At 64.4% G+C, this 55,937-nt stretch carries 55 protein-coding genes, 1 tRNA gene and 2 riboswitches (1 of these 58 running past the window's edge); of the genes, 36 read left to right on the top strand and 20 right to left on the bottom strand.

Features of this window, described 5'->3' with window-relative positions; translation table 11 throughout:
• Positions 1–57: 57 nt before the first annotated feature.
• Positions 58–1,362, bottom strand: a complete 1,305-nt coding sequence (locus N2603_RS17465; protein ID WP_482151231.1) for a metal-dependent hydrolase family protein — start codon at positions 1,360–1,362, stop codon at positions 58–60.
• A 409-nt stretch (positions 1,363–1,771) separates the two neighbouring features.
• On the opposite strand from N2603_RS17465, the gene N2603_RS17460 reads away from it, so the two are divergent.
• A complete protein-coding gene (locus N2603_RS17460; RefSeq protein WP_018647075.1) occupies positions 1,772–1,975 on the top strand; it encodes a hypothetical protein in 204 nt (67 codons plus the stop codon).
• Positions 1,976–2,149: 174 nt separating this feature from the next.
• Positions 2,150–3,136, top strand: a complete 987-nt coding sequence (locus tag N2603_RS17455; protein WP_260389749.1) for a Bug family tripartite tricarboxylate transporter substrate binding protein — start codon at positions 2,150–2,152, stop codon at positions 3,134–3,136.
• Positions 3,137–3,177: 41 nt separating this feature from the next.
• On the opposite strand, the gene N2603_RS17450 is transcribed toward N2603_RS17455, so the two are convergent.
• Positions 3,178–3,885, bottom strand: a complete 708-nt coding sequence (locus N2603_RS17450) for a GntR family transcriptional regulator (RefSeq protein ID WP_260389748.1) — start codon at positions 3,883–3,885, stop codon at positions 3,178–3,180.
• 257 nt (positions 3,886–4,142) lie between these two features.
• On the opposite strand from N2603_RS17450, the gene N2603_RS17445 reads away from it, so the two are divergent.
• The 5 genes from N2603_RS17445 to N2603_RS17425 are packed head-to-tail and all read left to right on the top strand — an operon-like array spanning position 4,143 to position 9,048.
• On the top strand, positions 4,143–5,129 hold the full coding sequence (locus N2603_RS17445) for an ABC transporter ATP-binding protein (RefSeq protein ID WP_260389747.1): 987 nt from the start codon (positions 4,143–4,145) through the stop codon (positions 5,127–5,129).
• Between the two features lie 42 nt (positions 5,130–5,171).
• On the top strand, positions 5,172–6,461 hold the full coding sequence (locus N2603_RS17440; protein WP_026312631.1) for an ABC transporter substrate-binding protein: 1,290 nt from the start codon (positions 5,172–5,174) through the stop codon (positions 6,459–6,461).
• Between the two features lie 4 nt (positions 6,462–6,465).
• Positions 6,466–7,425 carry an ABC transporter permease gene (locus N2603_RS17435; protein ID WP_260389746.1) on the top strand — a complete coding sequence of 320 codons (960 nt, stop codon included), beginning with the start codon at positions 6,466–6,468 and terminating at the stop codon, positions 7,423–7,425.
• 2 nt (positions 7,426–7,427) lie between these two features.
• Complete coding sequence (locus N2603_RS17430) at positions 7,428–8,306, top strand: ABC transporter permease (protein WP_018647069.1); 879 nt, start codon at positions 7,428–7,430, stop codon at positions 8,304–8,306.
• Between the two features lie 4 nt (positions 8,307–8,310).
• Entirely contained in the window at positions 8,311–9,048 is a 738-nt protein-coding gene (locus N2603_RS17425) for an aspartate/glutamate racemase family protein (RefSeq protein ID WP_260389745.1), read from the top strand.
• On the opposite strand, the gene N2603_RS17420 is transcribed toward N2603_RS17425, so the two are convergent.
• Positions 9,049–10,008 carry an arginase family protein gene (locus N2603_RS17420; RefSeq protein WP_260389744.1) on the bottom strand — a complete coding sequence of 320 codons (960 nt, stop codon included), beginning with the start codon at positions 10,006–10,008 and terminating at the stop codon, positions 9,049–9,051.
• 196 nt (positions 10,009–10,204) lie between these two features.
• Here N2603_RS17420 and N2603_RS17415 point away from each other — a divergent pair, with 196 nt between their 5' ends.
• On the top strand, positions 10,205–10,696 hold the full coding sequence (locus N2603_RS17415; protein ID WP_260389743.1) for a hypothetical protein: 492 nt from the start codon (positions 10,205–10,207) through the stop codon (positions 10,694–10,696).
• A gap of 189 nt (positions 10,697–10,885) precedes the next feature.
• Here N2603_RS17415 and N2603_RS17410 read toward each other — a convergent pair whose 3' ends face one another.
• Positions 10,886–11,251, bottom strand: coding sequence for a hypothetical protein (locus N2603_RS17410; protein WP_260389742.1), 366 nt, complete (start codon positions 11,249–11,251; stop codon positions 10,886–10,888).
• A gap of 103 nt (positions 11,252–11,354) precedes the next feature.
• Positions 11,355–11,672: a hypothetical protein gene (locus N2603_RS17405; protein WP_260389741.1), complete on the bottom strand. Its 318-nt coding sequence runs from the start codon at positions 11,670–11,672 to the stop codon at positions 11,355–11,357.
• A 93-nt stretch (positions 11,673–11,765) separates the two neighbouring features.
• Between N2603_RS17405 and N2603_RS17400 the strand changes: the two genes are divergently transcribed.
• Entirely contained in the window at positions 11,766–11,930 is a 165-nt protein-coding gene (locus N2603_RS17400; RefSeq protein ID WP_018647062.1) for a hypothetical protein, read from the top strand.
• Positions 11,931–11,932: 2 nt separating this feature from the next.
• Here the strand turns inward: N2603_RS17400 and N2603_RS17395 are convergent, their stop codons facing one another.
• Positions 11,933–12,463, bottom strand: a complete 531-nt coding sequence (locus N2603_RS17395) for a gamma carbonic anhydrase family protein (protein WP_018647061.1) — start codon at positions 12,461–12,463, stop codon at positions 11,933–11,935.
• Positions 12,464–12,544: 81 nt separating this feature from the next.
• The gene (locus N2603_RS17390) at positions 12,545–12,874 is read right to left on the bottom strand and encodes a DUF6949 family protein (protein WP_018647060.1); all 330 of its coding nucleotides are present in this window, start codon (positions 12,872–12,874) and stop codon (positions 12,545–12,547) included.
• Positions 12,875–13,099: 225 nt separating this feature from the next.
• Between N2603_RS17390 and N2603_RS17385 the strand changes: the two genes are divergently transcribed.
• The 6 genes from N2603_RS17385 (at position 13,100) to N2603_RS17360 (ending at position 17,541) form a co-directional block, all read left to right on the top strand.
• The gene (locus N2603_RS17385) at positions 13,100–13,807 is read left to right on the top strand and encodes a hypothetical protein (protein WP_260389740.1); all 708 of its coding nucleotides are present in this window, start codon (positions 13,100–13,102) and stop codon (positions 13,805–13,807) included.
• 296 nt (positions 13,808–14,103) lie between these two features.
• Entirely contained in the window at positions 14,104–15,165 is a 1,062-nt protein-coding gene (locus N2603_RS17380; RefSeq protein ID WP_260389739.1) for a tetratricopeptide repeat protein, read from the top strand.
• Between the two features lie 84 nt (positions 15,166–15,249).
• Complete coding sequence (locus N2603_RS17375; RefSeq protein ID WP_260389738.1) at positions 15,250–15,645, top strand: PaaI family thioesterase; 396 nt, start codon at positions 15,250–15,252, stop codon at positions 15,643–15,645.
• A 185-nt stretch (positions 15,646–15,830) separates the two neighbouring features.
• Entirely contained in the window at positions 15,831–16,229 is a 399-nt protein-coding gene (locus tag N2603_RS17370; protein WP_260424211.1) for a VOC family protein, read from the top strand.
• Positions 16,230–16,594: 365 nt separating this feature from the next.
• A complete protein-coding gene (locus N2603_RS17365) occupies positions 16,595–17,104 on the top strand; it encodes a methyltransferase family protein (RefSeq protein ID WP_260389737.1) in 510 nt (169 codons plus the stop codon).
• A gap of 95 nt (positions 17,105–17,199) precedes the next feature.
• Entirely contained in the window at positions 17,200–17,541 is a 342-nt protein-coding gene (locus tag N2603_RS17360; RefSeq protein ID WP_260389736.1) for a cupin domain-containing protein, read from the top strand.
• 184 nt (positions 17,542–17,725) lie between these two features.
• Here the strand turns inward: N2603_RS17360 and N2603_RS17355 are convergent, their stop codons facing one another.
• Entirely contained in the window at positions 17,726–18,580 is an 855-nt protein-coding gene (locus N2603_RS17355; RefSeq protein ID WP_260389735.1) for an AraC family transcriptional regulator, read from the bottom strand.
• 238 nt (positions 18,581–18,818) lie between these two features.
• Between N2603_RS17355 and N2603_RS17350 the strand changes: the two genes are divergently transcribed.
• Genes N2603_RS17350 through N2603_RS17340 form a run of 3 tightly spaced genes read left to right on the top strand, consistent with a single transcriptional unit; the run spans position 18,819 to position 22,566 of the window.
• Positions 18,819–20,945: a molybdopterin-containing oxidoreductase family protein gene (locus N2603_RS17350; RefSeq protein WP_260389734.1), complete on the top strand. Its 2,127-nt coding sequence runs from the start codon at positions 18,819–18,821 to the stop codon at positions 20,943–20,945.
• A gap of 2 nt (positions 20,946–20,947) precedes the next feature.
• Complete coding sequence (locus N2603_RS17345; RefSeq protein ID WP_260389733.1) at positions 20,948–21,253, top strand: ferredoxin family protein; 306 nt, start codon at positions 20,948–20,950, stop codon at positions 21,251–21,253.
• On the top strand, positions 21,250–22,566 hold the full coding sequence (locus N2603_RS17340) for an FAD-dependent oxidoreductase (RefSeq protein ID WP_260389732.1): 1,317 nt from the start codon (positions 21,250–21,252) through the stop codon (positions 22,564–22,566). The genes N2603_RS17345 and N2603_RS17340 overlap by 4 nt, the downstream gene beginning before the upstream one ends.
• 412 nt (positions 22,567–22,978) lie before the next feature.
• Here the strand turns inward: N2603_RS17340 and N2603_RS17335 are convergent, their stop codons facing one another.
• Both N2603_RS17335 and cysE read right to left on the bottom strand, forming a co-directional pair.
• Positions 22,979–23,197: a DUF3126 family protein gene (locus N2603_RS17335; protein WP_007602550.1), complete on the bottom strand. Its 219-nt coding sequence runs from the start codon at positions 23,195–23,197 to the stop codon at positions 22,979–22,981.
• Positions 23,198–23,320: 123 nt separating this feature from the next.
• The gene (cysE, locus tag N2603_RS17330; protein ID WP_018647046.1) at positions 23,321–24,145 is read right to left on the bottom strand and encodes a serine O-acetyltransferase; all 825 of its coding nucleotides are present in this window, start codon (positions 24,143–24,145) and stop codon (positions 23,321–23,323) included.
• Positions 24,146–24,421: 276 nt separating this feature from the next.
• Between cysE and N2603_RS17325 the strand changes: the two genes are divergently transcribed.
• Positions 24,422–25,795, top strand: a complete 1,374-nt coding sequence (locus N2603_RS17325; RefSeq protein ID WP_260389731.1) for a hypothetical protein — start codon at positions 24,422–24,424, stop codon at positions 25,793–25,795.
• Here N2603_RS17325 and N2603_RS17320 read toward each other — a convergent pair.
• Positions 25,781–26,536, bottom strand: a complete 756-nt coding sequence (locus tag N2603_RS17320; RefSeq protein ID WP_260389730.1) for an alpha/beta fold hydrolase — start codon at positions 26,534–26,536, stop codon at positions 25,781–25,783. The two genes, N2603_RS17325 and N2603_RS17320, sit on opposite strands and share 15 nt — an antisense overlap.
• A 164-nt stretch (positions 26,537–26,700) precedes the next feature.
• Positions 26,701–27,837, bottom strand: a complete 1,137-nt coding sequence (locus tag N2603_RS17315) for a hypothetical protein (protein WP_260389729.1) — start codon at positions 27,835–27,837, stop codon at positions 26,701–26,703.
• A gap of 308 nt (positions 27,838–28,145) precedes the next feature.
• Between N2603_RS17315 and N2603_RS17310 the strand changes: the two genes are divergently transcribed.
• Positions 28,146–28,391 carry a zinc-finger domain-containing protein gene (locus N2603_RS17310; RefSeq protein WP_007602543.1) on the top strand — a complete coding sequence of 82 codons (246 nt, stop codon included), beginning with the start codon at positions 28,146–28,148 and terminating at the stop codon, positions 28,389–28,391.
• Between the two features lie 19 nt (positions 28,392–28,410).
• On the top strand, positions 28,411–29,613 hold the full coding sequence (locus tag N2603_RS17305) for an FAD-dependent monooxygenase (protein ID WP_260389728.1): 1,203 nt from the start codon (positions 28,411–28,413) through the stop codon (positions 29,611–29,613).
• A 13-nt stretch (positions 29,614–29,626) separates the two neighbouring features.
• Here N2603_RS17305 and N2603_RS17300 read toward each other — a convergent pair whose 3' ends face one another.
• Complete coding sequence (locus N2603_RS17300) at positions 29,627–30,055, bottom strand: twin-arginine translocation pathway signal (RefSeq protein ID WP_260389727.1); 429 nt, start codon at positions 30,053–30,055, stop codon at positions 29,627–29,629.
• Between the two features lie 172 nt (positions 30,056–30,227).
• On the opposite strand from N2603_RS17300, the gene N2603_RS17295 reads away from it, so the two are divergent.
• Positions 30,228–30,316 (top strand) — tRNA-Leu (locus tag N2603_RS17295).
• A gap of 36 nt (positions 30,317–30,352) precedes the next feature.
• Here N2603_RS17295 and N2603_RS17290 read toward each other — a convergent pair.
• Complete coding sequence (locus N2603_RS17290) at positions 30,353–30,733, bottom strand: winged helix-turn-helix transcriptional regulator (RefSeq protein WP_260389726.1); 381 nt, start codon at positions 30,731–30,733, stop codon at positions 30,353–30,355.
• Positions 30,734–30,876: 143 nt separating this feature from the next.
• Here N2603_RS17290 and N2603_RS17285 point away from each other — a divergent pair, with 143 nt between their 5' ends.
• Both N2603_RS17285 and N2603_RS17280 read left to right on the top strand, forming a co-directional pair.
• Positions 30,877–31,287: a DoxX family protein gene (locus N2603_RS17285; RefSeq protein WP_260389725.1), complete on the top strand. Its 411-nt coding sequence runs from the start codon at positions 30,877–30,879 to the stop codon at positions 31,285–31,287.
• Positions 31,284–31,919: an NAD(P)-dependent oxidoreductase gene (locus N2603_RS17280; RefSeq protein WP_260389724.1), complete on the top strand. Its 636-nt coding sequence runs from the start codon at positions 31,284–31,286 to the stop codon at positions 31,917–31,919. The genes N2603_RS17285 and N2603_RS17280 overlap by 4 nt, the downstream gene beginning before the upstream one ends.
• 84 nt (positions 31,920–32,003) lie before the next feature.
• On the opposite strand, the gene N2603_RS17275 is transcribed toward N2603_RS17280, so the two are convergent.
• The gene (locus tag N2603_RS17275) at positions 32,004–32,960 is read right to left on the bottom strand and encodes a hypothetical protein (protein WP_260389723.1); all 957 of its coding nucleotides are present in this window, start codon (positions 32,958–32,960) and stop codon (positions 32,004–32,006) included.
• Between the two features lie 311 nt (positions 32,961–33,271).
• On the opposite strand from N2603_RS17275, the gene N2603_RS17270 reads away from it, so the two are divergent.
• A complete protein-coding gene (locus N2603_RS17270; protein WP_260389722.1) occupies positions 33,272–34,804 on the top strand; it encodes a hypothetical protein in 1,533 nt (510 codons plus the stop codon).
• Between the two features lie 2 nt (positions 34,805–34,806).
• Here the strand turns inward: N2603_RS17270 and N2603_RS17265 are convergent, their stop codons facing one another.
• Together N2603_RS17265 and N2603_RS17260 are read right to left on the bottom strand one after the other, a co-directional pair.
• On the bottom strand, positions 34,807–36,099 hold the full coding sequence (locus N2603_RS17265; RefSeq protein WP_260389721.1) for a hypothetical protein: 1,293 nt from the start codon (positions 36,097–36,099) through the stop codon (positions 34,807–34,809).
• The gene (locus N2603_RS17260) at positions 36,096–37,388 is read right to left on the bottom strand and encodes a hypothetical protein (protein WP_260389720.1); all 1,293 of its coding nucleotides are present in this window, start codon (positions 37,386–37,388) and stop codon (positions 36,096–36,098) included. The genes N2603_RS17265 and N2603_RS17260 overlap by 4 nt, the downstream gene beginning before the upstream one ends.
• A 349-nt stretch (positions 37,389–37,737) precedes the next feature.
• Between N2603_RS17260 and N2603_RS17255 the strand changes: the two genes are divergently transcribed.
• Positions 37,738–38,982, top strand: a complete 1,245-nt coding sequence (locus N2603_RS17255) for a multidrug effflux MFS transporter (RefSeq protein WP_260389719.1) — start codon at positions 37,738–37,740, stop codon at positions 38,980–38,982.
• A 59-nt stretch (positions 38,983–39,041) separates the two neighbouring features.
• On the top strand, positions 39,042–39,182 hold the full coding sequence (locus N2603_RS17250) for a hypothetical protein (RefSeq protein WP_260389718.1): 141 nt from the start codon (positions 39,042–39,044) through the stop codon (positions 39,180–39,182).
• A gap of 9 nt (positions 39,183–39,191) precedes the next feature.
• Here the strand turns inward: N2603_RS17250 and N2603_RS17245 are convergent, their stop codons facing one another.
• From N2603_RS17245 to N2603_RS17235, 3 genes are all read right to left on the bottom strand, one after another.
• Positions 39,192–40,823 (bottom strand): glycosyltransferase family 39 protein, encoded by a 1,632-nt coding sequence (locus tag N2603_RS17245; RefSeq protein ID WP_341850474.1) that lies wholly within the window; start codon positions 40,821–40,823, stop codon positions 39,192–39,194.
• 210 nt (positions 40,824–41,033) lie between these two features.
• Positions 41,034–42,641 (bottom strand): ABC transporter substrate-binding protein, encoded by a 1,608-nt coding sequence (locus tag N2603_RS17240; RefSeq protein ID WP_260389717.1) that lies wholly within the window; start codon positions 42,639–42,641, stop codon positions 41,034–41,036.
• 147 nt (positions 42,642–42,788) lie between these two features.
• A complete protein-coding gene (locus N2603_RS17235) occupies positions 42,789–44,396 on the bottom strand; it encodes an ABC transporter substrate-binding protein (RefSeq protein WP_260389716.1) in 1,608 nt (535 codons plus the stop codon).
• A gap of 271 nt (positions 44,397–44,667) precedes the next feature.
• On the opposite strand from N2603_RS17235, the gene N2603_RS17230 reads away from it, so the two are divergent.
• The 9 genes from N2603_RS17230 to N2603_RS17190 form a co-directional block, all read left to right on the top strand.
• On the top strand, positions 44,668–45,798 hold the full coding sequence (locus N2603_RS17230; protein WP_260389715.1) for a M20/M25/M40 family metallo-hydrolase: 1,131 nt from the start codon (positions 44,668–44,670) through the stop codon (positions 45,796–45,798).
• Between the two features lie 203 nt (positions 45,799–46,001).
• Positions 46,002–46,106: riboswitch (glycine riboswitch) on the top strand.
• Positions 46,107–46,109: 3 nt separating this feature from the next.
• Positions 46,110–46,215, top strand: a riboswitch (glycine riboswitch).
• Positions 46,216–46,282: 67 nt separating this feature from the next.
• Positions 46,283–47,584, top strand: coding sequence for a D-amino acid dehydrogenase (locus N2603_RS17225; RefSeq protein ID WP_260389714.1), 1,302 nt, complete (start codon positions 46,283–46,285; stop codon positions 47,582–47,584).
• A 181-nt stretch (positions 47,585–47,765) separates the two neighbouring features.
• Complete coding sequence (locus tag N2603_RS17220; RefSeq protein WP_018647027.1) at positions 47,766–48,707, top strand: ABC transporter permease; 942 nt, start codon at positions 47,766–47,768, stop codon at positions 48,705–48,707.
• Positions 48,708–48,724: 17 nt separating this feature from the next.
• Positions 48,725–49,612, top strand: a complete 888-nt coding sequence (locus tag N2603_RS17215; RefSeq protein ID WP_018647026.1) for an ABC transporter permease — start codon at positions 48,725–48,727, stop codon at positions 49,610–49,612.
• Between the two features lie 159 nt (positions 49,613–49,771).
• Positions 49,772–51,421 (top strand): ABC transporter ATP-binding protein, encoded by a 1,650-nt coding sequence (locus tag N2603_RS17210; protein ID WP_260389713.1) that lies wholly within the window; start codon positions 49,772–49,774, stop codon positions 51,419–51,421.
• A gap of 212 nt (positions 51,422–51,633) precedes the next feature.
• Positions 51,634–53,139, top strand: coding sequence for a M81 family metallopeptidase (locus tag N2603_RS17205; RefSeq protein WP_260389712.1), 1,506 nt, complete (start codon positions 51,634–51,636; stop codon positions 53,137–53,139).
• Between the two features lie 13 nt (positions 53,140–53,152).
• The gene (locus N2603_RS17200) at positions 53,153–54,316 is read left to right on the top strand and encodes a M20 aminoacylase family protein (RefSeq protein ID WP_260389711.1); all 1,164 of its coding nucleotides are present in this window, start codon (positions 53,153–53,155) and stop codon (positions 54,314–54,316) included.
• A gap of 2 nt (positions 54,317–54,318) precedes the next feature.
• The gene (locus N2603_RS17195; RefSeq protein ID WP_260389710.1) at positions 54,319–55,740 is read left to right on the top strand and encodes an amidase; all 1,422 of its coding nucleotides are present in this window, start codon (positions 54,319–54,321) and stop codon (positions 55,738–55,740) included.
• Positions 55,741–55,896: 156 nt separating this feature from the next.
• Positions 55,897–55,937 carry the beginning of a crotonase/enoyl-CoA hydratase family protein gene (locus N2603_RS17190; RefSeq protein ID WP_260389709.1) on the top strand. The gene runs 850 nt beyond the window's last position, so 41 of the gene's 891 nt are visible here — the first part of the coding sequence; its start codon is at positions 55,897–55,899; its stop codon lies beyond the right edge, outside the window.

Below are 55,937 nucleotides of genomic sequence, written 5' to 3'. Positions count from 1 at the left end.
CCCGACGATCGGGGCTAGAAGCGTTTCAATTCGCCAGATCGCACCACGCGATGCGCGTCAGCGCGGCACGATGTTCCTGTAGATCTTGCCGCCCTTCATGATCACGACGAAATTCTTCGCGGGATCTTCGACGAGGGCGATGTTGTCGAGCGGATTGCCGTCGACGAGCAGGAGATCGGCCAGCGCGCCCTCCTCTACCACGCCGAGCTTGCCGGGATAGGGATTGCGCAGGCCCGACAGGCTCAGCAACTCCGCGTTCGCCGACGTTGCCATCGCCAGCGCCTCGGCCGGCGTGTACCAGCGCGTCAGCGCGGCCAGCATCGAGCCCTGCTTGTCGGCCAGCGCCTTCGAGAACAGCACGTCGGTGCCGAACGCGGTCTTGATCTTGTACTTCTTCGCCAGCGCGTAGACGCGGTCCGTGCCGGCAACCACCTGTCGCATCTTGTCCTGCTCCGATGGTCCGAGCGCCGCGGCACCGGAGAGATCAAGGAATGGCTGTGTGCTGAGCCAGACGCCCTTCTCCGCAATCAGCTTCGCGCTCGCCTCGTCCATGAGGTGACCATGCTCGATGCACCTGACGCCGGCCGCGACCGAGCGCTGGATCGCCACCGGCGTATAGGCGTGCGTGGCAACGTAAGTTCCCCAATTGTCGGCGGCTTCGACGGCCGCGCGCAGCTCGGGCTCGGTGAAGGTGGAGACATCGAGCGGGCTGAAGGGCGAGGCGACGCCGCCGCCGGCCGTGAGCTTGACCTGCGCAGCGCCCTGCATCAGCTGCTCGCGCGCGCGAACGCGCACCTCGTCGGGACTGTCGGCGACCATGCTGCCTCCGACCAGTTCCATGCGGCTGAGCATGCCGCCGAGCGTTCGCGGCAGATCGGTGAGCTGCCGGAAGTCGCCATGGCCGCTGGTGACGGTGATGATGGCACCGGAGGGATAGATGCGCGGACCGGCGACGAGGTCCTCGTCAATCGCCCGCTTGAGGCCGAAAGTGGGCCCGCCCATGTCACGCACCGTGGTGAAGCCGCGCATAAGCGTCGCCGTCGCCTCACTGCCGGCGAGCAGATTGTTGTAGCCGACGTCGCCGAGAGCCGCGGCCGGCGTCGGACGCACCAGCATCGCGTGCCAATGCGCATCAATCAGCCCCGGCATCAGCACGCGTCCGCCGCCGTCGATGACCTGAGCATCAGCCGTGATGTTCGCGGTCGAAATCTTCTCGATCTTCCTGTCCCTGACGAGGACATTGGAGGAGGCCGAGAGCACACCGTTCTTTCCGTCGAAGATCCGGACGTTGCGGAACAGAACGGCGGAGTCCTGCTGGGCCCGTGCTTGCGACGGAAGACAGATGCTCGTTCCAACCGACATGAGCAGTGCGGCGGCTCTGAAGAGCCCGGCCGGCGTGGTCAAACCCCACATGTCCAACCTCCACGCAAGTTGCCGGACACCAGCCGCGCTGGCGTGCGACGCGCCTGCGGATTGATGCCTGCAAACCGCATCAAGTCAATTTGCAACCACGGGGAGATTTTGCAAATCAGCCATACGACACGACGCGTGAGGCGTCGGCATCGAGTTCCATGGACGAATGGTAAGTGTGACTGCCGCACTCGCGTCGAACTCAAATCAAAGTGGAGAAACCGCCTCGGGCGTGCCCGCAACGATAGATTGCCACTGCCTCGATCAGGAGTACGATCCCGCGCGGTCTACGCGACTTGAGACACCGGGCAGGAGGGGGCTCGCGAAGGTCTGTAGCATCGGAAAAAAGAAGAGGCGTAACATGGTGGCGCAAACAAGTGATGGCCACGTTCTGCTGGCCAAGAAGCTCGGCGGACTCGTCGCGATCATACTGGGATGCCTGCTGACGGCCGTCGGCGTGACGTTCGAATCCGGCGGCACGACTTTGGTCGGCGTGTTGTTGCTGATCGTTGGAGCCGGCCTGCTCGTGCTGAAGATCGTCAGGCGAAACGAACGACCTTCGTAGCCGGCGGCGCGATGCAACTACGCTCCCTGCACGTCCGGGCATGATCCGGCGGGACAATTATTCCGCGAGATGAAACGATATTTCCGTTTGTTGACCTCCTCATTTGCTCGTGTGACACCTCGTTGCGGCGGCTGATCGCCGCCCAACGACGTAGAGCAAAAAAGGGAGGACGATGTGTTGATATCTGCCAGAATTGGCGGCGCCGTGGCTGCTGCAATTGCGTGCCTGACGCTGGCCGCGGCAGAAACGGCTTGGGCCGACGCCTGGCCGACCCGTGCAATCAAGATCGTCGTCTCCACGCCGGCAGGCGGTATCACCGATGCGTTCGCCCGCGCCTATGGGGAGCACATTTCGCAGAAACTCGGCCAGCCGGTCATCGTCGAAAACAAAACCGGGGCCAGCGGTGCGCTGGCGGCGCAATCAGTGAAGGATTCCCCGGCGGACGGCTACACGCTGATGTACACGATCTCGTCCACCCTGCTCGGCAACAGGCTGCTGCTGAAATCGCTGGCCTATGATCCGGACAAGGATTTCGCGATCGTCGCGGTGACGCCTTCCGGACACCTGCCGCTGGTGGCCCATACGGCGACCGGTGCAAAGACGCTGGAAGAGCTCGTGACGTATGCGCGTCGCAACAAGGTCACGGCCGGGACGTATGGCATCGGCTCGTTCGCGCACATTGCGGTTGCCGAGCTCAACCGGCAATACGGCCTCGACATTTCCATCGTGCATTACCGCGGCGAGGCGCCGATGTGGCAGGATTTTGCAGCCGGGGTCATCCAGGTGGCGGTCGGCAGCTATCAGGCCGCGCTTCCGGTCCTCGATACCGGCGTCGGCCGCGCAATTGCGGTGCCGACACCGGTGCGCATGAAGAAGCTGCCCGAGACCAGGACGTTCATCGAGCAAGGGGTCAACGGGAATGTCTTTCAGCTCACCAGCTTTACGACCTTGGTGGCGCCCGCTGCCACGCCAACAGACCGGATCGAACTGCTGGCCAGGCTGATGGTCGAAGGCGGCAAGACGGAGCGTGTGCAGAAGCTGCTCGACGCCTTCGGGGTCGACTCACCGGCGATGGACCGCCCATCCTCGATTGCGCTGTACGAAAAGGAAGGGCCGGTCTGGCTCGAGTCGATCAAGAATCTCGGATTGGAGCCGCAATAGGATTCGGGCCCAGCTCCCGCGTGCCGGACGCCTCGTTGCGCTTACGCGCCCAGCACGTCGGCGAGCCGCAGCTCGTCGGCGGCGGGATCCTTCAGGAACAGCTCGGCTTCAATCTCGTTCAGATGCGACAGCATCTGCGCGCGGGCAGCCTGCTTGTCGCGCTTGCGGATCGCGCTGACGATGCCGGCGTGGTGGTCGGTGCCGCAGGCCGGCGTGTCGTGGCGGCGGTAGAGCAGGATGATGAGCGAGGAGCGCGCGATCAGCTCCTTGAGGAAACCGAGATAGATGCTGTGGCCGCTCATCTCGGCGACGAGCCGATGAAACTCGCCGGAGAGGCGGACCGAGGCGCGCGCGTCGCCGCGCAATTCCGCTTCGCGCTCCTCGGCAAGATGCTGGCCGAGCCGATCGAGCCAGGCCGGTGAGACCGCGTCGATCGCGTGGTCGACGATAGTGGGCTCGATCAGGCGGCGCGCCTCGAACACTTCGCGGGCATCGGCTGGCGTCGGGCGCGCGACGAAGGCGCCGCGATTCTTCTCGATATTGACGATGCCCTCATGCGCGAGCTGCTGCAGCGCGGTACGCACCAGCGTACGGCTCGCACCATAGATCTCACCGATCTCGTCCTCGCCGAGCTTGGTGCCCGGCAGCAGACGGTGCTCGAGGATCGCCGCGGTCACACCCTCCCTGATACGGCTGACGCGATCGCTCGCGTCTGGCGCGTCGGGTTTTTGGCGGGTCTTGGCGGCCATGGGTGTGAGGCTCGATCGGCGAACGTTCGGCCTCGAATGTTAGTCGACGACCTGTATCCAATCACAGGCGAAACTTTATACAATCTTCGCCCGTTTTGTGTGCAGATGACTGCGCAGGCGGCGGGCAGCCCGGATACGCCGGATTCGATCTAACGATCTGACTCCGCTGCACAGTTTGGGGATTTTGCCGACTGAGGCCTGTTGGCACGGACCTTGCGGAGAGAGGCGGGAAGCACCGCCCTCCTCTTGGACACGCCATGGCCACTCCCGCCGCTCTCGAACTGGTCGCCGTCACCAAGCGCTACGACACGACGCTGGCGGTCGATACCGTCAACCTGAAGATCCCGGCCGGGACCTATTGCTGCCTGCTCGGCCCCTCCGGCTGCGGCAAGACGTCGACCCTGCGCATGATCGCCGGGCACGAGGCGGTCAGCGCGGGCGACATCATCCTGGGCGCGCAGAACGTCACCGACCTCGAGCCCGCCAAGCGCGGCACGGCGATGATGTTCCAGTCCTACGCGCTGTTTCCGCATCTCTCCGTGCTCGACAATGTCGCCTTCGCCCTGAAAATGCGCGGTATCGACAAGCCGACCCGCCACAAGCGCGCCGGCGACCTCCTGGAGCTCGTCGCCATGAGCCCCTATGCGGGCCGGCTCCCGGCGCAGCTCTCCGGCGGCCAGCAGCAGCGGGTGGCGCTCGCCCGCGCGCTGATCACCGAGCCGCAGATCCTGCTGCTCGACGAGCCGCTGTCCGCGCTCGATCCGTTCCTGCGGGTGAAGATGCGCGGCGAATTGAAGCGGCTGCAGCGCGAGCTCGGCATCAGCTTCATCCAGGTCACCCACGGCCAGGAAGAGGCGATGGCGCTCGCCGACCACATCGTGGTGATGAACCACGGCAAGATCGAGCAGCAGGGCGCCGCCCGCGACATCTTCCATCATCCCCGCACCGAATTCGTGGCGCGCTTCATCGGCGGCCATAACGTCCTCAGCGACGCCGGTAACCTCATCGCCGTGCGCGCCGATCAGCTCGGCATCGTGCCGTTCGCCGACGGCGCATTCGGCGCGCCGGCGCTGCTGACCCAGACCGAGTACCAGGGCTCCTACATCGCCGTCTCGCTCACGCTCGACGACGGCACCGCCCTGTTCTCCCACGTTCCGGAAGCCACCTTCGACGTTCACCCGTTCCGTCCGGGCGATCGGGTGCTGGCAACCTGGGATCCCGCCAAGGCGCAGCGCCTGCAATAGCGCCGATCGATCACTGGAATGCGCAACAGAGGAGTGACTGATATGACCGAGACCACCAGGACAAAGGGCGTCAGCCGCCGCACGCTGCTCAAGGGCACCGCGGGTCTCGCCGGCCTTGCCGCCGGCTCCGGCGCCATCACCGGTTTTCCCTATGTGAAGTCGGCCGACGCGAAGGTGCTGCGCTATCTCGGCACCGCCGTGAACGAGGGCGACGACATCTCCAAGCAGTGCCTGAAGGATACCGGCATCAAGATCGAATACATCACCGCCACCACCGACGACGTCACCAAGCGCGTGATGACCCAGCCGAACTCCTTCGACGTGCTGGACACCGAATATTTCTCGCTGAAGAAGCTGGTGCCGTCGGGCAACATCCTTGCCCTCGACGCCAAGAAGATCAAGGAATTCGACAACATCACGCCGGTCTTCACCAAGGGCGAGACGCCCGGCGGCAAGAAGATCGGCGGCCAGGGCACTGCACCCTGGAAGGTGCTCTATCTCGAAGGCAAGGACTCCAAGAAGTTCGCGACGTCGGCGACCGAATTCGTCACGCTGATCCCGACCGTCTACAACGCCGACACGCTCGGCATCCGCCCCGACCTGATCAAGCGGCCGATCAGCACTTGGGCCGAGCTGCTCAACCCCGAGTTCAAGGGCAAGGCCTCGATCCTCAACATCCCCTCGATCGGCATCATGGATGCCGCGATGGTCGTGGAAGCGACCGGCAAATACAAATATGCCGACAAGGGCAACATGACCAAGGAAGAGATCGATCTCACCATGAAGGTGATGACCGAGGCAAAGAAGGCCGGCCAGTTCCGCGCCTTCTGGAAGGATTTTAACGAGAGCGTCAACCTGATGGCATCAGGCGAGACGGTGATCCAGTCGATGTGGTCGCCGGCGGTCACGAAGGTGCGCTCGATGGGCATCCCCTGCACCTTCCAGCCGCTCAAGGAAGGCTATCGCTCCTGGGCGTCGGGCTTCTGCGTCTCCAAGGGCGTGTCGGGTGCCAAGCTCGAATGGGCTTATGAGTTCGTGAACTGGTTCCTGTCCGGCTATGCCGGCGCCTATCTCAACCGCCAGGGCTACTACTCCGCCGTGCTCTCCACCGCGAAGGCGCACATGGAGCCCTACGAGTGGGCGTACTGGATGGAAGGCAAGCCGGCCGAAAAGGACATCAAGGCGCCCGACGGCTCGCTGCTGGAGAAGGCAGGCGCGGTGCGTGACGGCGGCTCCTACGAGGACCGCATGGGCGGCGTCGCCTGCTGGAACGCCGTGATGGACGAGAACGACTACATGGTCCGCAAGTGGAACGAGTTCATCGCGGCCTAAATTGATGGACACGTCAGAGGACATCCTGCATCAGGCCCCCCCGGACCTCGTCCGGGGATCGGAGACGAAGCGCGCCGCGAAAGCGGCGCGCCTGTCGCCGTCCTTCATCTCCTGGCTCCAGGCCGGGCCGATGATGCTGGTGTTCCTCGCCTTCTTCCTGATCCCGCTGGTGTTCGTCGTCATCGTGTCCTTCTGGGACTACAACGAATACCAGTTGCTGCCGGCCTTCTCGGGCCGCGGCTACACCGACACGTTCGAAGGCTGCATCGCGCAGCTTCCCGAGCTCTGCACGATCGGCAAGACCTATCTGATGACGTTGAAGCTCTGCTTCATGGTCTGGGCCATCACCCTCTTCATCGGCTTCTGGGTCGCCTATTTCCTCGCCTTCCACGTCAAGTCGAAGACATGGCAGATGGGATTGTCGCTGCTCTGCACGATCCCGTTCTGGACCTCCAACGTCATCCGCATGATCGCCTGGATCCCGCTGCTCGGCCGCAACGGCCTCGTCAATTCCGGCCTGGTCAAGACAGGCTTGATCAACCATCCGCTGGAATGGCTGTTGTTCTCGGAATTCTCCGTGGTGCTGGCGCTGGTGCACCTCTTCACTTTCTTCATGGTGGTGCCGATCTTCAACTCGATGGTGCGCATCGACAAGTCGCTGATCGAGGCCGCCTATGACGCCGGCGCCACGGGCTTCCAGACCCTCGTCAACGTCGTCATTCCGCTCGCCAAGCCCGGCATCGTGATCGGCTCGATTTTCGTCATCACCATCGTGATGGGCGACTTCATCACCATCGGCGTGATGGGCGGCCAGCAGATTGCGGCTGCCGGCAAGATCATCGAGACGCGGGTCAACGCGCTGCAGTTCCCCGCCGCCGCGGCCAACGCCGTGATCCTGCTCGCGATCACCTTCCTGATCATCACCATGATGTCGCGCATCGTCGACATCAAGAAGGAGCTCTGAGCATGAAGGAAGGACGTCCGCGCTCTTTCTACGTGCTCGCGGTCTTCTTCGCGGCCTATGTGCTGTTTCTCTACGGGCCGATGATCGCGATCTACGTGCTGTCGTTCCAGGGGCCGCAGGGCGGCCTCACCTTCCCGATGAACGGCGTATCGACCTTCTGGATCGCAAAACTGTTCCAGGGCACCGGCATCGTCGATCTCGGCGCGGCCTTCCGCCGCTCGCTGCTGCTCGGCGTCATCGTGATGATCGTCACCGTCGTGCTGTCGGTCGCCGCCGGCATGGCCTTCCGCAGAAAATTCAAGGCGCAGAGCATCCTGTTCTATTCGGCGATCGCGAGCTTGATCGTGCCCTCGATCATCACCTCGCTCGGCATCTCCCTGGAATTCCGCATCATCGACGATCTGATCAAGGCGCATTGGAACGAGAATTTCGAGACCTCGATGGGCCTGCTCACATCAGGGCTCGGCGCGCACCTGACCTGGACGCTGCCGTTCGGGCTCTTGATCATGTTCGCGATCTTCAACCGCTTCGACCCGCGCCTGGAAGAAGCCGCGCGCGATCTCGGGGCGACGCCGTGGCAGACCTTCCGCCATGTCGTGCTGCCGATCATCCTGCCCTCGGTGATCGGTATCGGCCTGTTCGGCTTCACGCTGTCCTGGGACGAACTGGCGCGCTCCAGCCAGGCGATCGGGGCGGTAAACACGTTGCCGCTCGATCTCCAGGGCCTCACCACCACCGTGACCAACCCCGACATCTATGCGCTCGGCACCGTGATCTCGGCGGTCTCGTTCACCGTGATCACGCTTGCGCTCGGCACCATCCACGTGCTCAACAAGCGGCAGGCGGCCAAGGGCTCGGACGCCGGCAAAGGGCTCGTCTGATCCGATGCGGCTTCACGTCGTCAATCCCAACACAACGGCGTCGATGACGGCGAAGATCGCCGCCGCGGCGCGCAGCGTCGCCCTGCCCGGCACGGTCATCGATGCGCGCCAGCCCGCGATGGGCCCGGTCTCGATCGAGGGCTTTTACGACGAGGCTTTTGCGGTCCCCGGCATGCTCGGCTGCGTCCGGGAAGCTGATCGCGACGGTGCCGATGCCCACATCATCGCCTGCTTCGACGACACCGGCCTCGATGCCGCGCGCGCCGCCGCGAAAGCGCCGGTGATCGGCATCGGTGAGGCCGGCTTCCACATGGCGAGCCTGATCGCCGCGCGCTTCGCCGTGGTGACGACGCTCGGCGTCTCCATCGTGCCGATCGAGCATAATCTGAAGAAGTACGGCCTCGCCGAGCGCTGCGCCCGCGTCCGTGCCGCCGAGGTCCCGGTGCTGGCGCTCGAGGAGCGCAACACCGACGCGCTCGGCAAGATCTCGGCGGAGATCGCCGCCGCCATCCGTGACGATCGTGCCGAGGCCATCGTGCTCGGCTGCGCCGGCATGGCCGATCTCGCCACTGAACTTGCCGCAACCCACGGCCTGCCCGTGGTCGACGGCGTCGCCGCCGCGGTGACGCTGGCGGAGTCGCTGGTGCGGCTGGGGCTGACAACGTCGCGGCTAGGGCCCTACGCACCGCCGCGTCCGAAGACCTATTCCGGGCCGTTCTCACCGTTCCAGCCCGAAGCCTAGTCACCTCGCTGCCGGGCGGCGTTCCCTTGACGCCAACTGCTGACGTCCGATGCATCCCAGGGCGACGCAGAGGATACGGGATGCCGCGAGGACGCCAAGGCCCCTCACATCAGCATCGGGCACCAGTTCCACGAGGTCAAAGCCCACGATCCGCGCGCGCCCGGCCACGCCATGCAGCAGCTCGACGATGTCGAGATAGCCGAGGCCGCCGGGCTGAGGAACGAGCACCGCGGGGATCACGCCGGGATCGAGGCCATCGCAGTCGAGCGTGACGATACAGCGGCTGCCCGGCACGATCTGCTCGACGATCGGCTGCACGCCATGCCGCCGCACCGATGCGGCGTCGAACAAGTGCACACCCCATGCGCGCGCGTCAGCAAGATCACCGGCGTGCGAGCCGCCCACGCCGCGTTGCCCGACCTGGATGATCCGCTCCACCCACGGCATTTCGCTGGCGCGGCGCATCGTGCTCGAGAACGTGTGCTTGAGACCACCACGCTCGTCACGCCAGTCGAGATGTGCGTCGATCTGCAGGATGGTGACGGGACCGCAGGGCTCGAAAGCGGCGAAGAAGGGAATCGGGACGGAATCGTCACCGCCCAGCAGCACAGGCACGGCGTACGCCTTTACGATCGAGGCCGTTGTGGCGGTGATCAATGCACGGTTCTCCGACGGGGTTGCCGGGCTGGTCGCGAGATCGCCAAGATCGACCGCGCGCAATCCGGGCAAGAGCAGAGGCCCCTCCTGATCGAAATCCCACCGCAACGGATCTGACGCGATCGATCGTGCGCTGTCGCGAAGGGCAGAAGGAGCTCGGGCAGCATGGCTGGCCTGGCCCGGCAAGTGCGGCGTCGCCTCGGCTGCGCCGAAGATCACGATATCGGCGCCGGACAATGCCTGTTGTCCGGCTGCGGGGACATCGAGGAAGGTGCGGCCTTGCCGCTTGTTGTCCATCGACATGAACCGGGAAGTGCATCCCTCCCCGAACAGTTCCGCACAGGGAAGCGCCAAGGGCCCTGTCCATACCTTTTTTGGCCCCTAGCCTCTTTTTGGTCCCAATTGTTGCCGAATAGTAACACTTTCGGGACATCCCGGTCGCCCTTTCTGGCTACCGGTCTTCGCCACTCACCAAGTTTCAATTTGGGTTTTGTCAGCGATGATCGATCTCGTGGAGGACACACGGTCCACCCCCCTGCTTCGGCTTGGCGCCCAGCCCATCGCGCTGACCGCCGTCGCCCTTTTCTTGCTGATCGCCGGCGTGACTTCGATCGCGATCTGGCGTGCCTATACCGGCTCAGCGCCGGAGACCGACCGGGTGGTGGCATCGCGGCAGCTGCAGGCCCGCACCGCCCAGGCCTCCGAGCAGCTGGTCGAGAAGACCAAGGGATTGGAGGCGACCCAGCAGGAATCGATCGACCAGCTCCAGGTCGTGCAGGACCAGCTCCAGACCGTGAAGCGGCTGCTCGCGGCCCAGCAGGCCGATACCAAGCGCCTGTCGGAGCAGGTGACGACCCTGAACGAATCCATCGACGGCTTGCGCCAGTCCTTCGCCAGCGCCCGCGCCACCGAGGCCGAGACGCCCTCGGTTACCCGCAGGAAACCGGCGCGCTACCGTCATGCCAGCGCGCGCAAGCGCTCGCGCGGCTGAATTGCCCTTTCGCCGGCGGCTTTAATTTCTCCACTTGTGAACTGGATCACATTCGCCCGTATGATTCCGCGCGATGCTGGCCGTCACCGGATGGCGTGAGCCGATTTCAATATCCGGGGCTGGCAAGGTCGTTGACGGTATACTGCGTCAACGGCCTTGTTTTTTAGTGGGCCGGCAGATCTTCCACCCTCATTCGCAGACGTCGACGCGACGGTATCGCCACCCCGAAGGCGTCATCACGCGCTTGCGTACGACGTAGCAGCCGCCGTAACCGCCATCGTCATAGCCGGTACCGTAATAATAGGGATTGCCGTAATAGGGGGAGCCATAGCCGTAATAGGCGCCGTAATAGCCGGCGCCTGCGAGGCCTGCGCCGATCGCCACACCGGGCCAGAAGCCGCCACCGTGCCAATGGCCGTGACCGCCATGGCCCCAGCCGCCACCACCATGAAAGCCGCCGCCATGTCCAAAACCGCCCCCCGCCTGGGCCTCCTGCGGCATCGACAGTCCGACCGCCGCGACGGCCAGCGCCGCCATCATCGTCTTCCGTAACATCACTCGATCCTCCGCGTGGACACGCTCCACGCTTCAAGCGGGGATCAAGCTAGCGTCGTCGGGGCAATCCGGACAGCCACACTGTCTCACTTCCACGCGAGCATCAGCAGCCGCGACAGATGCTCTTCATCTTCTTGTCGAGCTGCCGGTTCTCGGCGTTGACGGTGGCGTCGGCAGCGCCACCGGTGCCGGAGCCGGTGGTCACTCCGGAGCCTGGGCCCGACGATTGCGCCGTCCCCAGGCTGTTGGTGCCGGGCGGCGGCGCCGGCGCGTTGGCAACACCTCCGGCCGGTCCCGAGGAAGTGCCGGTCGATCCGGAAGAGCCGCCGGTCGCTTGCGCGAAGGATACGGCCGGCATCGCCGCTAAGGCGAAGATCAAGACCAACGTCTTCATTGCAGCGTTTGCGCGCGGTGGGGCCATTGGGGTGCTCCTTTATCCGTCAACGGTCCCGACCAGGACCCGTTCCGGAACCAATGCCGTCACATCGGCTTGAAAGCGAGGAGGCCCATCACGATGACCGATCGCGATCCCTTTGCAGAGGGCGAGCGCGCCGCGCGCGAAAATATCCCGGCGGAAGCCAATCCATATACGGACGGCAGCGACGAGCATGCGCTCTGGGCCGCCGGCCACGAGAAGGTTGCAGGCGCGATCGAAGCGCGTGAATCCGAGGGAGGCTGAGCTCAGCCGATCCGCTTCAGGCCCTTCTTGAAACGCGGGCCGTTGGCGACGTAGAACTTCGCCGCGCTTCCCATTCTCTGCACCTGGGCGTCGTCGAGCGTGCGGATCACGCGCGCGGGCGAGCCGATGATCAGCGAGCGTTCGGCAAACTCCTTGCCCTCGGTGATGACGGAACCGGCGCCGACGATGCTGTTGCGGCCGATCTTCGCGCCGTTCATCACGATCGAGCCCATGCCGATCAGCGCGCCCTCCTCGATGGTGCAGCCGTGCAGGATGACGTTGTGGCCGACGGTGCAGTTCCTGCCGATGACCAGCGGAAAGCCGAGATCGGTGTGGCAGGTCGAGCCGTCCTGCACGTTGGCGCCCTCGCCGATCTCGATCCACTCGTTGTCGCCGCGCAGCACCGCGCCGAACCAGACGCTCGCCCCCGGCTTCAGGCGCACGCGGCCGATCACGGTCGCGGTCTCCGCGATGAAGTAATTGCCGTCGGCGGGAAGTTCGGGCGCCTGCCCATCGAGCTCGTAGATCGCCATCAAGGTCTCCTGTCAGGTTGACCCAGCCATAGCGAAACGGCGGCCCCGACGCAAAGGGCCGCGCGGCCTACGAGCCTGGCCTCAGGTCAGGACGCCGGCGGCGCGCAACGTCATCAGGAAGAAGGTGCCGCTCATCATGCTCCAGAAGCCGGCGATGACGGTCGCCATCATCACGAACTCGACGCGGCGGCTTTCCACCTGCATGCCGCGCAGCGTGTTGCGCATGATGATGAAGGGGGCGGCGAACACCAGGAACGGCACCGCCGCGAAGGTCTTCGGCGCCACGCCGTCCTGCAACAGGCCGAAGCCGGCGGGCCGCTGCGCGACCGCCTGGTACCCGTTCACGAGGGCGCCGGCGAGCGCGAAACCGATGCAGATCGAGAAGAAGGAATTGAGAGCTTCAGGTGTCATCGGAAACTGTCCGCACTTACGCAACGCCGAAGCCTTCCTGTGACAAATCGTGCTGGTTAACGCTACATTATCCTTAAGAGAAGGTTAACGGCGCCGGTCGATCCGCGCAGGGCCCTCCTCCCTTCCCCGCGGCCGGCAAGGCCTAAGCGAATTCGCCGCCGCATGGCATATTCGCCGCTGATTCGTCGGCCATCGGCCGACTTCGGGTCTTTACGCGCGCGCATCATGACGGTGTTTTCGGCAGCTTCCCTCAGGTCCTCCAGGACGCGCACTTGGGCGCATGTCGTCCCGATCGTGCTCGGCGGCGCTGCCGCGCTTGGTGCGGTCGCGCTGGTCGCCTATTTGTTGTGGCCGACCTGGGGGGCCGGCGGCGCCAGCGCCCCGGACAAGCTGCCGGTCAGCGTCGGCGGCACATTGTTCAACCTGCCGGTGGCTGCGATCCGGATGAAGATCCAGCGGCACTCCGGGCCACAGGAGCGCATCGATCTCGACTTCCTCTATCCCTCGCTGGAGTCGCCCGGCGCGCCCAAGCACGTCACCGCCGACACGGTGGAGACGGCGGTGCAATCGATCGACCGCATCTTCCTGTCGATCGCAGCCCATCACGATGCGCTCTCGCCCGAGCAGCGAACCGCCACGATCTATCCGCGCTATCTCGACCAGGCCGCGATCCAGCCCGAGGACGGACTGACGATGCGGATGTTCCGGTCCGACACGCCTTACGGCAGCGAGGATCTCTACTCCGCCGCAAGCCCCGCGCTGACTGCGCGATGCACGCGCGATGCGGCAACCCCCGGCATGTGCCTCTCCGAGCGCCGCGTCGGCGGCGCCGACCTCACCTTCCGCTTTCCGCGCAGCTGGCTGTCGCAGTGGCGCGAGGTGGCCGAGGCGATGGAGAAGCTGACGGCGCAATTGCGCGGGCCGAAGAGCTGAGCGCGGCCCCACTGCGAGATCTGCTTGCGGGGATGGGCTGGAGCTCCCCGACAAAAAACATCGAAAACAACCCCATGCACAGTAGCCAGGCCTCGGGCACGACTTCGTATTTTTCGAATCAAAGTTGATCCGTCGGGCAAAACAGGGCTATGATGTCATCATGGGGCGATCGGGTCGGATCAATCAACCTACGACGTCGTTGTGCGGACCGAAGGGGGAGCGGGGGTTCGTCAGCGGGCCCTGAACCTCATGCTTGGGAATGACGACAAATAGGGCGAATTGTCCCGGGGTTTCCGATGTCGACGTTGAGGCTGTTGCTGCTGGCTCTGGCTGTCGCCTTGTCCGCGCTGGCGGCTCTAGCCTTCTGGTTGGCGGCGACGCCAGCCGCGGCCGACGATGTTCATACATGTGGAAAGGCATCTGGCGACGAGGCCATCGCCGCGTGCACACGGGCGATCGATTCCGGTCAATATGGCGGTCATCAGCTTGCCGCCCTCCTCAACAATCGTTGCTCCGAGTGGAACGGAAAGCACGAAAGCGACAAAGCCATTGCGGATTGCAACCAAGCGATCGGGCTCGATCCGAACTACGCATTGGCGTTCTTCAACCACGGCAACGCCTATTTCAATAAGGGCCAGTACGACCGCGCCATCGAGGACTATGACCAATCGATCCGGCTCAATCCGAACTACGCACACGCGTTCAACAACCGCGGCAATACCTATAGCAACAAAGGCCAACGGGATCACGCCATCGAGGACTACAGCCAGGCGATCCGGCTCAATCCGAAACAGGCAGACGCGTTCTACAACCGCGGCACCGTCTATGACGCCGAAGGCGAACACGACCGCGCTATCGAGGACTTCAACCAGGCAATCCGGCTCAACCCGAACCGCGCGGATATGTTCTACAACCGCGGCATCGCCTACAAGCAGAAAGGCCTATACGACCACGCCATCGAGGATTACAGCCAGGCGATCCGCCTCAATCCGAACTACGCAAGCGCGTTCAACAACCGCGGCAACACCTATAACGCCAAATGCGAATTCGACCGCGCCATTGAAGATTTCAACCAGGCGATCCGACTTGATCCGGGCCACTTCGATGCATTCAACAACCGCGGCGGCGCCCATAACGCCAAAGGCGAATACGATCGCGCCATCGAGGATTTGAACCAGGCGATCCGGCTCAATCCAAACTACGCGATCGCATTCTATAACCGCGGCATATCATGGGAACGGAAGAACGATCCGCAACGCGCGTTGGCAGATCTCAAACGGTTCTCCGAATTGGCCCCGTCCGATCCGGATGGCCAAAAGGCAATTGAGCGCGTCACGAAGACGGTGAGCGGTCTGTGACCTTGCCTTTGGCGCGCCGTCTCGCTTGCACGACATGGACCGGCTGACAGGCTCGTCGCCGACACATCAAGCGCGGTGACCGACGTGACAGATGCGGCGGAAAATCTTCCACCTGGCGCCCAACTGTTGGGGCGCGAATGGCTTGGCTTTGACGAGAGCGGTCATGCGCTGATCCGCTTCCAGGCCCAGCCCGCGTTCACCAACAGGCATGGCACGATCCAGGGCGGATTCCTTGCGGCAATGCTGGACTCCGCCACCGGGATTTGCGCGCTCGCGGCGCTCCCGCCCGATCAGACCGCGGTGACCAAGAGCCTCGATACACGCTTCCTCAAACCAGCCGGTGTCGGGCCGATCACGGCGCGCGCACACGTCGTCGAACGGACGGATCGCGACATGGTCGTGCAGGCCGACCTCGTCGATGCAGCCGGGGTGACGGTCGCCGACGCCACTGCGAAGCTACGCATTCTCGCAAAGAAGTAGGTCTCGAAGCCGCAGGCGCAACCAATGGCAAAGGCACAGCGACCGCTGCCGGACGAAAGGCTCCTCCGAAGGCGGGGGGCAAAAACGTCAACGCCGTGAAGCAGGAGGCTGCTGACAGCATGCTGTCAGCAGTGGGGCGATACTGCTCGACGGAAGCGCTGAAACATTCAGAAGGAACTGGGTTTATGAGATTCGCCTCAATACGTCTGATCGCCCGCGACATCAAAGCCGTGGTGGGCTTCTACGAAGAGGTAACAGGCAAGAGGGCCGATTGGCTCGCGCCGGTCTTCGCTGAGATCGTGACGCCAACAGCCGCAGTCGCCGTCGGAAGCGCGGAGACTGTCGCTCTCTTCAAGGAAGGAAGCGCCGAACCCGCCGCCAACCGTACGGCAATCATCGAATTTCAAGTGACGAACGTTGATGCCGAGTTTGCGCGGTTGAAGGGCCAAGTCGAAGTCGTTCACGAACCGAAGAATTTGCCGTGGGGCAATCGCGCAGTTCAATTCCGCGACCCCGAGGGCACGCTGGTCAGCTTGTATACTCCCGTTACCGACGCTGCCAAACAGCGGTTTGGATCTCGATGAGCGACAAGTCGAGATGATTTTGCTGCGTATCGATCGATCACGTCATGGGCGCCCGTCGATTGCAGTCCCCGAGACTAGCCGCACTTCTCCGCGTTCGATCAAATGGGCGCACGCATGCAATGTCTGTTCGGGGGCATTCTCGTCGATCAGCCGGGACCATGACCAGGGCCGGTCTACGCCAAAGAGCTGACGCCAAGATGAGGATTGAGGTTCGACGCCAAGGGCCGGAAGCGGTCGTGACCAGTGTGACCCGGGCCAGTCAATCCTAGTCGCCCCAATCGCCGGCTGCTACGATGAGGCCGGCGTTTCGCGACCGCGTCGCTATCGCGGGTGCACGCTGGGATTTGTGAGGCCGGAGCAACATCATGACCAGAAGCTCGGCAGCTCTGGGGTCGGCGGTCTTTTTTCTGATTGCCCCCACGACGGTCGCCGGTGTCCTGCCGTGGTGGATTTCGCAATGGCGCCTGCAAGCGCCGTTCTTCGATCTCCAGCTTGTCCGATGGTTCGGCGTGGTTCTGATCCTGCTCGGCATTCCGGTGTTGGTCGAAACCTTCACACGATTTGCGCTGCAAGGCGGCGGCACGCCAGCGCCGGTCGCACCAACGCAACATTTGGTGATCACCGGTCCCAATCGTTATGTCCGCAATCCGATCTATCTTGCCCTGGTGGCGATTGTACTTGGCCAAGGGCTGATCCTCGGAAACGCAAGGCTTCTGGTCTACGGCGCGCTACTGTGGATCGGCTTCCACACCTTCGTTCTGGCTTATGAGGAGCCGACGCTGCGTAGGACATTTGGAGCGGAGTACGACACCTATTGCGCCAACGTGTCGCGCTGGTTGCCACGCTTGCCCGGCTCTACGTCGGCGTTGTCCTGATCGACCGCGAGTGCGAGTGCCCCGTTGAACGGACCTGAATGGGGCGCTACGTGGGCTTGTAGGTAATTCGGCTCTGGAAAGGCGTGGGAATACCGATGACAATCCAGCTAGGCAATCTATTCGCGGATGTGGCGGATGTTTCGGCCGCCAACATGGGGGATGAGGCGTTCAGCGAAATCCTCGCGCGGCCTGGCTTGAAGATCGAGCGCATCATATCGCAGGGGCAAACTAGTCCGCCGGGCTTCTGGTATGATCAGGCGTGGAACGAGTGGGTGATCGTGCTGAAAGGGCGCGCCACATTGCAGTTCGAACATGAGTTTGCCGCGCGATCGCTGGGCGTGGGGGATTACGTCTTCATCCCTGCAAGGAAACGCCATCGCGTCGAGTGGACGGAGCCGCAACAGCCAACGGTCTGGCTCGCTGTCCATTTCGAGTGAGCGCTTGTCGCAATCGGATCCGCCGAGTGGGGAGATCGACCAGTCTATTGGTCTGCATTCGCGCACGGTGATGCACCGCCGCGGATGAGGACCGCTTTGGGTCACAAGCGATAAGACTCAGGTCGAGCATATGATTTCTGCTTCGACCCAAAGCCCGACATCTGCGCGTTAGTCGGCACACGTCCTAGTCCCGACCCTTCTGCGCCCGATACAGGCTCGGCGTCGTCCCGACTGCCTTGCGGAAGGCGCGGTTGAAATTGGCCTGCGATGAAAATCCCGCGGCATAGGCGATGTCGACCAGCGGACGGTCGCTGGTGGACAGGAGCCGCTTGGCGAGATCCAGACGCTGACGGCTGACATATTCATGCGGCGCAGCTCCGGTCGCGGCCTTGAAGCTGCGGGAGAAATGCGCCGGGCTCATGCACGCCACCGATGCCAGATCCTTCACCGTGACATCTTGCTCGACGGACGCGTCGATGAACTCGGTCACGCGCGACAAGCGCCTGGCGTCGAGCGGCTTCTGGACGGCATAGGACTGCTTCAGCCGGACTGACGTGGCCGAATAGCTGTGCACCAGATGGGCCGACAAGGCGCGTCCAAGGCTCTCGACCAGGAGGCGACCGGTCGATGTCTCCTGCTCGAGCTCGGCAAGGATCCGTTCCGCGACGTGCTCGATGAAGCTATCGCGGTCGATACTCTCGTAGCGGATCGACATTCCCGACGGATCGATGTCGAGATCCCTGAGCATGGTGTCGTCGAACGGCTGTCCGGGAAGGAAGATATGCAGGCATTCCTGCATCTGGTTCTCGACGCGGATGAAATCCTCGCGGATGCCCGCCGGACAAAGCCACACGGTGCCCTTCCTGCCGAAGGTGCGCTGCCGCATGCCCGCGCCTTCCCGGTCGACGACGGAGTTGCCGCGCAGCAGGATCGCGATCTCGGTGTCGCGCGGCAATTGCGGCGGCAGATCGCCCGGCTCATGGCTCCAGCGCTCGGCAAGGAGATGACCCCATCGCCGGTCATTGGACGTCTGAAGCATTCTGCCGGTAACATATTTATCGACAGAGTTGCCAAGCATACCCATCGTGAATCTCCGCCAGATAGCGCGATGTGGGTAAAGAGGTATTGCCGGGTCCAGCAATTAGCATGCCAGACATCCGGCCGGCCGTCCACGGGCCGCGAGCAGTCCGGGACAACAACACCGCACATTTTGAAAAGCCAGACCGCAGCCTGCCGCCGCATTCTCGGCCGTCTTGAATCAGGAGACGGAGAGATCCATGGCCCGGACCACGGTCATCGGCGCGTGCCCCCACGATTGCCCGGACACCTGTTCCATCCTGACCACGGTCGAGGATGGCAAGGCGATCGCCGTCCGCGGCAATCCCGATCATCCGTTCACGCGCGGACGGCTCTGCGTCAAGGTCAACAACTACGAGGAGCGCGTCTACAGCGACGAGCGCGTTCTCCATCCGCTGAAGCGGGTCGGCCCGAAAGGCTCCAGGCAGTTTCAACGGATCTCCTGGGACGAAGCCCTGGCGACCATCGCGGCGCGCTGGAAATCCGTGATCGCCGAGCACGGGGCGCAGGCGATCCTGCCCTACAGCTATCTGGGCACGCAGGGCATCATCAACGGGCTCAACGTCGGGGATCCCCTCTTCAACAAGCTCGGCGCGACGGTGCTCGAGCGCACGTTCTGCGACTCTGCCTCGTGCACGGCCTACATGATGACGATCGGGCACACGCCGGGCGTCGACCCTGAAAGCTTCGTGCATTCGAAATACATCATCCTGTGGGCCTGCAACACGCTGAGCACGAACTCGCATCACTGGCCGTTCATCGAGCAGGCGAAGAAGGCCGGCGCCAAGCTCGTGGTGATCGATCCCGTCCGCACCCGCACCGCGCGCCTCGCCGACTGGCACATCCCGATCCGGCCCGGCACCGACGCCGCGCTCGCGCTGGCGATGATCCACGTCATCATCAAGGAGAACCTGGTCGATCGCGACTATGTCGACAAATACACCGTCGGCTATGACGAGCTGGCGGAACGGGCGTCGAGCTATACCCCCGAATTCGCGGCGCAGGAAACCGGCATTCCCGCCAGCGACATCATCAAGCTGGCCAGGGAATTTGCGACCACGCCGCCCGCCGTCGTGCGCATTGGCGTGGCGGTCGAACGTCATGCCGGCGGCGGCCAGACCGTGCGCGCGATCGCCTGTCTGCCTGGATTGATCGGCGCCTGGAAGCATGTCGGCGGCGGCCTGCTCCAGCTTCCGATCTGGGCATTCCCGGTCCGATGGGACGTCTTGATGCGTCCCGATCTGCAGCCGGAGACGATGCGCGTCCTCAATTCCTGGCGTCTCGGAGCGGCGCTCACAGGCGAGCTCGGCTTCGACCCGCCGATCAAGGCGCTGTTCGTCTACAACGCCAATCCGATGGCGATGGTGACCGAGCAGGGCAAGCTCGAAAAGGGGTTGGAGCGCGAAGACCTCTTCACCGTCGTCAGCGAGCACTTCCTGACCGACACCGCCAGATATGCCGACATCGTCCTGCCCGCGACCACCCAGCTCGAGCAGAAGGACATCATGTTCTCCTGGGGACATCTTTACCTGTCCTACAACAACCAGGCGATCGCGCCGCTCGGCGAAGCCGTCGCCAACACCGAGCTCTTCCGCCGCCTCGCGCGCGCAATGGGCGTCACGGATCCGTCCTTCTTCCGCAGCGACGACGAGATCATCGAGAACTCGCTGGACTGGACGAGCCCGGTGCTATCAGGCATCACGCTCGACGACGTCAAGACCAAGGGCTATGTGCGCCTCAACATGCCGGCGCCGGCCGACTGGGCGCCGCATCGCGAGGGCAATTTTCCGACCGCGTCCGGAAAGTGCGAGTTCAAGTCGACGATCGCCGGCGGCGGCAACTTCGTGGTGCCGCTGTTCCGCCAGGGCTACAACGGCGACCAGGATGGCGCGCCGGTCGATCCCCTGCCCCACTACATCCCGCCGAACGAGAATGCGCGCACCGCGCCCGCACTGGCAACGCGATATCCGCTCAGCCTGATCTCGCCGAAGAGCCACGCCTTCCTGAATTCCAACTACGGCAACCTGCCGGCCCAGACCGCGCAGGCCGGCGAGGAGCAGGCGGTGCTGCTCAACCCGGACGATGCGGCAAAGCGCGGGATCGTCGCGGGCGCCCCCATCCGCGTCTTCAACGATCGCGGCTCGTTCGAGGCGTTCGCCACCGTTTCGCCGGACATCATGCCGGGCGTCGTGGTGGCACCATCCGGCTATTGGCAGCGGTCCAACCGTAGAGGCGCGACGGTTCACGTGCTGACGCCGCCCGCCTTCGCCGACCTCGGCCGCGCGCCGACATTCTCCGACATCCTCGTTCAGGTCAGCGGGGCCTGACGATGACATATGTGGTGACCGACAATTGCCGCGGCTGCCGATACACCGAATGCGTCACGGTCTGCCCGGTGGAGTGCTTTCACGTCGACGACGCCATGACCTATATCGATCCGGAAAACTGCATCGACTGCGGCGGCTGCGCACCGGCCTGCCCGGTCGGTGCGATCGAGCCGGACTATCGCCTGGCCGCCGACAAGAAGTTCTGGATCGACGTCAACCGGAAACGCGCGGCTGAGACTCCGGTGCTGAGCGCACGTCTGGCGCCGCTGCCGGGCGCCGACGAGCGCAAGCTGGCACTGGGCCGATGACGGCTTCTGCTGCGAACGAACCCCGCATCGCCGTCGTCGGCAGCGGACCGAGCGGCTTCTACACGACCGAGGCCCTGTTGCGCTCGGGCGCAGCCGTGACCGTCGACATGTTCGAACGGCTTCCGGTGCCGTATGGGCTGGTGCGGTTCGGCGTTGCCCCCGATCATCCGAAGCTCAAGCAGGTCACGATGGCTTTCGACAGGATCGCCGCCATGCCCGGATTCCGGTTCATCGGCGGCATCAAGGTCGGAGACGACGTCACGATCGACGAGCTCCGCGAGGCCTATGACGCCGTTGTCCTCGCGACGGGCGCCGAACTGAGCAGGCCTCTCGGCATTTCGGGCGAAGCTCTGCCCGGGAGCCACAGCGCAGGTGATTTCGTCGCGTGGTACAACGGTCACCCGGAATTCCGCGACCTCCAGTTCGATCTCGACCATGAGGCTGCGATCGTCATCGGTCATGGCAATGTCGCGCTCGACGTCGCACGCATCCTCGCCAAGACGGCCGACGAGCTGCGCCAGACCGACATCGCGCACCATGCGCTCGAGGTTCTGGCGGAGAGCCGGATTCGGGAGATCTCCATCGTCGGCCGCGGTGGGCCGGCCCAGGCGAAATTCAGCGCGAAGGAATTGCGCGACTTCCTCGAACTCGGCGCATGCGTCACGGCTGTCGACGGCCGCGACGTCGCGCCGGCCGAATTCGAGCCGCAGAATCCCGGAGATCCGGAGCTGATCGAAAAGTTGTCGCTGCTGCGCGGATTCTCGCAGCATACCCTGACCAAGCCGCGGCGCTGTCTCGTTCGCTTTGGGCTGTCGCCCGTCGCGATCAAGGGTCTCGGCCGGGTCGAAACAGTCTCATTCAGGCAGCGGTCAGGCGCTGTCGAGGACATCGCTTGCGGCCTCGTCTTCAGCAGCGTCGGCAGACGAACGACGCCTGTCGCCGGCGTTCCCTACGATGACGATCGCGGCGTCCATGCCAACATGGATGGACGCGTCGCGAACGGTGGTTCGGTGATCGAGGGGCTCTATGTCTGCGGATGGAGCAAGCGTGGGCCGAGCGGCACGATCGGCACCAATCGCGGCTGCGGGATCGCCACCGCAGAGGCCGTCCTGGCCGATCTCGTCCACCGGCGGACGCGTTCGGACACGCCCGAGGCATTGCTTTCGCGCCTGGTCAACCGCGTTGCACGGATCGTGAGCTATCCGGACTGGATGACGATCGATGCGGCCGAGAAATGCAAGGGAGCCGCGCTCGGCAAGCCGCGGGAGAAATTCGTCACGATCCCCGACATGCTCGCGGCGGTGGGCGCGTGACGGAGAACCGTGCACGGACTGCGAAGCTAAACGGTGTCATTGCGAGCCAACGGGTCCGCGCAGAGCGCGGCCCGATGACAGGCTCCGCGTAACAATCCAGAATCCCTCAGCGGAAAAATTCCTGGATTGCTTCGCTTCGCTCGCAATGACGATGGGGTGAGAGCGCACCTCGATCTTCGATGCGTGCCCCGGACGCAGCGCAGCGTCCCTTGGACGGTGCGCTGCTGAGCCGGGGCCCATGTTGCAGAGATGCGCTGTGTGGCGTCTGGGTCCCGGCTCTGCACTGCAACGCCGTAAGCGCGTTTACGCGCGTCTTCGACGCGCTATCGAGCGCTGCAGTGCGTCCAGGACACGAGAGAACGCCGCGCGCGGCGGAGATTCCGCTTCGCCCGCGACGACGGCGTAACAACACCTATTCCTGATCGACGAGATCGTCCTCGAGGATCGCCATCTGGAACTGGAACGAGCGATCATCGTCCTCGTCGTCGACGAAGAGCACGCCGATGAATTCCTCGCCGATATAGACCTCGGCGGAATCATCCTTCTTCGGCCGCGGCACGACGCGGATCTTGGGATTGCCGAATACGCGCTTCAGATACGCGTCCAGCTTTCTGACTTCTTTGACGTCCACGGCAAGTCTCCGATCGAAATTGGTCGGCGGGTTTTAGGACGAGACGCGACGAACCGCCAGCATGAATTGCCAAAGAATTTGGGGACGGCAAGGGCCGGAGAATCCGGCCCTTAACTCGCGAGATCAAAGCCCCATCGCGTTGATCATCTGATCCATGGTGCGCGACGGCTCGGCGCAGCCGGCTTCGCCGACGATCTTGGCCGGCACGCCCGCGACCGTGACGTTGTGCGGCACCGGCTTGACCACGACCGAGCCCGCTGCGATGCGCGCGCAATGGCCGATCTCGATGTTGCCGAGAATTTTTGCACCCGCGCCGATCAGCACGCCGTGGCGAATCTTGGGATGGCGGTCCTCGTTCTCCTTGCCGGTGCCGCCGAGCGTGACGCCGTGCAGGATCGAGACGTCGTCCTCGATGACAGCCGTCTCGCCGCAGACGAAGCCGGTGGCGTGATCGAGGAAGATGCCGCGGCCGATGCGCGCGGCCGGATTGATGTCGGTCTGGAACACCGCCGAGGCGCGGCTCTGGAGATAATACGCAAAGTCCTTGCGGCCCTTCAGCCAGAGCCAGTGCGCCAGGCGATGGGTCTGGATCGCGTGGAAGCCCTTGAAGTAGAGCAAGGGATCGATGAAGCGCGAGGTGGCGGGATCGCGATCGTAGACGGCGACGAGATCGGCGCGGAAGGCGTTGCCGAGATCGGGATCGTCGCGCAGCGCCTCGTCATAGGTCTGGCGCACGAGATCGCCCGACAGCGCGGAGTGATCGAGCCGGTCGGCGAGACGGTGGATCACCGAATCCTCGAGACGGCTGTGATGCAGCACCGTCGAGTAGATGAAGGTCGCAAGCTCGGGTTCGCGATGGACGATGTCCTCCGCTTCGCCCCGGATCCGGTCCCAGATCGGATCGAGCGAGGCGAGCTTTCCTCCCGGATTGACCTGATGCACTGCCATGGGATTTGCTCTTTCGAATTGGCTCGTTTTGCGGGCTCTATAGCACAGTCTAGACGACAAAGTCCTGACCGGCTTGCCTGAGAGTGAACAGCACCTTGCCCCGCGAAAGCATGCCAACGCCTTGAAACACAACGATTTATTCTGGCGCCCCCAGGCGACAAGGTTGGCTCAAAGTGGTCAGGGTTTTGCCAAATTCAAGCCGGGGCGCGTCAAACTATTGGTGAATTCTCTCCCAAGCCTTATTGCGGGCAGGGTCCGGACGACGACGGAGCGGTTTTGAGCATCACCACCGAACAATTGCGCGTAGGCGCCGCGGGATCGCTTTGGCTGCGGCTGGCGGCCGTCACCCTGCCCCTCCTGATGATCGCGCCGGCGTTCTGGAACGGCTATCCGCTGTTGCAATGGGATACCGGCGGCTATCTGGCGCGTTGGTACGAAGGCTATCTCGTCCCCAGCCGGTCCACCGTGTTCGGCCTCTATCTGCACTATGGCGAAGGCTTCGGCTTCTGGATCAACCTCGCGGTCCAGTCGCTGGCCGCGCTGTGGCTGTTGCAACTCACCTTGCGCGTGCTCGGCCTGATGCAGACGCCCCGCTTCGTCGCGATCAGCCTGCTCCTGATGGTGTCGACGGCGCTGCCCTGGCTCGCCAGCATGCTGCTCACGGACATCTTCGCCGGGCTCTCGATCCTGTCGCTGTTCCTGCTGGTCATCGGCGGGAAACGGACATCGACGCTCGAAAAGATCTCGCTGTTCGGCTTCACCGCCTTTGCCGCCGCAACCCACAGCGCCACGCTCGGCGTGCTGCTCGGCCTCTGCGTCGCGGGCTGGATGGTGCGGCCGTTCGTGGGCGGCCGGCTTCCGCGCGCAGGACTGGCGCAGGCGAGCATGACCATCGTCGCGGGCGGGCTGATGCTGGTCTCGGCGAACCACGCGCTGTCGGGGAAATGGGCCTGGACGCCCGGCGGCTACGGCGTCGCCTTCGGCCGCATGATGCAGGACGGCATCGTCACGCGCTTCCTCAACGACCATTGCCCGCGTGAAAACTTCAAGCTCTGCCCCTATCGCAACCAATTGCCGGCGACCGCCGACGAGTTCCTGTGGGGCAAGAGCATGTTCAACACGCTCGGCCGTTTCGAAGGCATGAACGACGAGATGGGCTACATCGTCGTGCATTCGCTCGCCGACTATCCGGCCTGGCAGGCCGGCGCGGCCTTGCGCGCGATGGGCCAGCAATTGCTGCATGTGGCGACCGGCGAAGGCACCAATGGCTGGATCCCGCACACCTATGGGATCATCGAGCGCTACATCCCCGCGCAGGTCGCGCCGATGCGCGCCGCGCGCCAGCAGCACTGGAGCGTCGATTTCGACTACATCAACTGGCTGCATGTCCCCGTCGCGCTGGCCTCGATGCTGGCGCTGGTCGTACTGCTCGCGCATGGGCTCGCGAACCGCCGGCTCGACGACCTGACGCTGCTGGCGGGGACCGTGACGCTGGCGCTGCTCGGCAACGCCTTCATCTGCGCCGTCATCTCCGGCCCGCACGACCGTTACGGCGCGCGGATGGCCTGGGTCGCGACCTTCGTGGTGCTGATGGCGCTGTCGCGTCGCTTGGGCCCCGAGCCGGCGGACGAACCCTCAGCCGCGGCGTGAGAGGAAGTCCAGCACGCCGGTCTTGTAGACCTTGTCGCCGACCGCCCGCATGTGATCGCGCCCCGGGATGTCGAGCACTTCCGAACCGGGGATGATGGCGCCGAGCGCGCTGGCGGATCCCGCGACGTCGTCGGTGGAGCCGACCGCGATCAGCACGGGCACGTCGATCCGCGCGGCCTCCTGCCTCGTCATGAGATCGCGCGTGCCGCGCAGGCACGCGGCGAGCGCCTTGCGGTCGGACCGGGTCTGATCGGCGAACGCACGAAACGTGCGGCCGACGGGATCGCTGACGTCGTCGAGCGAGGGCACTTCGAGCGCCTTCGCCACGTTCTCGCCGGGACCGGTGCCCTCGATCAGGCCGCCGATGCCGATGCCGCCGAGGATCGCCGAGCGCAGGCGCTGCGGCTCGTTGAGGCCGAGCCAGGCCGTCATCCGTCCGCCCATGGAGTAGCCCATGATGTCGGCCTGCGGGATGGCGAGATGATCCATCAGCGCCAGCACGTCGCCGGCCATGGTCGGGATCGAGTACTGCGCCGGCTCGTAGAGCTTTGCGCTGTCGCCATGGCCGCGATTGTCCAGCGCAATGACGCGGCGGCCGTTCTTGCGCAGCTCCGAGACCCAGGTCGGATAGACCCAGTTCACGTTCTTGCTCGAGGCAAAGCCGTGCACCAGGATGATCGGATCGCCCTCGCCTTCGTCGAGATAGGCAATTTCAACGGCGCCGTTGTGAAAGCTCGGCATCATCAGTTCCAGAGGTCTTGAGGGGGGACAAGCGATCTTAGAGCATGATCCGGAAAAGTGTGCAGCGGTTTTTCCTCGCGGCAAACGCGGAACGCGCTTGCGCGGAGATCATGCCCAAACAATAGCCCAGGTGGGTCGACGAATGACCTCAATCTCGTCGCGCTTTAGGCCTTAAGGGCCGCATCCGCCAGAGCGGCTTCGGCGGCGATCTGGGCACGGCGGAGCCGCCGCGCACGTTTCCGATCGCACCAGGCCTGGGTCAGGCGTTCGGTGGTGGCCTTGATCGATGACAACAGGCCGAACAGCGTCAAGACCGCGCCAAACAGCCACATCGCCAGATCGAACACGCCGCCGACGAGCAGCAGCGCGCCGCGCCCGAGCAGCTTCATGATCGCACGGGTCTTGCTGCCTTGCGCTTCGGCCAGCCGCGCCGCGCGCGCGACGTCCTTGGGGCCTTCGGCAATCCGCAGCGTGTCCATGGCACCGCGCGTGCCGGTCTTCCCGGCCACGCGCGTGACGTCCTTGCCGAGCCGGACCAGCGCGCCCGCCTTCTCGGCACGGAACGCGGCCCGGATCGCGCTCACGGTTTCGCCTGGACGGAACACGGAACCCTTGGCGACCGCGTTCTGAAGCATCGGGGTGTCGACGATTTCGCGTGCGGAACGGCCGGCCCATGCAGCTAGCCCTTCGCCCAGCCGTCCGACCTTCCGCGCATCCTTCACCAGCGTCAGCCCGGCCCGCACTGGCGCTGCGCCGCCGACGGAGACGTAGGTTGCCGCCGTCACAGCAAGGCCAGCGGTCGCAAGGCCCAGCACCAGACGGTCGGTCTCCTCGCCCATCGCCAGATGCTTGCCTTCGCGCACGACGTCCCTGACGTCGCCGATCACGAAGAGATCGCCCGCAACGGTTCCGGACAGGCTCGCGACATCGTCGGCGTTGCCGGTGACGAGGCCGGTGGCGAAACGTTTTGCGAAATGGGAAGTGGAGTTCTCCGCCCTGACCGCATCGCTCACGCGATTGAGGAGGTCGTCCGGAAGCGCGATGTTACGGTCCCGCGCCAGCGCCACGAAACTGTCGGCGAGATCGGCATCGCCCGTTGCGAGCGCGGCCTCGATGTTGTCCTGGACCAATCGGTCGTTCTGCCGCAGCAGCGCGTCGAGCCTGAGCTCGGAGAGCAGGTGCGGATCGTCCTGGGCGGCGAGGATCGCACCGGCGTCGCGGGCACGCGGCGCTACCTGCGCGAGCAAAAGGCTGCAAGCCGCAATACCGGTCAACGCTGTGCTGATTCGCAGCCATTTCATGCGGAAAAGCCCGGAGGGTCCCAAGATCGCCAGCGCCCGATGATTCGTCTTTCGTCTCAAATTGCGCGCGTTCACAGACATAGTATGCCAAAATTGCGACACAACGTCCCCGACGAAAGAAGGGCTTCTCTGGAGCGACAAGATTGTGTCGAATTTGGATGAGCAAATGAGCATGGGGCAGTTGCAACCTTTCGGTTCCACTGGACTAGCAATCATCCGTACCCCCCAGTATGGTCCGCGCGTCTCAAAAGATACCCGCGTCAGCGTTGATTGTGTCTGCCGCCACTGCCACTCCAGGATGAACTACGATGTCCGACCATGTCGTCCCGCACTTCCATAACGATGCCGGTGTCCCCGTCATCGAGATCGGCTCGCAAGAGTTCATGTGCGTTGGCGCCAACCCTCCGTTCGATCATCCGCACGTCTTTCTCGACCTCGGCAACGACAACGAGATCATCTGCCCTTACTGCTCGACGCTGTACCGCTTTGCGGCCGACCTGAAGGCGGGCGAAGCCCGCCCGCCGGAATGCGTCCTGAAGGACAAGGTGGCCTGACCGCGTCCATCGGTCAGGGGTGGCGCTCTCCCGAACGATTGTCATCGCCGGTGCCGGCATCGGCGGACTGACGGCGGCGCTTGCGCTGGCCGCCCGCGGTTTCCGCATCGTCGTGCTTGAAAAGGCCGAGCGCCTCGAGGAAGTCGGCGCCGGCCTGCAGCTCTCCCCCAATGCCAGCCGCGTGCTGGTCGAGCTCGACCTCACTGAGCGCCTCAAGCTGCGCGCCGTCGTTCCCGAGGCGGTCTCGATCATGAGCGCGCGGGCCGGCGGCGAGCTGCTGCGCATGCCGCTCGGCGAAGCAGCCTCGCTGCGCGCCGGCGCCCCCTATTGGGTGGTGCATCGTGCCGATCTGCAATCCGCGCTGGCCGGCGCGGTCGCCGACCATCCCGATATCGACCTGAAGCTAGGGGCAACCTTCGAGGACGTCGCGCCTCATGCCAAGGGACTGACCGTGGTCCACCGCAGCGGCACCATCCGCCGCAGCGATCTCGCCAGCGCCCTGATCGGCGCCGACGGCATCTGGTCGACGGTACGCCAGCATCTGTTTCCCGAGGTGCAGCCGCGCTTCTCCGGGCTGATCGCCTGGCGCGGCACGTTCGATGCCACGCAGCTGCCGAAGGACTACACCGCCCGGCGGGTGCAGCTCTGGATGGGGTCGAACGCTCATCTCGTCGCCTATCCGATCGCAGGCGGACGCCAGATCAACGTGGTCGCGGTGCTGCCGGGCACCTGGAACAGGCCGGGCTGGAGCACGCCCGGCGAACCGCGCGAGGTGATGGACGCGTTCGCCGCGCCGCGCTGGCCGCCGGCGGCGCGGATGATGCTATCCGCGGTCGACGGCTGGCGGAAATGGGCGCTGTTCGGCGTGCCCGACGGCTGTCCCTGGAGCAAAGGCCCGGTCGCGCTGCTCGGCGACGCCGTGCATGCGATGCTGCCCTTCGCCGCGCAAGGCGCCGGCATGGCGATCGAGGATGCCGCCGTGCTCGCGCGGCTTTTGAGCCTCGAGGTAGCCGAGAGCACCGCAGGCATCACCGCCGCACTCAAACAATATGGCGCCGCGCGCCAGGCCCGCGTGCGGCGGGTGCAGCGGACCGCGCGGCAGCAGGGCCGCATCTATCATTTCAGCGGGCCGCTTGCGATCGCGCGCGATCTTGCGATCCGCGCGCTCGGCCCGGACCGCATGCTGGCGCGGCAGGACTGGATCTACGGCTGGCGGCCCTGAGGCCGATGGAGTCTCAGCGCGCGGCGCTGCCGGATCTCGTCGGCGCGGGCTTGATCACCGGCGGCTGCGGAGTCGAGGCCGTCGGCTTTGCATCGGGCGGCGTCTCCCGGCACCTGTTGCGACGCCAGGCGTCTTCGGCAAGCTGCGCCTGTCCGCGCACCGCGACATAGTCGTTGCGATAGGCGAGCTCGGACACGACAGCCCCGCCGGCCCCGGTCTGCGCCTTGTCCATCAGTCTCTGCAAATCGGCCGTGCGAGCGGCGAGCCCCTTGCGCTCGGTCTCGAGCTGCTTGCAATCGTACAATTCGTACCTGGCGGGATCGGCAAAGGCCGGCGCCACCGTCTCGCTGATGCCGGCGCAGCCGGCCAGGACCGCGCCGCCCGCGAGCAGCACGAGAAGCGCGCCGCAACAGCGCAGGGAAGCGGAAAGCGAAGCAGCCATGCCTGATGAATAGTCCCCGTGGATTGAGAATGCCTAAAGCAGCAACAGATGTCCGGATTGAGGCTTTGCCTTGTGCGCCCGGCTCGCTTAAGGAAGGACACCCGCCGGGCCGGCAAGACACCAATTCCAGACGGCCGCAGGTGGACTTAAGTGTTTGATCTCGTTGGATCAAGCGGGCATGGCGGAATTGGTAGACGCAAGGGACTTAAAATCCCTCGGCGCGCAAGCGCTGTGCCGGTTCGACCCCGGCTGCCCGCACCATCAGGCTGTTTGGCCGCGAGGCTCGCACCTCGGCTCCTAGCCGCCTTTGGCTTTCCGGCCGCGTGAAGTTGGTTTTCGCGGCAGACTTCGACCGTACTTTTTCCACCAAGCCGTGAGCGCTTCCATCGCGGGCCCAAGTCCACGGGCTTTTTCAGTAATCTTGTACTCAACCCGGAGCGGTACTTCTGCGAACACGGTGCGCGATATCAGACCGTCTGCTTCGAGTTCGCGGAGTTGCGCCGTTAGCATGTGCTGGGTGATGCCGGGGATTGCTTTGCGCAGCTCCCCGAAGCGATAGACCCGCTGATTGAGCAGCCACATGATCTCCAGCTTCCACTTGCCTGAGAGCAGCGCGAATGCGCGCCGCATTTCCTCGTGCATGTTGACCTCTTTGCCGGCCATAGTCTGCTCTTCCATACTTACTGCAAGTTATTCATCCTACTTGCGAATATCAGTCCTATTCTACATCTTCCCTGCAGACAGCGTGCAAGTGCAAGCGCGTATCCACACAAGCAAGATGAAAGAGAGATTGCTGCTCCAACGGCGATCAGCGACAACTCATGACTCCAATCTACATCTACTGGATCAGCACGGCGCTTTTGTCCCTGCTCTATCTGACCTCCGCCTTCATGTACCTCACCAAGGGAGATTGGGTACGCAAGGCCCTCGGCGAGCTTGGCTATCCGTCCTACCTCGTTCCCTTGTTGATCACCGCGAAGATTTTGGGCACGGCCGCAATCCTGTTGCGCTTCAACGTGGCGCTTAGCGACCTCGCCTATGCAGGGATGTTCTACCACCTGCTGCTGGCGTTCCTGGCGCACATCGCTGACCGGAAGCCCAGCGCCGCCATGCCAGCCGTGGTGGGTCTCATCCTATTGGCCACGTCCTTCGTCACGCGGAACGCCGCTCGCCAAGTTCCGTCGCCTTATCTCCAGGAAGCGGCGAACATGGTCGCACGAGGTGCAGCATGAAAGTCACCCTGTTTGGTGCCACCGGAACGACAGGAAAATACTTGATCGACGAGGCTTTGAAGCGTGGAATCGACGTCACGGTCTTTGCGCGGTCAAGCAGCTCTTTTGAGAACGCCAAGGTGAAGATCGTTCGGGGTGAGCTGACCGACAATGCTCTTTTGCGGGAAGCCGTCAGCGGATCAGACGCCGTCGTATCAGCGCTTGGGCCGACGAAACTGCGCCATCCGAAAGACTTGCCGATCACTCGGGCCACGGAAGCAATTATTTCAGCGATGAAGCAGGTGCATGTGCAACGCCTCATTGCCATATCAACCGGGACGGCTGTCGATCCCGGAGATCGATTTGACTGGAAGATCAGGCTTCCCGCGACACTCATCAAGTACTTGATGCGCAGCTGCTATAACGACATCCTTGCGCTCGCAAAGGTCATACGAGCATCAGGGTTGGATTGGACGATGGTCCGTGTGGCTTTCTTGCGGAATGATCCCGCGATTGGCCATCTCAACGTAGGCCTGTATGGCGTTTCCAGACATTCGCTGGCCGTCAACCGCGAAGACCTTGCCAGATTCATGTTCGATCAGATCACCGAGCGCCGTTATATCCATCAAGCGCCGGGGATCAGTACGAAATAGGTTGCCGACGGGACGAGCGATGGCGGATGCGGCGCCTGCAATCGCATTGCTTCCGTCGCGGTGCGACTTCGAGTCCCGGCATGCTCAGACGGCAACATTCCGCTCGACCTGAAGCTCCCTGAAGACCTTCGTCACGGGCAGGTGAAACGGCAAATCCGTGTTGGTGTGGTGCCAGCGGAACGGGCACGTCTTCTCGATCGAGATTCCCGGCGTCGAGTTGAGCGCGCCGAAGCCATCGATCGTGCCCATCACGTCGATGATCTTTCTGTATCGGGGCGGCATCGCGACTGCCGCGGATACCGTGACGATCCAGAACTTGTCGGCGGGAATGGCCTGTTCGACCGCCGGTGTTTCCTTCAGCTCGTACAGCGCTTCCGAGATCACGAGGTTGCCCTTGGAGTGGCCGGTCACCAGCGAGAAGCTGAAGCGGCCATCGCTCAGCAAGGCCATGACCGTCCTTGTATCCAGGCTGATGCGACCGAGCTCGATCGGTGACGTCGGCGGGCTCAGGGTCTCCGGACGGTTGAGCGCCCTGCTCATGTCGTCGAGCTCCTCGAACTGATGGCGCAGGCGATTGAGGGTGCCGAACCAGAACCAGCCGCCGAGCGCCTCGGTCATGAGGTCGGCAAGCCCATAGCCCGACACCACGGCCGCGACCGCGACGCCAAACGCGTCGGCGACATTCCGCGCGAAGGCCGCCGCCCCCAGCGCCGAACTGCCGACACCCGCCACCGCCAGGATGCGGACATCGGCGCCGCCGGCATTGGCGAAGTCTTCCACGGTGTTGCAGAGCTTGAGCGTTCCGGCGCCGGATGGCGGGACGATCAGGATGGCGCCCTCGCGCGCCAGCCAAGGGGCCGTCTCGCGCGCCTCCTCATGGGTCACCTTGCCGATGTCGTAGAAGATTCCGTCGAGGACCGCGTTCCTGCGGCGAAATGACTCCAGGGCGGCCTCGCGCAACGGCGTCCGGGATTCGAATATCTCCTCAAAACTGTTGCGGCCAAGCTGGGCCGTCGCGAGCGAACGTTGCGTAGAGAGCATCACGGTTCTCCGCAGGCAGTCGAGCGAAGGTTACCGTAGCAAGAACCTTGCCACCTTGGGTGGTATCACTGCGCCGTTCAGACGAACCCAGGCTCGCCACTGGATCCCGAAGCAGGACCGCGGCCACGCCCGTCGCGCAAACCATTCGTTTACCAACTCGCCCGTCGCCTTGCGGAACCCGCCCGCGACAACCGGCCTTTACTCGACCTTAGACCGTCTTCCCCTAAAGCAAACGATGTCTGCCGCCGTCGCCCCAGGCTTCAAGGGAAACGCTAAGGCCTGCAGCGCCGGCTTCGATGGTGAGAGCTCTCATGGACGCGCGCGAGAATTGGTCCCGGTCGGGGATTGGCGGGGCGCCCACGGCGTTCGGACGCCACCTGCAGGGGCGTGAGATCTACCTCGTCCTGATCGCGTTCCTGTCGGTGTTCTACATTTCGAACGGACCGGTGCAGCTCAGCCATTACGACCTCGGCTGGCACATCGCCGCGGGAGACCTGATCAGGGAGCGCGGCGAGATTCCATTTCAGGATCCATGGGCGTTCACGCTCGGAGACAAGCGCTGGTACAATCTGTCGTGGCTCTGGGACGTGATTGCCAGCGTGCTTTATCAGCACGCCGGGCTTGCCGGAATCGTCCTGCTGGTCGTCGCCTGCGGCGCGGTCATCGTCGGATATCTCACCTCATGCGGCTTGCGCAGCGGCGCGTCGGTCCCGGCGGTCTGCGTCACCGTCTTCGCCGCATGCCTGCTCTATCCCTGCTACGAGGCGGCGCCGAACACCTATCTGGCGGCATCGCCGAATATCGCGACCATGCTGTTCGCGGTGATCTTCTACGGGGAATGCCTGCAGCGACGCAGATGGTTCCTGTTGCCGGCGATGATGGTGCTGTGGGTCAATCTGCATGGCGGCTTCATGCTCGCCTTTCCCATCATCGGCGTCTTCGCCGGCGTCGCCTTGCTTCGGCGGGACTGGACGAACCTCAGGAATTATTGCCTCGCGGGCATCGGGTGCGTCGCTGCGATCTTCGTCAATCCGCTGGGATGGCACATCCATGACGGCGTGATGGCAACGCTCGGCCACTTCATCCAGGCCAATATCGGCGAGTGGCGTCCCTATTTCCACAACATGGAGCTGCCCGGAAGCATTCCCGCCATCGCCTATGCGCTGACGTTCGTTGCGCTCGAGCTGCGCTACCGCAACTCAAAACCCATTCCGGTGGAGCCGCGCCTGCTGGCATGGCTGTTCCTGTGTCTAGGCCTCTACCAGTTCAGGTACATCGCGTTCTTCTTCATCTTCTCGGCAGTCCCGATGGCGCTTCACGTCGACCGGCTGCTGCCCGAGCGGCTGGCGAGGCTCGACATCCGCCGCGCGATGCTGGCGGCCGGGATCGTCGGTGTGTTCGTGCTGCCGCTCAGCTTCCTGCAGGTGCGACCGGCGCTGGCGCTGCCGGACATGCTCTCGGAGGAGGATGCCGGCTACCTGCTCGCGCATTCCACGCATTCGCGCGTGCTGAACCACTGGAATTCCGGCGGGCTGCTGATCTTCCGCACCCACGGCGCGGTGCCCCTGTTCGTGGACGGCCGGGCCGCGACCGCCTATCCGGACGAGCTGCTCCGCGACTATCTCAAGCTGGTGCGCTGGGACATCGACGAGGCCGCCTGGGACACGGTGATCCGGAAATACAAAATCGATGCGGTGCTCTGGGTCAGAGCCCATGACGAGCTGCGGCAGTTCCTCGTCGGCCGGAGAGGCTGGAGAGAAGACTACACCGGCGCCTATATGAGCCTCTACACCGCGCCGCCGGCCTCATCGCCCGAGAGCCCGAACGCGGCCGCATCGAGATAGGATCACGTCCGCTGGGATTCGCGCGCAAGCAGGATCCAGAAACAGATCAGCGCCAGCGTGAGCTGGCCGTAGCCGCCCATGAACGCGGTGACCGAGGCTGACGCCAGGATCGGAAGGGCGACCGCAACCGTCAGCGTGGCGACCATCATCACCGCAGGCAGGTCGACGACGAGAACGGCCGCGTAGAGCGCCACCTGGAAGAAGGTGTACTCCTTCGGTCTGGGCGTGCAGAGATAGAGCGCGTACATCGCGAGCACGGTGATGCGCATCGCCGCGGCGGGATGATCGACCAGCCAGTCGTCGAGCGCCTGCAGCAGCGAGGCCTTGCCGGCGCGCCCCTGCGGCCTGACCATGCGCCACACCGAGACAGCGAACGGCGCGAGCACGAGCGTGATCGCGATTGCCGCGTAGAGGCCGATGACGAACAGCTTGCTGCCGGCAAGTCCAATTTGGCCTGCAAGTGTCGAAGCAATCAGGAGCAGCGACGGATTGACCTCGCTTGCGGGCGAATGCTGTCCGGGAATCTGGCCGGTGATCGCGCTGAGCCAGCTCCGCGACAGATCCGGGTAGAACGCCAGCGACGCCAGGATCGGCAAGGCGAACATGCCCGCCGCCACCGCGATCAGAAGCAGCTTGCGTCGCCTCGGCTGCGGCAGGAAATAGAGCGCAGCGAGGACCGGCAAGAACACCAGCTTGAAGGCGGTGACGAGGCCGAGTACGGCCGCACCGGCGAGCTGCGGTACGAGGCTCACCTCACCCCGCTCCCCCGACTGCACGGGACGCAGCAACAATGCGAGCGAGGCCGCCGTCAGCAGGCCGCTGAGGATCTCGAAATTGCCGGTCGCAACGACCCAGTCGAAGCCGAGAAAACCACCGAGCACGAGCACAGCCCGCAGCACGGCGTCTTGCCAGCGCCCTTTGGCCGTGCCGAGACCGGGCAGCAGCAGCGCGCAGATCACCGCAAGGACGAGATAGATCGGCTTGTAATGGGCGACGAGAAAACCGCCGGTGCAGAGCGGCCGAAAGGCGTCGAGGGTGACCGGAAGATAGGGATAGGAAAGTTTCGTGTCCTTCAGGTTCTTGACGAAATAGGGATCGAGCCCCTGGAGGTGAGCATCCACCGCAGCGCAATTGATCCGCACGTCCCAGCCGAACGTATTTTCCGCGGCGAGGTCGACGGTAACGGACATGGCGACCAGCGCCGCCGCGAGCAGGATCAACCAGGTCAGCCAGCGGCTCCCTGACCCGTTCGCGGCCAAGGATCCGGCATCTGCGGACGAGGCGAGGCTCGTCATGAACGCACGTCCTGCGCCTCAAGTCGCATCGGCTCCGCGCGAAAATCGAGCAGCAGGATCCAGAAGCATGCCAGCGCGACAATGAGGAGGACAAAGCCGCCCTCCACCGTGTGTCCCGAAATCGAGACGAGGCCCGGAGCGATGAAGCCGACGGCGAGCATGGCGGCGAGTGCCAGGGCCGGAAGATCGGCGATGAGGACCGCGGCATAGACCGCAAGCTCGAAGAAGGCATATTCCTTGAGGCGCGGCGAGCTGACGTAGAGCGCAAACATTGCGAGCACGGTGACGCGCGAGGCCACGTGGGGATGGTCGATCAGCCAGCGATCGAGCCGCGTCAGAAGCGATCCCCCTGCCCGAACCGGTCCGCTGTCGACCGCGCGGAGGACGGACAGCACGAACGGCACGAGCACGAGCGCGAGTGCGGCGAGCGCATAGGTCGCGAACATCACAGGCTTGCTGTCGCCGAGCCCGACCTGCTCCAGGAGGCTGCGCGCCAGCAGCAGCAGCGACGGATTGGTTTCCATCAGCTCGACGGCATGCTGATCGGGGATCTGCTTCGTCAGCACACCCACCCAGCTCGAGAACAGGTCGGCGTAGAACATCCTCGAGATCAGGATCGGCCATGCGAAGCCGAACGTGGCCACCGCGATCAGCACCAGCTTGCGCGCGCGCGGCAGCGGCAGGAAATAGAGTGCGGCGATCATGGGACAGAACACCAGCTTGAACGAGGTCACGAGACCAAGCAGCGCGGCGCCGCCGACGCGCAAGGCGAAGCCGCGGTCCCCAGCGCCGGATGCCGTTGGGCGAAGCAGCGGCCTCAGCGCGACCGCCGTCAGCACGCCGCCCAGGATCGCGAAATTCCCGGACGCCCAGACCCATTCGAAGCCGATGAACGCGCCGAACACGCAGAGCAGCCTGAGCGCGACATCGCGCGGGCTGGCTCCCGTTCGGCCAAGTCCCGGCAGGAGCAGGCCGCAGAGCACGGCGAGCACGAGATAGACGGCCATGTGATGAGCGACGAGGACGCCGCCCGCGCACACGGGGCGAAACACGTCGAGCGTCACGGGCAGATAGGGGTAGGAGAATCTGGTGCCCTTCAAATTCTTGACGAAATAGGGATCGAGCCCGTCGGCATGGGCATCGACCGCGGCGCAATTGACGCGAACGTCCCAGCCGTAGTTCAGGGGAAGCGTGCCGTCGCTGACGAGATTGCCGAGCACCAGCAGCGCCGTCAGCCCGATCAGCCAGGCAAGCCAAGTGTTTCGCCCAGTGTTTCGCCTTTCGGTCATGTCGACCGAGGGGCCCAACCATCGTGCTACGTCGGACACTGCGAGATACCTGTCTTGCCGGATTCCTCCGGGGCGCGCCTGCGCGGCGCCCCGTCGGGCCACAATGGACAGGATGCGTTGCGGATTCATCTCCCCGGTGCGGCGTCCGCGATCTTATGGTGAATGGCTGGTTGCCGGCGCGCGGCTGGGACGGCGGCGGACCAACAACCCCTCGCCGCCGCCGCCGGGGTGACGGGCTACCTCACCAACTCGTGTCCGCCTTCGTCCCGCCTGACAGCCATCCCGAAACATGGGTTGTGCGCCGCAGCATGGGCGCTAGAAAAAGCCCTGATTTCTAGAGGTGAGCTTCTTGTCCGACGTCAATGCCGACGATTGGGTGTCCTCCGGGCACCGGCCCATGGGTTTTCCCGAATTCGTCATCGTGATCGCGTCCATCATGGCGCTCAATCCGCTCGCGATGGACATGATGCTGCCTGCGCTGCCCAATATCGGGGCGGCATTCAATATCCCCGTCGCCAATCATCTCCAGCTGGTGCTGTCGACCTTCCTGATCGGCTTCGGCGTCGGCCAGTTCGTCATGGGCCCGTTGTCGGATCGCTTCGGCCGCCGCCCGGTGCTGCTCGGCGGCATGGCGGTCTACGCGGTCGCGAGCGTGCTGGCGGTCGCCGCGCCCTCGTTCGAGACGCTGCTGCTGGCGCGCGCGCTGCAAGGGCTCGGCACCTCGGCAACCCGCGTGATCGCGACCTCGATCGTGCGCGACTGCTATGTCGGCCGCCGCATGGCGAGCGTGATGTCGCTCGCGATGATGGTGTTCATCGCCGTGCCCGTGATCGCGCCGTCATTCGGACAGGCGGTGCTGCTGGTGACGGCCTGGCGCGGCATCTTCGTCGTGCTGATGCTCTACGGTCTGCTCGCGCTCGTATGGTGCGTGCTGCGGCTGCCTGAAACCCTCCCCGAATCGGAACGCAGGTCGCTGGCGCCCGCCGACGTGCTCTCGGCCTTCCGCCAGACGGTGACCAACCGCCAGACCATCGGCTATGCGACGGCTGCCGGCAGCGTCATCGGCGCGCTGTTTGCCTATGTGTTCTGCGCCCAGCAGGTCTTCACCGGCGTCTATCATCTCGGTCGCTACTTTCCGCTCGCCTTCGCCGCGATCGCGGCAGGCACCGCCGTGGCGGGCTTCCTCAATTCCCAGCTGGTCGGACGGCTCGGCATGCGCGTGATCTCGCATGGCGCGCTGACGCTCTATACCGTGGTGGCGGGCGTGATGCTGCTGACGGAGATTCTCGGCGTGCTGCCGCTCTCCCTGTTCATGGTGCTCTCGGCGCTGATGATGTTCTCGTTCGGCATGATGGTGGCGAACTTCACCGCGCTCGCCATGGAGCCGCAGGGCCACATCGCCGGCACCGCTTCATCGCTCTACGGCTCGATCACGACCCTGATCGGCATCGTGGTCGGCATGGCGATCGGCCAGAGCTTTGACGGCACGCTGCTGCCGTTCTCGGTCGGCTTCTTCCTGTCGACGCTGGCTGCGCTCGCGATCGTGCTGGTGGTGGAAAAAGGACGGCTGTTCAGGCCGCATCATCGTCCGTGAGTTGAGGAACTTCCCGGCGGCCTCGATGTTGTACTGCAGCAATTCGAAAGGCCTCTGCCATGGAACTGGAACTCCGCAAAGACCACCACGCCTCGGAGCCGAAGGACTTGAAGCGTTCCGAGCCGAATGCGGAGCAGGCCGCGTTCACCGCACCATTTGCCAGCGAAGGGCTGGAGCAAGTGCGCGACAGCCATTGCTGAGCCCGCGCCCTACTCCGCAGCCCGCCTGCTGGCGCTGAATTCTTCGGCAGCGCCCTCCGGTGCCGAGCTTCTTCCGCGCGGCGGCACCATCAATACAACCACCTCACGCGTCACGCCGGGCTTGCCCCAAAGCATTGCCTGCACCGTGAACTCGCGCTTGACGAAATGCTCGGCGCGCGAAGACACCCCCTCCATCCAGCGGTTGCAATAGTCCTGGCCGCGGAAACAGAGCGCGGCCCAGCCGCGGTCCAGCGTCGTCTTGCGCGGCAGGCCCCAATTGTACTGATACGCGAACGGCCGTGCATAACGCGGATGGTCGGGGCCGTAGAATGCGGTCGCAAACGCCAGCGAATCGTCGCCGCTGACGGCGCTCAGCGGCTCGCCGGTCAGCTCGCGCCATTCGCGGGTCAACTCGTTCGCCGCCTGCACGTAGAAATTCCGGCCTTCTTCATAGCCGTGGTCGTTGCGATAGACGGCATGGATCGGGGCTGCGACCAGAACGGCGGCGAGCGCGACGCCGGCCACGATCACCGTGACGTTGACGGTGTAGAAGCGCTCGATCGGATAGCGCGTGCCGCAGACCACGAGAACTGCGAACAGGAACAGCCCCTGCAACGCCCATAGCGACGGCAAATCGGTCCCCATCGCGAGCGAAATCAGCACCGGCAGCGCGATCGTTCCGACCGCAACGTAGAAGAGAAGTCGCAGGCCCGGGCTCATCGCGGCAAAGTCGGCCGGAAACTGCTTCAGCCGCGTGCCGGCGATCAACGCCCAGAACACCGCCGACACGCTCGCGGCGGCCGCCAGCCCCAGCAGGAAGTTTCTGACCTCACTGAGCGAGCTCACCACATTGCCGTTTGCGTGGGCCAACGCATAGGTGAAGGTCGATGCGCCGGTCGTCGCGAGCCAATACAGATGCGGCGACAGCGCTGCGAGCCCGACGATGACCGAAATCCAGGGCGATGCCGAGAAGAAATAGGCGCGCCGCTCCGGGTGCGCCAACGCGGCAAAGGCGAAGCTCGCGACGAGGAAGATCGAGTAATATTTGCCGACCATCGCCAGCGCCGTCGTGAATCCGACCGCAACCGCCCATGGCGCGGTGCGCGTCTCGAACGCGCGCAGGAAGCACCAGGTCGCCAGCGGCCAGATCGCAAGCAGCACCGCATTGGCGTTGAAACGCTGGGCGTGGAATTGATAGGCCGGCGTCAACATCAACAGCAGCAGCACCAGCACGCGCTTGTGCCCGGTCACGAACCGCCGCGAGATCAGATCGACGAAGAACAGCGCGAGCCCGGCATTGGCCATCGCCATCAATTGCAGCGACCAGTCGCTGAGCGGAAACACCGAGGTCCAGGCTGCCGTAACCCACCCCATCAGCGGCGGATGCTTGTGATAGCCGAAGGCGAAATTCCGTCCCAGCGCCCAGGCCTCAAGCGTATCGGGGTGCAGGCCGCTACCGGCATAGGCAATGCGCAGATAGAGCGTCCAGATTGCAACGAAGCAGGCGATGAGAAGCGGCACGGCCCAGCCCGCCTCGACGTGGTCGAGCCAACGCAGGAAAGGCCGGCGCCAGCGCGCCGGCGCGCGATCGGACCGTTCGGCCATCGCCTGGAATGCAAAATCGAACGGCACGGGAAGCAACTGAGGACAGGAAAGTGATGCGAAGACGCCACATCTATTTCAGGATGGAAACAAATAGCAACAATTGGAAACTGGAAAAATTAAAAAGCGGCCCGCCCTCTCACCCCACGCAAGAATAACAAACAAAAACGGCGCCGCTGACGACAGCGGCACCGCGGCGTAACGTTGGCGTAACGTTCGGAGCGAAAGGTGCGAGGCCGCACCCTCCCCTTACTCTGACTTGTCGATGTTCCAGAACACCGGGGTTGCCGGGCCGTCGAGCACGCCGGTGAGCGACTTCCGCCACGCGCTCGGCGCCTGATATTGACCCAGCGGCATGTAAAGCACCTGGTCATAGGCTTCCTTCTGGATCTCGGACGCGATCTTCTTCTGCTCCTCCGCCGAGGTCGCGCGAACGAAGGCGTCCTTGAGCTGCTCGATCTTGGCGTCCTCAGCCCAGCCGAACCAGCCGCCCTTCCTGCCCTGCCCGCCGACGGCGACGTTGGAGATCGGGTTGTCCACGTCGGCGCTGACCCAGTTGGTGATGAACATGTTCCAGCCGCCCTCCTTCGGGGGCTTCTGGCTGGCGCGCCGGCTCACCACCGTCTGCCAGTCGGTCGCCTGCAGGTCGACCTTGAAGCCGGCTTCGCGCAGTTGCTGAGCCACCACGATCGGTTGCGCCTTCAGCAGCAGCACGTCGCCCGGCGCCATGAGCACGATCGGTGTCCCATCGTAACCGGACTCGGCGAGCGCCTTCCTGGCCGCAGCCATGTCGCCGCCCTTCGCGAGGGTCTCGCCGCCAATGTCCGTCGCGAACGGCGTGTCGCAGATGAAGGCCGCAGCACAAGTCTTGTAGTATTTGGGATTGCCGATCAGCGCATCGAGCACGTCCTTCTGCTTGACCGCCAGGAATGCGGCGCGGCGGACCTTGACGTTGTCGAACGGCGGATGGAGGAAGTTCATCCGTGCGCCCGTCTGGAATCCGAACTTGTTCAGGATCTCGATCTTGAGCTCCTTGTCGGCTTCGATGGCGGGCAACATTTCGATGGCAGGATATTCCATGAAATCGACGTCGCCCGACTGCAGCGCGTTCAACGCCGTCTGCGCGTCCGGCATCGTGATCCATTCGACGCGGTCGACCTTCACCACCTTGCCGCCGGTGCTCCAGCTCGCCGGCTCCTTGCGCGGCACATAGTCGGTGTTCTTGACATAGACCGACTTCACGCCTGGCTGGAATTCGCCCTGCACGAATTTGAAGGGGCCGGAGCCGATCTGCTCCGGGATCTGCTTGTCCACCGGCGTCTCGGCGAGACGCTTCGGCATCATGAAGGCGACCCGCGAGGACGGCTTGCCGATCGATTCCAGCACGAGCGCGTACGGCTCCTTCAGCTTCAGCGTGATGGTCTTGGGGTCGGTCGCCTCGATGCTCGCGGTGAACAGCATCATCTGCTGCCCCATCCCGTCGACAGCGGCCCAGCGCTTCAGGGAGGCGACGCAATCTTCCGCGGTGACGGGCGCGCCGTCATGCCACTTCAGACCGTCGCGGAGCGTGAAGGTGTAGGTCAGCTTGTCGTCGGAGATCTTCCAATCCGCCATCTGCGGCTGGATCTTGAAGTTCGAATCCGTCGCGATCAGCGTGTCGTAGACCATGTAGCCATGGTCGCGCGAGATGTAGGCGCTGGTGAAGATCGGATCGAGGATGCGCAGATCCGAATGCATCACGGCGGTGATGGTCTTGCCTGCGGCAAGAACCGGCGAGGCCAGTGCGGAAAGGGCCACCACCGAAAGCGCAAGTCTTGAAGCGAACGCGAGACGTCCCCGGCGCATCATTTCGAACATCGAAGGTCTCCTGACGGTTCTTTTGGCAATTTTCTTGGAAGTTCTTTTGGCAGTTCTCCAGGCAAGCGGCGCCGCTGATGACAGCGGCGCCGCGTAACGTTCGGGACGAAAGGCGCGCGATGCGCCTTTCCTTACTTGGACTGGGGTTTACTCAGACTTGTCGACGTTCCAGAACAGCGGCGTTGCGGGGCCGTCGAGCACACCGGTGAGCGATTTGCGCCAGCCGCTCGGCAGCAGGTACTGCCCGAGCGGGATGTAGATCACCTGCTCATAGGCTTCCTTCTGGATGTCGGCCGCGATCTTCTTCTGCTCGTCGATCGAGGACGCGCGGACGAAGGCGTCCTTGAGCTGCTCGATCTTGGCGTCTTCCGCCCAGCCGAACCAGCCCTTCTTGCCCTGGCCGCCGATCGAGAGATTGGCGATCGGGTTGGACACGTCGGCCGCGACCCAGTTGGTGAAGAACATGTTCCAGCCACCCTCCTTCGGCGGCTTCTGGCTGGCGCGGCGGCTCACCACCGTCTGCCAGTCGGTCGCCTGCAGGTCGACCTTGAAGCCGGCCTCGCGCAGCAGCTGGGCAGCCACGATCGGCTGCGCCTTGAGCGTCGTGACGTCGCCAGGCGCCATCACCACGACCGGGGTGCCGTCGTAGCCGGACTCGGCGAGCGCCTTCTTGGCTTCCGCCATGCCGTTGCCCTTCACCAGGGTTTCGGCGCCGACCTCGGTCGCGAACGGCGTGTCGCAGACGAAGAACGCGCCGCAGATCTTCTGGTACTTGGCATTGCCGACGAGCGCGTCGAGAACGTCCTTCTGGTTCATCGCCAGCAAGGCAGCACGGCGCACCTTCACGTTGTCGAACGGCGGATAGAGGAAGTTCATCCGGCCGAGGGTCTGGAAACCGAACTTGTTGGAGACCTCGATCGTGAGCTCCTTGTTCGCTTCCAGCACCGGCAGCATGTCGTAGGGCAGGTTTTCCATGAAGTCGATGTCGCCCGACTGCAGCGCGTTCACAGCGGTCTGCGAGTCCGGCATCGTGATCCACTCGACGCGGTCGACCTTCACCACCTTGCCGCCGGAGGTCCAGCTCGCCGGCTCCTTGCGCGGCACGTAATCGGTGTTCTTGACGTAGACCGCCTTCACGCCGGGCTGGAATTCGCCCTGCACGAACTTGAAGGGACCCGATCCGATCTGTTCGGGGATCTGCTTGTCCGGCGGCACCTCGGCGAGACGCTTCGGCATCATGAAGGCGACGCGCGAGGACGGCTTGCCGATGGAGTCGAGGACGAGGCCGTAGGGTTCCTTCAGCTTCAGCGTGATGGTCTTGGCGTCGGTCGCCTCGAGGCTCGCGGTGAAGTCCCAGAGCTTCTGGCCCATGCCGTCGACCGCGGCCCAGCGCTTGAGCGAGGCGACGCAGTCTTCCGCCGTCACGGGCGCGCCGTCATGCCACTTCAGGCCGTCGCGCAGCGTGAAGGTGTAGGTGAGCTTGTCGTCGGAGATCTTCCAGTCCGCCATCTGCGGCTGGATCTTGAAATTCGAATCGGGGGCCACCAGCGTGTCGTAGACCATGTAGCCATGGTCACGCGTGATGTAGGCCGTGGTGAAGATCGGATCAATGATGCGAAGGTCGGAATGCATCACCGCGGTAAGGGTCTTGCCGGCCGCAAGCACCGGCGAGGCCAGTGCCGTTGAAAGCGCGACGACCGACAGCGCAAGTTTGGAGGCGAACGCGCGAGGCCCCCGGCGCATGAAGTTGGACATAAAAAGTTTCTCCTGACGTGAAACTGTTCAAAGGCAGGTTATTGGTTGAGCATCCGGTTCGTTCCTTGGGCGAACTAACCTCATGCAATGCCTTTATCTTTTCGAGACTTGCAGACAGTGTTGAGCGCGTCAATCCGGTTTCGTTGCAAGCCCTCGCAGCGCGCGCACGGGCTCCACAAAGATCGGATTGGCTCTACAACGCTCTCCGCTTGTCCTGCCCCCGCGCCGATGCAATGCGCGTTCCATCTTTCGCAGCTTGAGAGACATTAAGATGAATCCAGCCAATCTTCCCTTCGATTCCGAGGCCATGCTCGAGGGCCTGCGCACCTGGGTGGAATGCGAGAGCCCGACCTGGGACGCGAACGCGGTGAACCGCATGCTCGATATCGCAGCGCGGGATATGGCCATCATGGGTGCGACGATCGAGCGCATCGCCGGCCGTCAGGGTTTTGGCGGCGTGATCCGCGCGCGTTTTCCGCATCCGAAACGGGGCGAGCCGGGAATCCTGATCGCCGGTCACATGGATACCGTCCATCCGGTCGGCACCATCGAGAAGCTGAAATGGCGGCGCGAGGGCAACAGGTGCTACGGCCCCGGCATCTACGACATGAAGGGCGGCAACTATCTCTCGCTGGAAGCGATCCGGCAGCTGGCGCGCGCCTCGTTCACGACGCCGCTGCCGATCACCGTGCTGTTCACGCCCGACGAGGAAGTCGGCACGCCTTCGACGCGCGACATCATCGAGGCGGAAGCCGCGCGCAATAAATACGTGCTGGTGCCCGAGCCCGGCCGCGCCGACAACGGCGTCACCACCGGACGTTACGCCATCGCACGCTTCAATCTCGAGGCGACGGGACGGCCGAGCCACGCCGGCGCGACGCTGTCGGCGGGCCGTTCGGCAATCCGCGAAATGGCGCGGCAGATTCTCGCAATCGACGCGATGACGACGGAGGACTGCACCTTTTCGGTCGGCGTCGTGCATGGGGGACAATGGGTCAACTGCGTTGCCACGACCGCGACCGGCGAAGCGCTGTCGATGGCCAAGCGCCAGGCCGATCTCGACCGCGGCGTCGAGCGGATGCTGGCACTCTCGGGCACCAACAACGACGTCACCTTCAAGGTCACCCGCGGCGTGACGCGGCCGGTGTGGGAGCCGGATGCCGGCACCATGGCGCTGTACGAGAAGGCGCGCGGCATCGCCAAATCCCTCGGCGCGGAATTACCGCATGCGAGCTCCGGCGGCGGCTCCGACGGCAACTTCACCGGTGCGATGGGAATCCCAACTCTCGATGGCCTTGGCGTGCGCGGCGGCAACGGCCACACGCTCGAGGAGTTCATCGAGATCGATAGCCTCGTCGAACGCGGGCGCTTGATGGCGGGATTGCTGGCGACGCTGGAGTGACGGCGCAGCCGTCATTCCGGGGCGATGCGACAGCATCGAACTATGGTGCGCGATTGCGCACCTGAGAATCTCGAGATTCCGGGTTCGCGCTACGCGCGCCCCGGAATGACTGCGACAACATCGCACTGCACAATGCGTTGGCAGTCGCGGTCTAAATTTAGCCTTGTCTAAAAATGAGGCGTATCGTACTGCTCGATCGTCCACGCGACGATGCGGGAGAGATCGCAACGAAGGTTTTCGGCTTTCGTTGCGGCGCCGACGGAGCAACCGCCCCGGAAACTCTCAGGCAAAAGGACCGTATCGTCAGGACGATCTGGAGAGAGGCGGCGCGATTTCAGGCAATCGTGGCGTCCACCGAAGGGGATAGTCCGTTGCGTGATCCGCAGCGGATCAAGCTCTCAGGTAACCGTGACAGATGGGGCGCCGCCAACGGCCTTTGGCCGGCGGTCAGCCTATCCTAACTCACGGGAGCCCCGAACCTGCCATGACCCATATCGCCATCATCGGCGCCGGCATCACCGGCGTGACGACTGCCTATGCCCTGCTCGAACGCGGCTTTGAGGTGACGGTGCTCGACAAGCACCGTTATGCCGCGATGGAGACATCATTCGCCAATGGTGGACAGCTCTCCGCCAGCAATGCCGAAGTGTGGAACAGCACCGCGACGATCCTGAAAGGCCTGCGCTGGATGTTCCGGCGCGACGCGCCGCTGCTGATGAACCCGCGGCCGAACTGGCACAAATATTCGTGGATGAGCGAGTTCGTCGCCAACATCGGCAACTACCGCGCCAATACGATCGAGACCACGCGGCTCGCGATCGAAGCCCGCAAGCATCTGTTCGAGATCGCAGCGCGCGAAGGCATCGACTTCGATCTCGAGCGCCGCGGCATCCTCCACATCTATCACGACAAGACGGGTTTCGAATCCGGCCTGCGCGTCAACGCGCTGTTGCAGGAAGGTGGCCTCGATCGCCGTCCGGTGACGCCGGAGGAGATCCGCGCGATCGAGCCGACGCTGCGCAAGGCGTATTATGGCGGCTTCTACACGCCGTCGGATGCGACCGGCGATATCCACAAGTTCACCCGCGGGCTGGCGGACGCCTGCAAGCGGCGCGGCGCGACCTTCATCCACGAGGCCAATATCGATTCAATCGCGCGCGCCGGCAGCGGCTTCGTGCTCGGCTGGGCCGATCTTGCTGCAAGCGATGCCCTCGCCTCCGCGCGCGGCATGCTGAAGGCGGACGGTGTCGTGGTCTGCGCCGGCGTCGCCAGCCGCCACTTCGCGGCCCTCCTCGACGATCGCATCAACGTCTACCCGGTGAAGGGCTACTCGATCACCGTGCAGCTCGACACCGCCGAGAGCCGCAACGCGACGCCGACCGTGAGCCTGCTCGACGAAGCCGCCAAGATCGTCACCAGCCGGCTCGGTGCCGATCGCTTTCGCGTTGCCGGCACCGCCGAGTTCAACGACTTCAATCGCGACATCCGCGCCGACCGCGTGCAGCCGCTGGTCGACTGGGTGCGCAGCAACTTCCCCGCCATCGAGACCTCGCGCGTCGTGCCCTGGGCCGGGCTGCGCCCGATGATGCCGAACATGATGCCGGTGGTGCGCGCGGGGCGGATTCCGGGCGTGTTCTTCAACACCGGCCACGGCCATCTCGGCTGGACCCTGTCGGCCGCCACCGCGCAGATGATCGCCGGGACCATCGACGGCTGGCGCGGGCTCAATGCGCCGCCGACCGTTCCTTCACTTGGGGTTGAGCGTGAGCTGCGTCATGCATCCTGAGTGGTTGAAGCCGGCGGGCGGCGGCCTCTTGCGACTGCCCTGCCCTTGGCACACAATTTGCCCCGAAAGACCGGCATCTCCGGCCGGCTTTCCCAGCCCGAGTGACAGGCGCGCATGATAGACACGTTCGAATCCACGGGCGCCCCAGGGGCCCACAAGTTCCGCAGCCGGAGATAGGTGCATGCTAGGTTATCTCATTCGCCGCGTTCTGGCCGCGGTGCCCGTGATGGGCGTCGTCGCGCTGTTCGTGTTCCTGCTGCTGCGGCTGACGCCGGGCGATCCCGCCGCGATCCTCGCCGGCGACAATGCGACGCCGGAGCGGCTCGAGCGCATCCGCGAATCGCTCGGCCTCAACGAGCCCCTGATCGTGCAGTTCATCACCTGGGTGAACAAGCTGCTGCACGGCGACCTCGGAACATCGCTGATCTCCAACCTGCCGGTGATGAAGATGATCGGCCAGCGCGTCGAGCCGTCGATCTCGATCGCGCTGTGCACCATCATCCTCGCCGTCATCGTCGCGGTTCCCTTGGGGGTGATCGCGGCGTGGAAGCACGGCACCTGGATCGACCGCTTCGTCATGGGCCTGTCGGTCCTGGGCTTCTCCGTGCCGGTGTTCGTGGTCGGCTATGTCCTGATCGAGGTCTTCGCGATCGATCTGCGCCTGGTGCCGGTGCAGGGCTTCCGCAGCATCTTCAACGGTTTCGGGCCGTTCTTCGAGCGCATGATCCTGCCGACCTGCGCCCTGTCCTTCATCTACATCGCGCTGATCGCGCGCATGACGCGCGCGGCGATGCTCGACGTTCTCGGCGAAGATTACGTGCGAACGGCACGTGCGAAAGGCATCAACGAGGTTGCCGTGATGATGCGGCATGCGCTGCGCAATGCCGCCGTGCCCGTGATCACCGTGATCGGCACCGGCTTTGCGCTGCTGATCTCCGGCGTCGTCGTCACCGAGAGCGTGTTCAACATCCCCGGCATCGGGCGCCTCACCGTCGATGCGGTGCTGGCGCGCGACTATCCGGTGATCCAGGCCATGATCCTGCTGACGTCGCTGATCTACGTCGTCGTCAATCTTCTCATCGACGTCGCCTATACCCTGCTCGATCCCCGGATCCGGTACTGAGGCAAGGACAAGAACAAATGTCGGTCGATACCCTTCCCCAGTCGTCCATTCCGATCACGTCGCCGCTGCGGCCGCGCTTCGGATTCCTGACCTCGACGCCGATCATCGCGACGGCGACGTTCCTGCTCGCCCTGATCGTGGTGATCTCGATCCTCGCGCCGCTGATCGCGCCGCATGATCCGATCCAGCTTGCGCCGTCGCAGCGATTGAAGCCGGCTTCGGCGCAATTCCTGCTCGGCACCGACGCATACGGACGCGACCTGTTGTCGCGCGTGGTCTATGGCGGCCGCATCTCGCTTCTGATCGGCATCGGCTCGGCGATCCTGTCGATCGTCATCGGCCTTTCGATCGGCCTCGTCTCCGGCTTCTTCAAGCTGGTCGATTCCGTGATGATGCGCATCATGGACGGCCTGATGGCGATGCCGAGCATCCTGCTCGCGATCGCGGTGGTCTCGCTCTCCGGCGCCAGCATCTGGACCGTGCTGATCGCGATCACGATCCCTGAGATTCCGCGCGTGGCGCGCCTGGTCCGCTCGGTCGTGCTGTCGGCGCGCGAGGAGCCTTACGTCGAGGCCGCGATCTCGGTCGGCTCGAGCCTGCCGAAGATCATGTGGCGCCACCTGATGCCGAACACGATCGCGCCGCTGATCGTCCAGGGCACCTACGTCTGCGCCTCCGCGATCCTCACCGAGGCGATCCTCTCCTTCCTCGGCGCCGGCATCTCGCCGGAGACGCCGACCTGGGGCAACATCATGGCCGAGGGCCGCCAGTACTTCCAGATCAAGCCGTCGCTGATCTTCTGGCCGGGCCTCTTGCTCTCGATCGCCATCCTCAGCATCAACCTGATCGGCGACGCCGCCCGTGACGCCCTCGATCCCCGCATGAAGCAGCGGGAGGGGAAGTGATTTGTTTCGCCGACCCATCCCCTTGTTCCGTCATTGCGAGCGAAGCGAAGCAATCCAGTCTGCCTCCGCGGAAAGATTCTGGATTGCTTCGTCGCTACAGCGCAAAATTGCTCTGCAATTTTGTCGCGGGCTTCCTCGCAATGACGACGGAGTGACCTGATGACCAACCCTGTTCTCGACATCAACAACCTCGTCGTCTCCGTCGGCAAGAAGCCGGGCGGTGCGAAGATCATCGACGGCATCTCGATCCAGGTGCGCGAGCGCGAGACGCTGTGCCTCGTCGGCGAAAGCGGCTCGGGCAAATCGGTGACCTCGCTCACCACGATGGGCCTGTTGCCGAAGGGCACGCTGGTGCCGACCTCCGGCAGCGTCAAGCTGGTCGGCGAAGAGCTGCTCACCGCGACCGACCGCCGCCTGCGCCAGCTCCGCGCAACGCAGATGGCGATGATCTTCCAGGAGCCGATGACCGCGCTCAATCCGGTGGTGCCGGTCGGCCGCCAGATCGACGAGGTGCTGCGCGCCCACACCAAGCTCGATGCGAGGGCGCGCAAGAAGCGCATCCTCGACATGATGGAGCAGGTCCGCCTGCCCCAGGTCGAGCGCATCTTCGCCTCCTACCCGCACCGCCTCTCCGGCGGCCAGCGCCAGCGCATCATGATCGCGATGGCGCTCGTGCTGGAGCCCAAGCTGCTGATCGCCGACGAGCCGACCACCGCGCTCGACGTCACCACGCAGAAGCAGATTTTGACCCTGATCCGCGACCTCCAGCGCGATCACGGCACCGCCGTGCTGTTCATCACCCACGACATGGGCGTGGTGGCCGAGATCGCCGACCGCGTCGCGGTGATGCGGCAGGGCCGCCTCGTCGAGACCGGTCCGCTCGAGACCGTGCTGCGCAATCCGACCATGGAATATACCCGCAACCTGCTGGCCTCGGTGCCGAGCCTGGTGCCGCGGCCGCCGCGCGAGGAGAGCCGCGAGCCTGTCGTGCTCGAGGCCAACGACCTCAGCAAGGTCTACAAGGAGCGTGCGTTCTTCGGCAAAGGCCGCGAGGTCGTCGCCGCCGACAAGGTCACTCTGACGCTGCGCAAGGGCCGCACGCTCGGCATCGTCGGTGAGAGCGGCTCGGGCAAGTCCACTGTGGCGCGCTGCATCGTCCGCCTGATCGATCCGACCTCGGGCGGCGTGCGCCTGGCCGGCCGCGAGATCTCCGACATCTCGCGCCGCCTGCTGCAGCCGCACCGGCAGAAGATCCAGATCGTGTTCCAGGATCCCTACCGCTCGCTCAACCCGCGCGTGACCGTCGGCGAGAGCATCGCCGAAGGCCCGATCAATTACGGCACCTCGCATGCGGACGCGATGAAGCGCGCCCGCGAGCTGCTCGAGCTCGTCGGCCTGCCGGCCGACGCGGTGTCGCGCTATCCGCACCAGTTCTCCGGCGGCCAGCGCCAGCGTATCGCGATCGCCCGCGCCCTCGCGCTCGATCCGGACGTGCTGGTCGCGGACGAAGCCGTCTCCGCGCTCGACGTCTCGGTGCAGGCGCAGGTGCTGGAACTGCTCGACGAGATCCAGAAGCGGCTCGGCATCGCCATCCTGTTCATCACCCATGACCTGCGCGTCGCCGCGCAAATCTGCGACGAGGTCGTGGTGATGCAGCACGGCCGTGTCGTCGAACAGGGCCCCGCCGCCGAAGTGCTGACGCATCCGAAGGAGGCCTACACCAGGGCGCTGCTGGATGCGGCGCCGGGACGTGACTGGGACTTTGCGAACTTCCGGCCGGTGACGGAGGGTGTGGGGACCACGGCTTGATCCGCATACTCCGTCATTGCGAGCGAAGCGAAGCAATCCAGACTGCCCCCGCGGAAAGATTCTGGATTGCTTCGCTTCGCTCGCAATGACGGTGAGCGCTGCAAGCATTCCCAAAATAGCTTGAGGCCATGCGTGGCGCGATTGTCTGCCTTGCTTGCGCTTGTCGCAAAGGCAGGTAACGTCGCGGCATTCTTTGCCTGGGACTTGAATTGATGACACGTATCGCCGTCGGCGGCTTCCTGCACGAGACCAACACTTTCGCCCCGACCAAGGCGACGTTCGCGGATTTCCAGCATGGCGGCGGCTGGCCGGCGATGACTGAAGGTGCCGACGTCTTGAGGGTGATGCGGCGCATCAATGTCGGCCTTGCCGGTTTCGTCGACAGCGCCGAAGCGAACGGCTGGGAACTCATCCCGACCATTGCCTGCGGTGCGAGCCCGTCGGCGCATGTCACCAAGGATGCGTTCGAGCGCATCGTGAAGGTCATGGTCAACGGCATCAAAGCCGCGGGCCCGATCGACGCGGTCTATCTCGACCTGCACGGCGCGATGGTGACCGAACATCTCGATGACGGCGAAGGCGAGATCCTGGCGCGTGTGCGGCGCGTCATCGGCAAGGATGTTCCGCTGGTCGCGAGCCTCGACCTGCACGCCAATGTCACGCCCGCAATGATGGATCATGCGGACGCGCTGATCGCATACCACACCTATCCGCATGTCGACATGGCCGACACCGGCCGCGCCTGTGCAAAGCATCTCGCGTTGTTGCTGACGACCAGGCAGCGGTTTGCAAAATCATTCCGGCAATTGCCGTTCCTGATCGCGATCAGCTGGCAATGCACCAACGACTTCCCCACCAGGGGCATTTACGAAAAGCTTGCCGCGCTGGAGAGCGATGCGGTTCCGACACTCTCCTTCGCGCCCGGCTTCCCCGCCGCCGATTTTCGTGACTGCGGCCCGAGTGTGTTCGCCTATGGCAAGACGCAAGAAGACGCGGACCGGGCGGCGGACGCGATCGTCAAGCTGATCGAAAGCCACGAGGACGATTTCGACGGCAAGATCTGGACACCCGACGACGGCGTGCGCCATGCGATGGAACTTTCGAAGGGCGCGAGCAAGCCGATCATCATCGCCGACACCCAGGACAATCCCGGCGCCGGCGGCGATTCCGACACCACGGGCATGCTGCGTGCGCTGGTGCGGAACAAGGCGAGTGCCGCGACCGGCGCCATCTACGATCCGGAATCGGCGAAGGCCGCGCACGCGGCCGGTGTCGGCGCCACCGTGACGCTGTCGCTCGGCGGCAAGTCCGGCATCCCCGGCGACGAGCCCTATCGCGAGACGTTTGTGGTCGAAAAGCTCTCCGACGGCCGCTTCATCGCGCCCGGCCCCTATTACGGCGGCCGCGAGATGGAGATGGGTCCCTCCGCAGCCTTGCGTATCGGCGACGTCCGCGTCGTCGTCTCCTCGCACAAGGCCCAGCTCGCCGACCAGGCGATGTACCGCTATGTCGGCATCGAGCCGACACAAGAGAAGATCCTGGTCAACAAGAGCTCGGTGCACTTCCGCGCCGATTTCGAGCCGATCGCGGAGACGCTGATGATCTGCGCCGCGCCCGGCGCGATGCCGGCCGACACCGCGTCTCTCCCCTGGACGCGCCTGCGCCCGGGCATCCGCATCAAGCCGAACGGCCCCGCTTTCAAATCCCCTTCACGCTAACCGGACAGGACACATGCCCACCATCGACCGCATCGACGGCTATGCCGACGAACTCACTGCCATCAGGCGCGACCTCCACGCCCACCCCGAGATCGGCTTCGAGGAAGTGCGCACCTCCGGCATCGTTGCCGACAAGCTGAAGAGCTGGGGCATCGAGGTGCATCGCGGCCTCGGCGGCACCGGCGTGATCGGCGTCATCAAGGGCAAGGGCTCGGGCGGCAAGCGCATTGGCCTCCGCGCCGACATGGATGCGCTGCCGATGGAAGAGAACACCAATCTGAAATGGAGCTCGAAGATCCCCGGCCGCTTCCACGGCTGCGGCCATGACGGCCACACCACGATGCTGCTCGGCACCGCGCGCTATCTCGCCGAGACCCGGAATTTCGACGGCACCGTGCATCTGATCTTCCAGCCGGCCGAGGAAGGTCTCGGCGGTGCTCGCGCCATGATCAAGGACGGGCTGTTCGAGAAGTTCCCCTGCGACGAGCTCTACGGCCTGCACAACGCGCCCGACCTCAACCATGGCGAGATCGCGATCCTGCCCGGCCCGGCGATGGCCAGCGCCGACTTCTTCGACCTTCGCATCACCGGCTACGGCGCGCATGGCGCGATGCCCGAACGCTCCAAGGACGCGGTGATCATCGCCACGACGCTGGCGCAGGCGATCCAGACCATCGTCAGCCGCAACGTCGAGCCGCTGCAGGCCGCCGTCATCTCGATCACGCAGATCCATGCGGGTTCCGCCTATAACGTCATCCCCGGCGAAGCGCATCTGTGCGGCACCATCCGCACCTTCTCGAATGAAGTCCGCGCCCTGATCGCCGAACGCATCCGCACCATCTGCGCCGGCATCGCGGCCGCCTATCAGTGCACGATCGAAGCCGACATCCGCGACACGTTCGGTGTCCTGGTCAACCAGGTCGAGCAGTCCAAGGTGGTCGAGGAGGTCGCGCGCACCATCGTCGATCCCGCCAACGTGATCACCCGCGCCCAGCCGAAGATGGGCAGCGAGGATTTCGCCGACATGCTCCAGACCATTCCCGGTGCCTATTTCTGGGTCGGCCATGACGGCTCGGTGCCCGTGCACAATCCCGGCTTCGTGCTCGACGACAAGATCCTGCCGATCGGCGCCAGCATGTTCGCCCGCATCATCGAGACCCGTATGCCGGTGGGCTAGCAATGCACAAGAAGAGCCCTGATGAAGCGGTCACCTCGCTGCACGATCTGTCCGCGGTCGACCTGATCGCGGGCTATCGGGCCAAGCAGTTCTCGCCGAGCGAGGTGCTGGAGGATTTGCTCGCGCATGTCGCTGCGTGGGAACCGCATCTGAAGGCGCTCTATGCCTTCGATCCCGACAGCGCGCGCGAGACCGCAAAGGCCTCGACCGCGCGCTGGACCGGCGGCGAGCCGGCAGGTGCACTCGACGGCGTGCCTGTCACGGTGAAGGACAACATCGCGACCAGGGGCGTGCCGGTGCCGCTGGGCGCGGCCAGCGTCAAGCTGGTGCCGGCCGAGAAGGACGCCCCGCCCGCCGCGCGTCTGCGCGAGGCCGGTGCGATCATCTTCGCCAAGACCACCATGCCCGATTACGGCATGCTGTCCTCCGGGCTCTCAAGCTTCCACGCGCTCGCGCGCAATCCCTGGGACCTCAGCAAGAACCCGGGCGGCTCCAGCGCCGGCGCAGGCGCCGCTGCCGCGGCCGGCTATGGTCCCCTCCATCTCGGCACCGATATCGGCGGCTCGGTCCGGCTGCCCGCAGGCTGGTGCGGCCTCGTCGGCCTGAAGCCGAGCTTTGGCCGCGTGCCGATCGATCCCACCTATGTCGGCCGTGTCGCCGGTCCCATGACCCGCACCGTCGATGATTGCGCGCTGATGATGAGCGCGATCGCAAAACCCGACCGGCGCGACGGCATGAGCCTGCCCGCCGAGCCGCTCAACTGGAAGGGACTGGAGAAGTCCCCGCGCAAGCTGCGCATCGGGCTGATGCTCGATGCCGGCGTCGGCCTGCCGGCAGAAAGGCCGGTCCGTGAAATTGCCGTGAAGGCCGCAAAGGCGTTCGAATCCGCAGGTAGCGTCGTCACCGAAGTCGACGGCATTTTGACGCGCGAGATGCTCGACGGCCTCGACAATTTCTGGCGTGCGCGGATGTGGGACGATCTGTCAAAACTGACGCCGGCTGAACAGGCAAACGTGCTGCCCTACATCTTCAAATGGGGCGCATCCGGCGCAAAGCTCTCGGGTGTGGATGTCATCCGCGGCTTCAACCAGACCATGGCGATCCGCGCGGCGGCATCAAAGTTATTCTGCGAGCTCGACTACGTGATCTCGCCGACCGCGCCGAACGTGAACTATCCGGCGGACTGGGCTTCACCCACCAATGATCCCATGAGGCCGTTCGAGCACATCTGCTATACCGTGCCGTGGAATATGTCGGAAAACCCTGCGGTCTCCCTCAACGGCGGTTTCGACGCCAACGGTTTTCCCATCGGCGTGCAGATCGTCGGCCGCCGCTTCGACGACATCGGCGTGCTCGGCATGGCCAAGACTTTTGAAGGCCTGCGCGGCGCGCAGCGGCCCTGGCCCAAGCCGCCGGCAAAGTAGCTGTAGTTCAGTCATTCCGGGTTGCGCCCTCTTGGCGCAAGCCCGGAATCCATTCATCCGCACAAGTGGTGTGGACAATGGATTCCGGGCTCGCGCTTCGCGCGCCCCGGAATGACGTGCTACAGAGAGAACAACAAATAACGGAAGGAAACCACCATGGCGTATGAGACGATCAAGTACGAGGTCGCCGAGCAGAT

The organism is Bradyrhizobium huanghuaihaiense (assembly GCF_025200885.1).
In the GTDB taxonomy this organism is placed as follows: Bacteria; Pseudomonadota; Alphaproteobacteria; order Rhizobiales; family Xanthobacteraceae; genus Bradyrhizobium; species Bradyrhizobium huanghuaihaiense.
The sequence above is the reverse complement of the archived record's forward strand: the minus strand, read 5'-3'. Positions and strand labels throughout refer to the sequence as shown.

Excerpts from the sequence above, each read along its gene's own strand:
- N2603_RS17465 (WP_482151231.1), bottom strand. The coding sequence starts at position 1,362 with ATGTCGGTTGGAACGAGCATCTGTCTTCCGTCGCAAGCACGGGCCCAG.
- N2603_RS17460 (WP_018647075.1), top strand. The coding sequence starts at position 1,772 with ATGGTGGCGCAAACAAGTGATGGCCACGTTCTGCTGGCCAAGAAGCTC.
- N2603_RS17450 (WP_260389748.1), bottom strand. The coding sequence starts at position 3,885 with ATGGCCGCCAAGACCCGCCAAAAACCCGACGCGCCAGACGCGAGCGAT.
- N2603_RS17445 (WP_260389747.1), top strand. The coding sequence starts at position 4,143 with ATGGCCACTCCCGCCGCTCTCGAACTGGTCGCCGTCACCAAGCGCTAC.
- N2603_RS17440 (WP_026312631.1), top strand. The coding sequence starts at position 5,172 with ATGACCGAGACCACCAGGACAAAGGGCGTCAGCCGCCGCACGCTGCTC.
- N2603_RS17435 (WP_260389746.1), top strand. The coding sequence starts at position 6,466 with ATGGACACGTCAGAGGACATCCTGCATCAGGCCCCCCCGGACCTCGTC.
- N2603_RS17430 (WP_018647069.1), top strand. The coding sequence starts at position 7,428 with ATGAAGGAAGGACGTCCGCGCTCTTTCTACGTGCTCGCGGTCTTCTTC.
- N2603_RS17425 (WP_260389745.1), top strand. The coding sequence starts at position 8,311 with ATGCGGCTTCACGTCGTCAATCCCAACACAACGGCGTCGATGACGGCG.
- N2603_RS17420 (WP_260389744.1), bottom strand. The coding sequence starts at position 10,008 with ATGTCGATGGACAACAAGCGGCAAGGCCGCACCTTCCTCGATGTCCCC.
- N2603_RS17415 (WP_260389743.1), top strand. The coding sequence starts at position 10,205 with ATGATCGATCTCGTGGAGGACACACGGTCCACCCCCCTGCTTCGGCTT.
- N2603_RS17410 (WP_260389742.1), bottom strand. The coding sequence starts at position 11,251 with ATGTTACGGAAGACGATGATGGCGGCGCTGGCCGTCGCGGCGGTCGGA.
- N2603_RS17405 (WP_260389741.1), bottom strand. The coding sequence starts at position 11,672 with ATGGCCCCACCGCGCGCAAACGCTGCAATGAAGACGTTGGTCTTGATC.
- N2603_RS17400 (WP_018647062.1), top strand. The coding sequence starts at position 11,766 with ATGACCGATCGCGATCCCTTTGCAGAGGGCGAGCGCGCCGCGCGCGAA.
- N2603_RS17395 (WP_018647061.1), bottom strand. The coding sequence starts at position 12,463 with ATGGCGATCTACGAGCTCGATGGGCAGGCGCCCGAACTTCCCGCCGAC.
- N2603_RS17390 (WP_018647060.1), bottom strand. The coding sequence starts at position 12,874 with ATGACACCTGAAGCTCTCAATTCCTTCTTCTCGATCTGCATCGGTTTC.
- N2603_RS17385 (WP_260389740.1), top strand. The coding sequence starts at position 13,100 with ATGACGGTGTTTTCGGCAGCTTCCCTCAGGTCCTCCAGGACGCGCACT.
- N2603_RS17380 (WP_260389739.1), top strand. The coding sequence starts at position 14,104 with ATGTCGACGTTGAGGCTGTTGCTGCTGGCTCTGGCTGTCGCCTTGTCC.
- N2603_RS17370 (WP_260424211.1), top strand. The coding sequence starts at position 15,831 with ATGAGATTCGCCTCAATACGTCTGATCGCCCGCGACATCAAAGCCGTG.
- N2603_RS17365 (WP_260389737.1), top strand. The coding sequence starts at position 16,595 with ATGACCAGAAGCTCGGCAGCTCTGGGGTCGGCGGTCTTTTTTCTGATT.
- N2603_RS17360 (WP_260389736.1), top strand. The coding sequence starts at position 17,200 with ATGACAATCCAGCTAGGCAATCTATTCGCGGATGTGGCGGATGTTTCG.
- N2603_RS17355 (WP_260389735.1), bottom strand. The coding sequence starts at position 18,580 with ATGCTTCAGACGTCCAATGACCGGCGATGGGGTCATCTCCTTGCCGAG.
- N2603_RS17350 (WP_260389734.1), top strand. The coding sequence starts at position 18,819 with ATGGCCCGGACCACGGTCATCGGCGCGTGCCCCCACGATTGCCCGGAC.
- N2603_RS17345 (WP_260389733.1), top strand. The coding sequence starts at position 20,948 with ATGACATATGTGGTGACCGACAATTGCCGCGGCTGCCGATACACCGAA.
- N2603_RS17340 (WP_260389732.1), top strand. The coding sequence starts at position 21,250 with ATGACGGCTTCTGCTGCGAACGAACCCCGCATCGCCGTCGTCGGCAGC.
- cysE (WP_018647046.1), bottom strand. The coding sequence starts at position 24,145 with ATGGCAGTGCATCAGGTCAATCCGGGAGGAAAGCTCGCCTCGCTCGAT.
- N2603_RS17320 (WP_260389730.1), bottom strand. The coding sequence starts at position 26,536 with ATGCCGAGCTTTCACAACGGCGCCGTTGAAATTGCCTATCTCGACGAA.
- N2603_RS17315 (WP_260389729.1), bottom strand. The coding sequence starts at position 27,837 with ATGAAATGGCTGCGAATCAGCACAGCGTTGACCGGTATTGCGGCTTGC.
- N2603_RS17310 (WP_007602543.1), top strand. The coding sequence starts at position 28,146 with ATGTCCGACCATGTCGTCCCGCACTTCCATAACGATGCCGGTGTCCCC.
- N2603_RS17300 (WP_260389727.1), bottom strand. The coding sequence starts at position 30,055 with ATGGCTGCTTCGCTTTCCGCTTCCCTGCGCTGTTGCGGCGCGCTTCTC.
- N2603_RS17290 (WP_260389726.1), bottom strand. The coding sequence starts at position 30,733 with ATGGAAGAGCAGACTATGGCCGGCAAAGAGGTCAACATGCACGAGGAA.
- N2603_RS17285 (WP_260389725.1), top strand. The coding sequence starts at position 30,877 with ATGACTCCAATCTACATCTACTGGATCAGCACGGCGCTTTTGTCCCTG.
- N2603_RS17280 (WP_260389724.1), top strand. The coding sequence starts at position 31,284 with ATGAAAGTCACCCTGTTTGGTGCCACCGGAACGACAGGAAAATACTTG.
- N2603_RS17275 (WP_260389723.1), bottom strand. The coding sequence starts at position 32,960 with ATGCTCTCTACGCAACGTTCGCTCGCGACGGCCCAGCTTGGCCGCAAC.
- N2603_RS17270 (WP_260389722.1), top strand. The coding sequence starts at position 33,272 with ATGGACGCGCGCGAGAATTGGTCCCGGTCGGGGATTGGCGGGGCGCCC.
- N2603_RS17265 (WP_260389721.1), bottom strand. The coding sequence starts at position 36,099 with ATGACGAGCCTCGCCTCGTCCGCAGATGCCGGATCCTTGGCCGCGAAC.
- N2603_RS17260 (WP_260389720.1), bottom strand. The coding sequence starts at position 37,388 with ATGACCGAAAGGCGAAACACTGGGCGAAACACTTGGCTTGCCTGGCTG.
- N2603_RS17250 (WP_260389718.1), top strand. The coding sequence starts at position 39,042 with ATGGAACTGGAACTCCGCAAAGACCACCACGCCTCGGAGCCGAAGGAC.
- N2603_RS17240 (WP_260389717.1), bottom strand. The coding sequence starts at position 42,641 with ATGTTCGAAATGATGCGCCGGGGACGTCTCGCGTTCGCTTCAAGACTT.
- N2603_RS17235 (WP_260389716.1), bottom strand. The coding sequence starts at position 44,396 with ATGTCCAACTTCATGCGCCGGGGGCCTCGCGCGTTCGCCTCCAAACTT.
- N2603_RS17230 (WP_260389715.1), top strand. The coding sequence starts at position 44,668 with ATGAATCCAGCCAATCTTCCCTTCGATTCCGAGGCCATGCTCGAGGGC.
- N2603_RS17225 (WP_260389714.1), top strand. The coding sequence starts at position 46,283 with ATGACCCATATCGCCATCATCGGCGCCGGCATCACCGGCGTGACGACT.
- N2603_RS17220 (WP_018647027.1), top strand. The coding sequence starts at position 47,766 with ATGCTAGGTTATCTCATTCGCCGCGTTCTGGCCGCGGTGCCCGTGATG.
- N2603_RS17215 (WP_018647026.1), top strand. The coding sequence starts at position 48,725 with ATGTCGGTCGATACCCTTCCCCAGTCGTCCATTCCGATCACGTCGCCG.
- N2603_RS17210 (WP_260389713.1), top strand. The coding sequence starts at position 49,772 with ATGACCAACCCTGTTCTCGACATCAACAACCTCGTCGTCTCCGTCGGC.
- N2603_RS17205 (WP_260389712.1), top strand. The coding sequence starts at position 51,634 with ATGACACGTATCGCCGTCGGCGGCTTCCTGCACGAGACCAACACTTTC.
- N2603_RS17200 (WP_260389711.1), top strand. The coding sequence starts at position 53,153 with ATGCCCACCATCGACCGCATCGACGGCTATGCCGACGAACTCACTGCC.
- N2603_RS17195 (WP_260389710.1), top strand. The coding sequence starts at position 54,319 with ATGCACAAGAAGAGCCCTGATGAAGCGGTCACCTCGCTGCACGATCTG.